We start from the raw sequence: 57,671 nt of genomic DNA on the forward strand, positions 1-57,671 counted from the left end.
AAATGTGATTGCTTTTTATCATAATTTTCAAATTACTCCTACTGGATTGATCTCATCAAGGTTACCTAAAAGAAAATTGTTCCACGTGGAACTTTTAAACTTATCTTCCCATATAGACCAATAAAACCGAAATATCATTAGGGCTAACTCCACTGATTCGTGATGCCTGAGAAATGGAAGTTGGTTGAATTTTATTTAACTTCTCCCGTGCCTCAAAAGACATTGATTTGATCTTAGAATAATCAAAACTATTTGGAATTTTTACATCTTCCAGTCTATTCAATTTATCGGCATTATTTTTTTCCTTCTCAATATAACCAGAATATTTAACCTGAATTTCGGTTTGTTCAAGAATCTCCTGATTCAAATTATTCTCCAGAATGTACTCCTCTACCCCAGGAAATTTTCTAACATCTTTCATTGCAATATTAGGTCGAGAAAAGATCTTAAAAATCTTATCGCTTTGTTTCATTAAAGAAGAATTATTCGCTTCCAAAATTGGATTCGCATCCTCGTGGGAAACACTTTTATTCTTAAAGAAATTTACGAAATCAGAAGACTTTTTTTTCTTTTCTTCCATTTTACGCATACGTTCTTCAGAAGCCAAACCAATTGTATAAGAGCGTTCGGTCAGTCTAAAATCAGCATTATCCTGGCGTAATAAAGTTCTGTACTCAGCACGGGAAGTAAACATTCTATAAGGTTCTTCTGTACCTTTTGTAATAAGATCGTCTATAAGAACACCTATATAAGCTTCATTTCTTTTTATGATGAATTCATCCTTTTCCTGAACTTTTAATGCGGCATTTATACCAGCCATTAAACCCTGGCTAGCTGCTTCTTCATAACCGGTAGTCCCATTAATTTGACCGGCGAAATATAAACCTTCCACCAACTTTGTTTCCAAAGTATGTTTCAACTGAGTAGGTGGAAAATAATCGTATTCAATTGCATAACCTGGTCTAAAAAACTTCACCTTTTCAAATCCGGCAACAGAACGTAAAGCTTTAAATTGAACATCTTCCGGAAGGGAAGTTGAAAATCCGTTTACATAAACTTCTACCGTATTCCATCCTTCGGGTTCAACGAAAAGCTGATGTCTATCTTTATCTGCAAACCTGTTTATTTTATCTTCAATACTTGGGCAATATCTAGGGCCAATACTTTGAATTCGGCCATTAAACATAGGCGATCTTTCAAAACCATCTTTAAGAATCTCGTGTACCTCTGGAGAGGTGTATGTCATATAACAGGAACGTTGTTTTTTTAAAGGTTGGGTTTCATCTAAAAACGAAAATTTCGAAGGTTCTTCATCTCCAGGTTGCTCCACCATTTTAGAATAATCCAGAGACCTGCCATCTACTCTTGGCGGTGTTCCGGTTTTCATTCTGCCAGATTCAAAACCGGCATCCACAAGATCTTTAGTAATTCCGGTAGCGGCTCTCTCCCCTGCTCTACCGCCACCAAAATTTTTATCTCCAATATGGATTAATCCATTTAAGAAAGTTCCATTGGTAAGTACCACACTTTTTGCTCGAATTTTTAATCCTAAAGAAGTTTTCACTCCTTTAAGTTCACCGTTCTCTATAATAAGTCCCGCCACCATCTCCTGGTAAAAATCGAGATTTGGAGTTTGTTCTAATCTAAGCCTCCAATGCTCAGCAAACATCATTCGGTCACTTTGCACTCTTGGACTCCACATTGCGGGTCCCTTAGATTTGTTCAGCATTTTGAATTGAATGGCGCTGGTATCACTTACTAAACCACTGTAACCCCCCAACGCATCAATTTCACGCAAAATTTGTCCTTTAGCAATTCCCCCCATTGCAGGATTACAACTCATTTGAGCAATGTTTTGCAAATTCATGGTCACCAATAAAGTACTGGCTCCTAAATTTGCGGCTGCGGCTGCGGCTTCACTTCCAGCGTGGCCGGCACCAACTACTATAACATCATATTCATTTTCGAACATAAAATCTTTCTTTCTTAATTTATTGTTCCACGTGGAACAATGCAATCTTTTCGTCTTCCTTCTGTCGCATTAAAGCAGCTTCACTTTCAGATTTATCTGCATATCCACAAAGATGTAAAACACCGTGAATAAGAACCCGTTTAAGCTCTTCAGAAAAATCTACATTAAAATCATTGGCGTTATCTATTACTCGATCTATACTGATAAAAATATCGCCATTTAACTCGTCCCCTTCTGAGTTATCAAAGGAGATTATATCTGTATAAGAATCATGCTCCAAAAATTTCAAATTTATCTTATACAAATAATCATCGTCACAAAATATATAATTGATTTCACCGAGTTGTTTATCTTCTGATGAAATAACATTCCTGATCCATTTATCAAAAGAGTTTTCGTCTTCTAACTCAAAATCATTCTCTGAATAAAAATTAATTATTTGTTCGCTCAAAATAGGACTTTACTTTCTGTTTATAAATTTCGCGCAAAGGTAAGCTTTGTCTATTTAAAATTTCGATAGAATTGAAATATTCTTTAGCCTTAATACTTTGATCTTTAGTTGTATTATCGAACTTCTGCCGATTGGTTTCTGACTCCCTTTTATTATTTTCCCCCTGCTGCAACTTTGCATCCTCAAATTCCATTAATTGGTGCTCCAACTGTTGCAATTGTTCCAGGTTCTCTGGATCAAAACCCTTATTTAAAAGTTGCTCTTCAGCTTCCTTCATTTGCTCCTCTAATTGCCTTCCCTGTTCAGAAGAATTCTTCTTGTTCATTTCCTCCAAACGCTGTCTTAGTTCCTGCTGATCTTTATAAATCTCGAACAAATCTTCCATTTCTCCTTCCGCCATTCCTTCGCCGGGTTTCTTGCCTTCGTTTTGTTGCTGATTTTGCTCCTTCCCTTTCTCCTGGAAATCTTTATTTATCTCCTGTTGCTTTTTTATAATATCCTGAAGCTGAAATTCTGAATTTTCGCCGTCCCCTTTCCCCATTTGAGGATTTGCCTGTTGCTGCATAGAAGAAAGAATCTGGCTTAGCATATAAGCTAAATCGTTAGCTCCCGTAACTACATATTGCTGGCTGGATGTACCCTGAGGTAATTCATTTTCGGCCAATCTCTCAAGAGACTTATTTATATCAAAATCAATATCTGTAAGTTGTTTTGTAATACCTTCTGTAATCATTGGGTTACTCAAAGCGAGTGAATACAAACTATCGTCTATATGCCTAAAATTTTCTCTAAGTTCACTTTGTCTTCTAAGTTTTGCAGCGTAACCGGGATTATTGATATCTATTCTGCTAAAATCTTCTAAAAGATCTTCTTGTTGGAAGGAGAAAGTCACCAAATTATCCAGGATTTGGCGAAGGGTTTCAATATCGGCTTTTAACTCTTCCCCACTTTGCTGCATTGAACGCTGCTGCATTTTTTGGCTCATTTCTTCCATTTGGTGTGCAGCATTCTTTTGTTTCTGTTTTGTCTTTTCTAAATCTCCCTTTTCCATTTCCTCTTCGGCATCATTTAGCTCATTTTTGATGCTTTCTTCATCAACGATATCTCGTGGCAAATCGGTTGGCTTTTGAAGGTCCTGATTATCTTTTTCAAGCTCATCCATCTCTTCCTGAAACTCTTCAAATTTCTCAGAAATTTTCTTTTGTTCCTCCAAAAAATCATCCTCTGAAGTTTCTGATAATTCCTCTTGCTCTTCTGAAAGCTTTTCTAAATCCCGGGCTACTTTTTGAAGCTTTTCCTCTACATAATATCGTTTCGTCAATTCTAAAAGCTGTTCCAGGTTGCGCTCTTCACTTTGATTCCTTTTAGATAATTCTTCCAACTTCTCCCCCAGTTCTTCCCTATTAATCTTGTCAGCTATTTCTTTCAATTCATCCAATAAGGCTTCATCTTCTTTTAAGCGTTCCTCATTTCTATCTAACCGCTTTTTTAATTCATCCTTTTCTGCAGATTCATTTCCCAATTCATCCTGCCCTTCTTCAAAACTTTTCTTTAGCTTTTCGGAATAATTGCGCATCATTTCCGATTGCTGCTTTTGTCTTTGAATAAAATTTTCCAACTTTTTACGCTGATTATAATCAAGATCTTTATTCTCTTTTTGAATTTGATTCAATTCATTCAATTCTTCATCAGAAGATTTGATATCTTTTAAACTCTGGTTTAAATTATTTATTGATTCTCCCTGTTGTTTAAGTTTCTCTTCCTGCAACTCATCGGTGGTTTTTCTTCTAAAACTATAGGTATTACTTTTAGTACTTTTAGAACCATTTACAGCATCATTGTCCCAAAGCTGAAAATAGAAATTATACGAAATGCCCCGTTCCAAATCCAGGTCTCCCGGAAATGTATAATGAAAATCGTCAAAAGCGGCTCTCGCTATCTCGATAGTCTCTATTTTTAAGCTATCTTTTTCATTTTCAGTGTAATAAACAAGTTGTAAACGATTTAGGCCATAATCATCGGAAAGTTTTCCGTAGAAATATTGCGTATTGTTATCTATACTATCCAGTTTTTGCTGAATTTCCATTTGGGGATATTCATCTTGAATAACACGCACCGAATAGTCTAAAGCTTCAAACTCTTTTATAGAATTATTGGAAGTACTCACACGATAATCCAGCCTGGAATAAACAGCCTGTGAATATTGAAAATTTGAATTATTAGGTTTGAGATTTATTAAAGAATCCTGAGTTGAAAATTTGATAATATCTGTATTCCTGGTATTAAAACTCCAGGTAATTTTTGTACCCTCTGGAACATTTACATTTCCGGTTCCACTTAAACTGTCGTTTGATTTTCTTATATAAGCAGGATACTCAAATTGCATCGTGAAATCCAGTAGTTTTGGAACTTTAAGGACTTCAAGTTCGTATTCCCTGGAATTAATTCCATTTGCCTTAAGCTGAAAATCTACATTAGTTTTAAGTCGGTTAAAAGTATAATCAAACCTACCTGGCGTAATTTGCTTTAAAAAATAAGTTTGTCCGTTATAGCTAATCTCAGGTTTTTCAGGAGTAATTTCTCCCTCGGTAGCTACAAGAATCGTGTAAGAGGAATTTTCCTGAACCTGAAGCGAATCGTTTAAAATTTTAAACTGAAAAGGCGCCGGAGCTTCAAAAGCTGTATTGTGTTTAGCCAACCTATCAAAAGGGCCAGCCATTAAATTGATATTACCGGAAAAAAAGAGAGCCAAAATTAATACTACGGGAAATAAAGCATATTTCAGGTATTTGTTATTGGTTTTATAATCTACAGCGCGAGTAAAGGGAACTTTATTTAATTCAGCCGATTTCTGCTCGATCCCCGCAAGTAGTAATTCAGATTGCTGCGTATCTTTTTTAAGCTGAAGAACATTTAGCAATTTATCGTTTACTTCAGGAAAATGAGCCCCGATAATTTTAGAAGCTTCTTCTTCATTAATTCCCTTAGAAAATTTGAAAAGTTTTGCCAGTGGAATTAAAATGAAATAGGCCAGGAGCATCACCTCTACCCCAACGAAAATCCAAAAAAGAAAAGTTCGCAAGCCGGTTTCTAACCATAGAAAATGTTCTATAGCCAAAACGCCTAAAAAATAGACCAGCCCAATGGCTAAAAATAAAATTAAACCTTTCAGCAATTTGTTCAGGTAAAACTTCCTGATAAAAGCTTCCAGTTTTTTTCTAATCTGCTTATAACTTTCCATCCATCATCATATTTCAAGTCTAAAAATACAACAATTTTAGAGGAGTTATCAAGAACCTCGCCGCAAGCCTTAAGGTATAATTGGAGAACAATATAAAGTTAATAGACAAAGCCTCGAATAATAAAACCTCCATAAGGAATTCGAGCAGGATTGGTATTGCCCGCATTAGGTTTCGTTCAATAAGGTTGTATCTTTGCCCTTAAAAACAAATTTAGATATGTCTGCTAAAGTTCGCGTGCGTTTTGCGCCAAGTCCAACCGGCCCTTTGCATATTGGCGGGGTAAGAACAGCTTTATATAATTATTTATTTGCCAAAAAACACCAGGGAGATTTTGTGTTGCGTATAGAAGATACCGATCAAAACCGATACGTTGAAGGCGCCGAAGATTATATCATTGAATCGCTTAACTGGTGCGGGATTCCTTTTGATGAAGGCCCTGGAAAAGAAGGTGATTACGGGCCTTATCGCCAAAGTGAACGCAAAGATATTTACCGAAAATATGCTGAAGAACTTATCAAAACCGATAATGCTTATTATGCTTTTGATACAGCTGAAGAATTAGATGCGCATAGAAAAGACCACGAAGAGAAAGGGAAAACCTTTATCTACAACTGGCATAACCGGATGAAATTGCAGAATTCCCTTGCCCTTTCTGAAGACGAGGTTAGGGATAAATTAGATGCCGATGAAAACTACGTGATCAGGTTTAAATCTCCTGAAAGCGAAAATCTTCATATTTCAGATGAAATTCGTGGCAAGATGGAAATTGACACCAGCACTTTAGACGATAAAGTTTTGTTCAAAAGTGACGGGATGCCAACTTATCATTTGGCCAATATTGTTGATGATCATTTAATGGAAATCTCTCATGTTATTCGTGGTGAAGAGTGGTTGCCATCTTTAGCGTTGCATTTTATGCTATACCGAGCTTTTGGCTGGGATGCACCTAAATTTGCGCATTTGCCGCTTATTTTAAAACCACAGGGAAAAGGAAAATTAAGCAAAAGAGATGGAGATAAATTAGGTTTTCCAGTATTCCCGCTGGAATGGAAAGATCCAAATTCAGGAGAAATTTCTGCAGGTTATAGGGAAGATGGATATTTCCCGGAAGCCGTTACCAATATGCTAGCCTTTTTAGGTTGGAATCCAGGAACAGAACAGGAATTCTTTAAATTAAACGAACTTGTTGAAGCTTTTGAAATAGACCGTGTTCATAAGGGTGGAGCGAAGTTTGACCCAGAGAAAACCAAGTGGTTTCAGCAACATTATATGCACGAAGCAGATGAAAAAGTAATTGCTGGAAAACTTGAAAATATACTTCAAAAAAGAGAGATAGAAGTTTCTTCTGATTATGCCCTGAAAGTGGTGAAACTGATGAAAGAACGCGCTGTTTTTGTAAACGATATTTGGGAGCAGGGATATTTCTTCTTCGTTGCCCCTACCTCCTACGATCCTAAAAATGCGAAAAAAGCATGGAAGGATGATACTGCTGATCTAATGCAGGAATTAACTCAGGTTTTAGAAAAACAGGAAGATTTTAAAGCAGAAGCCGTTCAGGCCGAAGTAAAAGCCTGGATCCAGCAAAAAGAAGTTGGTTTTGGGAAAGTAATGCAACCCTTTAGATTAGCCCTGGTTGGTGCTATGCAAGGGCCAGACCTTTACGAAATCGCTGAAATGATTGGAAAAGAAGAAACTATTTCCCGTTTGGAAAAAGCGATAAAAACGCTGGGATAACAATTTAGAATAAAATAGGCATTTGCACGTATTGCGAATGAGGTTCGAGTGAAGCAATCTTTTCTTGAAGAGATTGCTTCACCCGATAAAAATCGGGTTCGCAATGACAATAACAGCCTATTTTTTGTTCATACCTTACCGCATAGCTAAGCAAACTGCTTCAAATCAAGCTGACGAATCATTATTGCTGAAAAATAAAATTTGATTTGGAGTAAAGCCTCGGCGCATTTAATCTCGATTATCGAGCAAAGTTTCACTATCTTGGGAGAATCAACTTATATCTCCTAAAATTATGATTAGCTACGTTTTTATTCCAATTATTCTTGTTTTTCTTCTTGTTCTGCTCTTCTCGGGTATTTTCACTGTACGTCAACAAAAAGCGGCGATTCTTGAACGATTTGGAAAATTTAAAAGCATTAAAAATTCCGGACTTCATTTAAAGATTCCTATAATAGATCAAATTGCCGGTAGAATCAATTTAAAAGTACAGCAGCTGGATGTTTTGGTCGAAACTAAAACCAAGGATAATGTATTTGTTAAGCTGAAAATATCGGTACAATTTCAGGTAATTAGAACTAATATTTACGACGCGTTTTATAAACTTGAAAGTCCATCAGACCAGATCACGTCTTATGTTTTTGATGTTGTACGAGCTGAAGTTCCAAAAATGATCTTAGATGATGTTTTTGAACGAAAAGACGATATCGCCATCGCTGTTAATAGAGAACTTAACGAATCTATGCAGGATTATGGTTACGACATCATTAAAACGCTTGTAACAGACATTGATCCAGATGAACAGGTAAAACATGCGATGAACAGAATAAACTCGGCAGAACGCGAGAAAGTGGCCGCAGAATATGAAGGAGAAGCCGAAAGGATACGAATTGTAGCTAAAGCCCGTGCAGAAGCCGAAAGTAAACGTTTACAGGGTCAGGGAATTGCCGACCAAAGAAGGGAAATTGCCCGCGGACTTGAAGAAAGTGTTGATGTTTTAAATAATGTAGGGATTAATTCACAGGAAGCTTCGGCTTTAATTGTGGTGACGCAGCATTACGATACACTGCAGGCCATTGGTGAAGAAACCAACAGTAATCTTATTTTATTGCCGAATTCACCCCAGGCCGGTAGCGATATGCTAAACAATATGGTGGCCTCTTTTACGGCTTCGAACCAGATTGGAGAAGCTATGCGCAAGAAAAATGAAGAAATTGAACAGGAGAAAAAGAATCAGGGTGATTCCAAACGGAAATAATTTCCTAAAAATCTCTTCTGGTATAAAAAAGGTTTGAAGGTTTATTTTTGAATCATACGTCATTCTGAATTTATTTCAGAATCTAATTAGAACTCCGAACTAATTTCGGAGTAAGCCCTAAAACAAGTTAAGGTTGACGGATAAAATAAACTTTCAAACCCTTATAATATATCTATAAGAAATCTTTTAGCCTTTTACTTTAGCGGTTACTTTTTTCAATCCAGTAAGTTTAGTTACCGCTTTAAGAATAAATGCTTTTTGTAAAATTGAACCTACCATACTACCGGCAAGAGATAATGGTGATAACGCGCCTTTTGTGCGCTCAATATTCAATTTAATCTCTTCCTGGTCTATCTTGGTTTGAAGTTCAAGAATTTTAAGATCCCGATCTATTTCTTTGAATGAACTATACTCCTTCATAGCAATTAATCCTTAAAAAATTTTCTTGATACTTTAACTAAAAGATACTTTTCAATAGGTTTTCTACCGAATAGCAATATTCCAAGAACAACTAAAAAGTAGAAGCCCCCAACAATAAAATAACCGGAACTTGGTGTACCAATAGCCTCACTAATAAGTATTGCGAAGGCTACAGATATCAAGATTAAGGCAAAAATTAAAAAAATACCTAACAAAAGACCCTGAACGAGACCAATAGCCCCTTTCATTGCCTGTTTAAAGAATTTGAGTTTATAATATTCGGAGTTACTGTGAGAAAACGCCTTTAAATTATATTTTAACTCGTCTATACTATTAGATAGTTTTTCAAATGCCATAAAGTTATACTATACTACTGCTTTATTTGGTTTCCCTTTGTTATCGTCAGCTTTACCATCCTTTTGTAATTTGGCATTTTGCTTTCTTAACTCCTCCAATTTGGTTTCCATGGCGGTAAGAATATCGTCAGCTTTATGACTTGCAGAAGATAGAGTTTCTTCTAAACGAGTTTCAAAATCTACACGAGCTTGTTTAGCCTTTTCAGTTAAATTAGAAGAAGTCTCAGTATACTTTTTGTTCAATTTATCCTGAGCTTTTTTAGACTCGTCTTTTAATTTTTTACGGGTTTTTTCACCGCTATCTGGAGCATATAATAATCCCACACCTGCTCCAATTGCAGCCCCGGTAATCAATGCTAATAGTGTACTTCCTGTATTTGCCATAATAGTTTTTGTTAGTTAAGTTATTACTAAACCCAAATATACAAGATGGGTAAAGGCAATGCTGTTAATAACCGGTTAATATGTTAAAATGCTTTACTAAAATATTCTTAAAAAGTCACTTAACCAAATGGATTACAGCTTATTTAATCTTCGCCCATGAATCTCTTAAGCCCACAGTACGATTAAAAATTGGCTTTCCTTCTATCGATTCTTTATCTACACAGAAATAACCAATTCTTTGAAACTGGAATTTATCCTGAATTCCCGCCGTTTTTAAACTTGGCTCAACATAACCCGTAATTACATTTAATGAGTCTGGATTTACAAATTCCATAAAATCTTTCTCTTTATCACCATCAGGATTTTCTACGCTAAATAACCTATCGTAAAGCCTAACCTCCGCTTCTAAAGCATGCTTTGCTGAAACCCAGTGTAATGTTCCTTTTACTTTGCGCATAGATTCTTCGGTGCCACTTCCACTTTTACTTTTAGGATCATAAGTACAATGAATTTCGGTAATATTCCCTTCGGAATCCTTTACTACTTCTTCTCCTTTAATAATATAAGCGTTCTTTAACCTCACTTCTTTTCCCAGGGTTAACCTGAAAAATTTTCTATTCGCGCTTTCTTTAAAATCTTCTTTCTCGATATAAAGTTCTCTTGAAAAAGGAATTTCTCTACTACCAGCTGATTCATCTTCAGGATTATTTTCAGCTTCCAGCCATTCTTCCTTTCCCTCTTCATAATTGGTAATAACCAATTTTACAGGATCTAAAACCCCCATAACTCTTGGTGCGGTTTTATTAAGATCTTCGCGCGCACAAAATTCTAAATGTGCCACGTCTATCATATTCTCGCGTTTCCCCACACCAATAGAATCTGCGAATTTTCTAATGGAATTTGGGGTGTACCCTCTCCTCCTCAATCCTGATATAGTTGGCATTCTAGGGTCATCCCAGGAATTAACCACGCCTTTCTCCACCAATTGCATCAGTTTACGTTTACTTACAACTGTATGGCTAAGGTTCCTACGGGCAAACTCACGCTGTTTGGGTTTTAATTCACCTTCTTTGCTTACTTTTTCAACAAACCAGTTATAAAGTTCACGATGCGGTAAAAATTCCAGCGTACAGAATGAATGAGAAATACTTTCAATAAAATCGCTTTCTCCATGTGCCCAATCGTACATTGGGTAAATTTTCCAGGCATCTTTTGTTCTATGATGACTTTTATGCAAACAGCGATACATCACAGGATCGCGCATTAGCATATTTGTCGAAGCCATATCTATTTTGGCACGTAGCACATGTCCTCTTTCCGGGGTTTCCCCGTTTTTCATTTTCTCAAACAAATCAAGATTTTCTTCAACAGAACGATTTCTATAAGGACTTTCCTTACCGGGCTCGGTAGGAGTTCCTTTTTGAAGCGCTATTTCTTCTGAAGTTTGGCTATCCACATAGGCATCTCCATTTTTAATCATTTCAACGGCCCAGTCGTGCAATTGCTGAAAATAATCTGAAGCATAGCATTCTTTTTCCCATTTAAAACCAAGCCATAAAACGTCTTCTTTTATGGCATCTACAAACTCCTGCTCTTCTTTGATAGGGTTTGTATCGTCAAAACGAAGGTTTACGGGAGCATTATATTTTTCACCTAAACCAAAATTCAGGCAAATAGAAGAGGCGTGACCAATATGCAGATAACCGTTAGGCTCAGGCGGAAATCTAAACTTAAGTTCTTCTTTTTTATGCGTACTTTGAAGGTCTTCTTCTATAATTTGCTCAATAAAATTGAGCGATCTTTTTTCTTCAGCCATAACTTATTAAAATCAAAAACCCTGGATTAGAGTTGAAAATCAGACATTTATTTTAAAATCGATTAATGCTCGAAATATTAAACCCTCTTTCGGGAATAATGCGCAAAGTTACCAAAAATTAGGTCGCTTCACCCAAGCTTTGCTATACAAGAATAATATATTTTGTTCCCGGGATTAACTAAAAAACTTATTCCTTAATAAATTGAAATAAACAGGCTGCCCGCTTATCTTTGTAAAAAATAATCTTTTGGGAAGTATTAAATTAAAAAATATCAGGGTTTTTGCCTATCATGGCTGCCTTGAAGAAGAAGGAAAAATTGGGAGCGACTACCGGGTAGATCTAAAAGTAAAAGGTGATTTATCAAATTCTGCTAAAACTGATAAGCTGGCAGATACTATTGATTACGTGCACTTAAACAAAATTGTGAAAGAAGAAATGGCCATTCGTTCTAAACTTCTGGAAACTGTTGCTGAGCGCATTTTGAAGCGCGTAATGGAAGAAATTATACTGGTGCAAAAAGCTAAGGTTGAAGTTTCTAAAATAAATCCGCCTATTGGTGGAAATGTAGCTATGGTTAGTGTGATTAGAAGTAAATCCCGCTAAAACTCAAAATCATAAATTGCTGCAAGTCTTTTATTTTTTAAAGCTAAATTTTTTATTACATTTGCCAACCCCAAAATAGGGCATCGTGGCCGAGTGGCTAGGCAGAGGTCTGCAAAACCTTGTACAGCGGTTCGAATCCGCTCGATGCCTCCAAAAAGCTCCTTTTTTAAGGGGCTTTTTTTGTATAAAATAATTGATGTTTAGTAGCGCTTATACTGAAGAAATAAGAATAATAGCAATATTTTAAATGTGTCACCTTCCTTTTGACAAAAGTATTTACGGGAAATCTTTATGATCAATCAGTAAGTATCTTTTTCTCTTGAATCCCGGTAATCTTACTTAAAATGATGATTTAATCTGGTGAGATGGTATCGTTTGGGGTAATAGTTTCAATCTGATCTTTAATTCCGTTAACCTGGTTAGGGAATAGCCCCTGGAAAATAAGCATTCCGCCAAAAACTATCAGTAAAATACTAATTCCCTTTTTCATAAGATATATTCGGTTGGGCGTCAATTTTCGATTTAATTTTTTTGCCAGTAAAATTTTAAAAACGTCTAACACGAGGTAAGTTCCTAAAACAGTTCCGAAAAAAACCAATATGCGATCCTGTTCCATATCTAACCTTGGACCAAAAACAATAATTAAACCCAGCCAGAATCCCAATACGCCAATGTTAATGAAATTCAATAGAAAACCTTTTACAGCCAAACCCATATAATCGCTTTTACTGAGTTTTCTAATCTCTGGGGTATCATCATCCTGCCGAAGTACTTTTTTGGTCTGTACGAAGCTCATAACACCATAAGTAGCTAGAATCATTCCACCAAAGATAAACAGGGCAGGATCATCTTTAATGCTGGCTAGTAATTTGGTGGTACTTAAATAGGCAATAAAAAGAAAAACAACATCGGCTATAATTACGCCAACATCAAAGGCAAAAGCGGCTCTGAAGCCTTTAATAGCAGCCGTTTCCAGTAATACGAAGAAAACCGGACCAAGTAAAAACGCTAAAAAAAGACCTAAGGGTAGGGCTGCTAATACATCCTGAAACATACAATTGTATTATTTTACAAATGTAGACTTTTAGTTTTTTCTAATTACTTTCCCGCCAAACAGGGTATTCTGATCTATAGTTTTTGGGTCGCCATAAACATTTACGGTACCTCCAGCTCTAACTTTTGCTTCTACCCTACCACTAGCAGTAATATCGGCAACACCGCCTGCCTTTATACTTATTTCGGTATTAGTAGATTTTAGATTTTTAGCGAAGAATTTTCCACCGGTATTGATACTTATTTCCTGATCGCCGGTTTTACCTTCTACTTCAATCTCTCCCCCGGTATTCACATCTACATAAAGGTTAGTGATATTTACATCAGAAAAAATATCGGCACCTTCTGAAGCATTTAAATAGAGGTTTTCCTGCTTTAGCTTAGAATCAACTTTTATTGAAGCGTTTTGGCGAGCATCAATTTTATCGAGTTTTTTAAATTGAATAGTGATTTGTGTATTATCATTATCCAAAATTTCATCAATACTCATTCTTACTTTTAGAACCCCGTTATCTACCTTAAATTTTACATCGGTACTGTTCTTTCCAGTGATTACCGCAGTATTTTGGTTAGCTTCTTTTAAGATAACATCCAGCCCATTATAAACTTTAATTTCAGTAAAATCTTCGAGATCCCGGGTTACTTCCTGGGCACATAGAATTCCAAAACTGAATAAAAACAGTGCAAAAACATATTTTTTCATTTATATAAATTTTTCATCTACATCAAATTGAACTTATTTAAGCTTTTAAAATTTGTTTTTCTATAAATTAGAAGCTGAAGTAAATTCAAAATGACATTTTAATTTTTCAAATAGTTATTCTTCATTTTTACCAATTAAGGTAAAATCTAAGTGTCTTTTAACCAAATCAGCATTTTTCACTTTTACGATAACCTCGTCTCCAAGCTGATAGGTTTTCTTTGTTTTTCTACCCACAATTGCATAATTATCGGCATCAAAATCATAATTATCGCCTTTAATATCTCGCAGGCGAATCATTCCTTCACATTTATTTTCTACAATTTCAACAAAAATTCCGAAATCTGTAACCCCTGAAATCACCCCAATAAATTCTCTATCCTGGTGATCCAGCATAAATTTTACCTGCATATATTTAATAGAATCCCTTTCAGCATTGGAAGAAAGATTTTCCATTTCGCTGGTATGATGGCATTTTTCATCATACTCTTCTTCTTTAGCTGAAGGTTGATCATCCAGGTAACGTTGAAGCAAACGATGCACCATTACATCCGGATATCTTCTAATTGGAGAAGTAAAATGCGAGTAATAATCAAATGCTAAACCATAATGACCAATATTTTCTGTACCGTAATAAGCTTTACTCATCGTTCTAATGGCCAGCGTATCTACTAAATTTTGCTCTTTTTTACCCTGCACATCCTGAAGCAATTGATTTAAAGAAGAAGAAACAGTTTTCCTGTTTTTAAGGTTTAAACCGTGCCCAAACCTGGAAACCAACGTATTTAAAGAAACCAGTTTTTCTTCATCTGGCTCGTCGTGACAACGGTAAATAAAGGTTTTCTTTTGTTCTCTTTTTCCTATAAATTCAGCCACTTTTCGGTTGGCTAAAAGCATAAATTCTTCGATGAGTTTATTGGCATCTTTGGCGGTTTTAAAATAAACACCAATAGGTTCATTCTCTTCATCTAATTGAAATTTTACTTCCACTTTATCAAAAGAAATAGCACCCTGACGCATTCTTACAGAACGCATCTTTTTTGCCATTTTGTTCATTGTTAATACAGCTTCAACAATTTCTTCCTTTACCGTATAAGATTTATCCTGAATCGAAATTTCTTCCGGAATTTCTCCTTTTTCAGTTTCTATGATTTGTTGGGCTTCCTCGTAAGCAAACCGCGCATCAGAATAAGTAACAGTTCTCCCGAACCATTCGTTAACCACTTTTGTATTCTTATCAATTTCAAAAACTGCCGAAAAAGTATATTTTTCTTCGTTTGGCCTTAACGAACAGGCGTTATTTGAAAGCACTTCAGGTAGCATGGGCACCACGCGATCTACCAGATAAACCGAAGTTGCGCGTTCGTAGGCTTCATCGTCTAAAATTGTTCCCGGTTGCACATAATGTGATACATCGGCAATATGAATTCCAATTTCCACATTCCCGTTGTCCAGTTTTTGAAAACTCAGGGCATCATCAAAATCTTTTGCATCTGCAGGATCTACAGTAAACGTCAAAACATCCCGCATATCGCGACGTTTTTTAATTTCCTCCGGCTGAATTGATGTATCTATTTGATTAGCAAAATCCTCTATTTCCTTAGGAAATTCATGCGGCAAACCATATTGTGCTAAAATGGAGTGAATCTCGGTATTATGTTCCCCGGGAGTACCCAAAACCTGAATGATCTTTCCAAAGGGAGAATCGGCTTTTTCTGGCCATTCTTCAATTTCTACAACTACTTTATCTCCGTTTTTAGCATCACCGATTTTGTTTTTTTGAACAAAAACATCGGTGTACATTTTTGGATCTCCAATAACCACAAAACCAAAATCTTTTTGCATATCAAGAACACCAACAAATTCGGTTCTTTTCCGCTTTATTATTTTAGTTACTTCCCCTTCAGATTTTTTATTTCTTTTTCGGTTGTAAATATAAATTTCTACTTCATCACCATTAAACGCAGTGTTCAAATCCCTGGGGGATATAAAGACATCATCATCTAATTCATCTACCATAGCATAAGCATAACCCTTTGTGGTCATATCTATCACTGCGGTGTAATAATCATTCGACTTGGTTATTTTAAACTTCCCGCGTTCTTCCTCTTCAATTTGCTTCTTTGCGGTTAATTGGGCTAATTTTTTAATAATATTATTACGACTTGTAGCGTCATTAACACCAAGTTTAGCGGCAATTTGCTTATGGTTGAAGGTTTTTCCAGGTTCCTTTCTTAGGATATCTGTAATACTTTTGGCAAGGTCACCCTGGTGTTGGGATTTATTTCTATTCTTTTTACTCATTTCGATAATTAAAGTATAAAATTACGGCTTCTGCATTACATAACATCTTTTTGCAATTAAAGTTTTGTTAAGCGCCCTGAAAATTATCCTGTTATAAAATTATTTCACATTTAATTAACAACTGGGTAAAAACCCTAAAATTCTGTCTCTGAAAGAAAACGAACGATAGATTTCTTAATTTTTTCTTAATTTTAATTTAAGGTTGTCGGTATATTATAAGCTCATCTTTGTAAGACTTGGTAATCAGATTACTATGAACAAAGCTAAAATAATATCGTTCTATTTTTTTCTAATTTTCCTAATTGGTCTATTAGGAATCATCGTATCTATAAATCTAACATTAAATAAAAGCAGCCAGGTGAATTTAAATTCTGCTCAACTTTATATAGACCACAGTATAAGCTATTCTAACAAGACAATTTTTTGCATAAACTAGTTAAATATCTGTTTTTCAGTAAAATAAACTGTTATAAGTTTTTAAAAATTAGCTATAGTAAAGTGACTCAATTCATTCCCAGGCTTTTATACTTTCTTCCCTTTTTAGATCTAAATTCTCAAGTTTAAATTTCAATTTTGAAATACTAACCAATGTTATTAACAATATATATAATTATCTTTTTTTCTTCTTTTTATAAAAATTAAAACTGATGATTATTATAGCTTGTTAATTTGTAGAACAATTTTTTTGAAGTTTTTTTGGTTTTTAAGTTAGCTTGATTTGATAACAACTTATTAACATACTTAAGAAAGTCTAAAGCTCTGAAAATCTAAGCATTTTAATATTTACTTAACAAAAGTTAGTAACAGAGTCTTAATATAAGATCTGGATAATTAGAATTAAAAATAGTGTTCACAACCCATTTTTATATGCTCATAACTTCTCCAAAAATAACCGACTTATAATTTGATTTAGCCATAAAATTTTTGCTATTGAAATTTAAATCGAATACCGCAAATAAGTTTCTCAGTTTCTCATCAATGCTTATTCACAATCTTATGTCAATACTAAAGCCTTGATTTTAAAGCTTATTTAAAAAGTAATTAACAATTGAAAATTGCAGTGTTACTAAGTGGTTTTTTTACCTTTGTGCCAGCTAAAACCTTAATTATGAAAATTGCAATAGGAAACGATCACGCCGGTACCGGATATAAGAAAAAAGTTGTTGATTACCTGAAAAACAAGGGTATAGAAGTTATTAACTATGGTACTAACAGTGAAGATAGTGTAGATTATCCAGACTTTGTGCATCCCGTAGCCGATGATGTTGAAAACCAAAAAGTAGATTTTGGAATTATTATTTGCGGAAGTGGAAATGGTGCTAATATGACCGCTAATAAACACCAGGGCGTTCGTTCTGCTCTATGTTGGATTGGTGAAATTACTAAATTGGCCAGAGAACATAATAACGCCAATGTATTGAGTATTCCTGCACGTTTTGTTTCTGAACAACAGGCAGTGGACATGGTAAAGATTTTCCTTGAAACTCCTTTTGAAGGCGGTAGACATCAAAAAAGAGTAGATAAAATTCCGGTTGAGAATTAATATTTTATTATAATCGAGACTGTCTGAAAAGTATAGTTTCGTCAAGCTGAACTTGTTTCAGCTTCTAACAAGTGTTTATTATTAACATCTTATATACTGAAACAAGTCCAGGATGACGATTTAAAACTATTCAAACAGTCTTTTTTTTTATTTCTGCACAAATATTCATTAGAAAAAATATGGAAATCCTTATTAAAAATTTCAATGAACTTAGCCTTGAAGAACTCTACCAAATATTACAATTACGCTCTGAAGTTTTTGTGGTAGAACAAGATTGCGTTTACCAGGATATTGATGGAAAAGACAGCGACGCGCTGCACGTATTAGGGGTTAAAGATGGGAATATAATTGCTTATACCCGTTGTTTCGATAAAGGATTTTATTTTGAAGAAGCTTCTATTGGTCGCGTCGTAGTAAAGGAATCTGAAAGAAAGAATGCCTACGGGCATTTAATTTTAAAAGCTTCGGTAGAAGCTATTAAAGAACGTTTTAAAACTGATAATATCAAACTTTCTGCACAACAATATTTAACCGATTTCTACGAAAGTCACGGCTTTATGCAAATTGGCGAAGGTTACCTGGAGGATGGGATTCCTCATATTGCAATGATCAAATAATTACTTGATTATCTATTTTTAAATGTTCTGGAGTAGCTTATCTAAGGATTTCTGAATATCGTTGGCTATCTTTTAAAATAGATTTGGCTTCAATAATTTCAGGATTGTGATCTACATAATATTCATACAAACCTTCCTTGTAGAAATAGCGTTTAATAATCTCATCGGTTAATAAACTTACAATTTCGTGCTTCTTTTCATCTAATTCTTTCTTCTTTTGGGCATCTATTTCGGTAGAAATACTTTTGTAATGATCCAAAATATCCTGTTCATAACCTTCGTTTGAAGCCGAGGTTAAAAGTGCCTCCAGCTCCCTTTCGGTAGCTGTTTGATAGTTAAAATTAGATTTTTGAAGAAAGTTTTTAAAATTGTTGAAATCTGAATCTGTGAATTCAAAAGATTCAGGATCTTCTAATTCATTTGAATAATAATATTCTGTTGCAAAATCGAAAATGGCTTCCTGTGCCAGTAAAGCATTAGTCACATTACTATATTCTGAAGTTTCCAGTTTTACATCTGGAGATATTCCTCCGCCATCGTAAACTTTTCTACCACTTCGGGTTTTAAATTCGTTATAATCTTCAGCATTACGCTTTATAGCTCTTCCTTCCTCATCTCTTTCAGCATAATTTAAAGCCTGAATACACCTCCCACTTGGCGTGTAGTATCGGGAAATAGTAATCTTCAACTGTGTACCATAAGCGAGTTCTTTAGGACGCTGTACCAGGCCTTTCCCAAAACTTCTGGCCCCTACAACCACTCCTCTATCCAGATCCTGAATAGCGCCGGCAACGATCTCGCTGGCTGAAGCACTGCGCCCATTTACTAAAACAACTAATGGAATTTGGGTATCTACAGGTTCTTTTTGGGTTTGGTAAGCTCTGTTATATTTCTCTATAACAGATTTTGTAGTGGTTATTAATTCTCCTTTTGGTAAGAAAATATTACTCACATTTATAGCTTCAGTAAGTAAGCCGCCAGGGTTTCCTCTAAGGTCAAGGATAATCTCTTCAGCTCCCTGGTTTTTGAGATCTTTTAGTGCACGAATAGTTTCTGAAGAAGCTTTTGAGTTAAATCTGGATAATACAATATACCCGGTATTTTCATCTAAAAGTTCGTAAAAAGGTACTGCCTTGAGATTTATTGCACTTCGGCTTAGAGAAGTTTTTTTTAATTCTCCCTGGCGCCGAAAAGTAATATCAATTTTTGAATCTGGAGAGCCATTAAGCAATTCTCCAACATCATCGGTATAATCGGCAACTTGTATGCCTTCAATTTCTATAATTTCATCTCCGGCCTTTAAACCGGCTTTATCGGCAGGATAATCTTTGTAAGGTTCCATAATTACCAAAGCATCGTCACTTACCCTAACAGTAGCTCCAATCCCGCTATATTCGCCTGAATTATTAATTCTTGCAGCTTCAACATCTTGCTCGCTCCAGTAATTGGTATAGGGATCTAAATCTGCCAGCATTGCTTTAATCGCGGTATCCATTAATGCGGCAGGGTTGGTTTCTTCAACATAATTCATGTTGATTTCCTTAAAAAGCGTGGTAAAAATTTCAATCTGTTTGGCAATTTCAAAGAAATCAGATCTAAAGCCAAAACTGCTAAATATTAGCATAGCGCCCAAACCAATTAAAGCGATTTTTTTGGTGAGTTTTTTTTTCATTTTCAGTATTTTTCTTCGATAATCGAGATTATATTTTCCGAGGTGATTTAAGCCGATTTATAGAAATTCAACTTATTTTATTTTGCGCCTCATTAAACTTCTCCATTACTTTTATCATTGCTTTATTTAGGTCTTCCAGGCTAATTTCTTCTCTGGAAATATAAATAAACATCAAGGCATAAGGTTGTGTGAAGTTACTGGTTACAAGATACTTATTTTTTCTGAAAGCTTCCCGCATCAAACGTTTAATACGGTTGCGGCCAACAGCAGTTTTTACCAGTTTTTTAGGGACAGAAACTCCGGTTTTAAAATTTTTAATTTCCGTATTGGTGATAGGAAGGTATATGAGTTTTAAAGGATATTTTTTAACTGATTTTCCCTCCTGAAATAAAATGTCTATGAGCTTTTTGCTCTTTAGTTTTTCTTCCTTTCCAAAACTTTCATCCATAGTTCAAAAGTAAGGATAGTTTTAATTTCTCTATAAGGAAAACAAAATTTTGACGAAAATAAAAGTGTGTAAGCAGGGTGCATTATCATACGTCAATCTGAACTTGTTTCAGAGCCTGCTCCGAAATTTGTTCGGAGTCTAACAGGCTTAAATTCTGAAATAAATTCAGAATGACGATTGGAAAACTGATATTAAAAAAACCTCACAGGTTTTTAAAAACTGTGAGGTCTAAAATTTAATACCTAAAAATAATACTATTATTATTATTCGTCTTCTTCTGAAGATTCTTCGGCAGTATAAAGATTATTATCTCTATTTACATCGGCCATAAGTTGAGATTCGTCTATTTCTATACTCTCAATCTCGCTTAATGGTTTATCTATTTTTAGTTCGTAGGTTGGGTATGCCCAGGCCCAATCATCGGCAACTGTCCAGTTTTCGTGAACTGCAGCTTTTTCCCAACGCATCATTTGTAATGGCACATAGATCATTTCCTCTTCTCCGTTGTTATAACGCACGGTGATATCTAAAGGCATCGGCATCAATTTTTGACGCTCTAAGGTTACTTTAGTTGAATTTTCATCGGCTTCGGTAACTTCTTTAATGCCATAGTCAATAGTAGCAGTTGTACGCGTCCAGTCGTTTAAATACCAATCTAATTCTGCTCCTGAAACTTTCTCGGCAATTCTTATAAAATCGTTAGGCGTAGGATGCTTAAATTTCCATTCATCGTAATAACGTTTTAGGGTTTTATCAAGATTATCCTCACCAATTACATAACCTAATTGTGCTAAAAATACAGCACCTTTAGAATAAGCTGAAGCTCCGTAAGCAGCATTTAAGTCATAACGATCGGCCTGGGTAGATTGTGGTTGTTCAACCCCGGAATTTGCCAATTGAAGGTAGCTTCGGTAAGAACCGGTATGCGGATTATCGGCATAAGTTTCCATCACCTGGTTCATTGCTTCACTGGAAATATAACTGGTAAAACCTTCATCCATCCATTCGTGCTTACTTTCGTTCGTAGCCATTAAATGCTGAAACCAAGCGTGAGCCAATTCGTGAGCTGTTACCCCTACCAGGCTTCCAAAATTGCGTTCTCCTGTAATTAGGGTGAGCATAGCATATTCCATTCCGCCATCTCCACCTTGTGCTACAGTATATTGATCCCATGGATACGGACCTATATTTTCGTTGAAAAACAACAATAAATCTTCGGTTTTTTCCTGTAGATTTTTCCAGTTTTCTTTTATTTCCTCATTGTCTTTATAGAAAAAGTGAAGTACGGTTCCATCTGCAGCAGTTCTGTTATCGTGAATATAATCAGGATCTGCAGCCCAGGTAAAATCATGAACTTCTGGGGCAACAAAATGCCAGGTATGGGTATCGCCTTCAGCTTCAACCTCTTCATCAGAATACCCGTGACCAATTTCATCTGGATTTTGAAGATAACCTGAAGCGGCAACGGTATAGTCTTTATGAATGGTAAGTTTTACGTCGAAATCGCCCCAAACCCCGTGAAATTCACGGCCAATGTAAGGCGCTGCGTGCCAGCCTTCAAAATCATATTCTGCCAATTTAGGAAACCATTGGCTCATAGAAAGTGCTACCCCTTCTGAACTATTTCTTCCAGAACGACGAATTTGTTCAGGTACCTGGCCTTCAAATTCCATATTGAAAGTGGCTTTTTCTCCCGGTAAAATAGGTTCGTCCAGCTCAACTTCCAGTACAGTTCCAACTTCCTCGTAAGAAAGTTCATTTCCATCCTGGTTAAGGCTGGAAACCCTTAAATATCCTTGTTGATCTTCGGTTAATTTAGAAATGCGGTCTCCTACCCTTCTATCTGGATCTTGTATGCTTGTAGAGCGCACATCCATTTCACTTCCGGGTTGAAAAGCATTGAAATACAAATGATAGAAAACGCGGTCTAAAGTATCAGGCGAATTATTGGTGTATTCCAATTCCTGAGTACCGGTATATTGAAAGTTTTCAACATTCATGTCTACCTCCATTTTATAACCTACGTGCTGTTGCCAGTAGCTGCTATTGTTTTGAGCACCGGCCAGAGTGGTGGCAACTAAAGCCAGACTTAATAATAATTTCTTCATTTATTTGTGGTTTTTATGATAAAATAAAACTTGATTTTAATTTGTTTGAGAAGCTAAAATAAGCGCGTTATAAAGATTAACCATTTTTCCTGAAACGGATAATTCTTTAAAATTCTTAGTATTGCCTCTATCGCCGCCTACAATTACACTAGCATTTGTGGTTAAACCGCTATCCATAATTATCTGTTTTACCTGTGCAGCACTTAATTTAGGATAAAAAGACCGAATAATTGCTGCTACTCCGGCCACTGCGGGAGCCGCCATAGACGTTCCCTGAAGATATTCATACTCATTATTGGGCGTGGTAGACCAAATCTCGGTTCCAGGTGCAAAAACATCAACGTTAGTTTTTCCGTAGTTGGAAAAATCGGCAACTAGTTTGGAGCCATAATCGAAATTAAGTGCACCTACTGTTAGAAAATTATCTGAAATTTCTTGTGGTGCATCTGGGTTTTGATCGTTTGGATATACCGTGTTCTCATCTAAATTAAGTCCTTCATTTCCGCCGGCATTTACGATTAAAACATCATTTTCTGCAGCATATTGAATTGCTTCTGTAACCCATTCAGGATTTGGAGAAAAGTATTTCCCAAAACTGGTATTGATCACTTTTGCACCATTATCTACCGCATAGCGAATAGCAAGGGCAATATCTTTATCATATTCGTCACCATCTGGTACTGCGCGCAGTACCATAATTTCAGCATTATTGGCAACTCCATTTATACCGAGCTTATTATTTCTTTCTGCAGCGATAATTCCGGCAACGTGGGTCCCGTGTTTAAGATCTTCTTTATCTTTTGAAGGTCCTAAAACATTGGCATTTCCATAATTGGTATCAGTAATATCATAAGGGTCATCTCCTACAGGTGCTCGCCCATCTAACTCTAAATTTAAGTGGGTATCTAAACGATTGGCATAATATTCAATGCCTTCATCTAATTCTTCCAGTGCCTCAGGAATATTTTCATTTACGTTATCCTGAATTTGCTGAAGCATCGCCTTATACTGGGCTAATTGCCCGGAAGCTTCCATTTCGTTCAGTTCTTTTTTGGTGTAATCTTCTTTTCCAAGTTGAGAAGAAACGGCCTGGTGCGCCGCTACCAGTTGTTTCTTAATCTCCTGATACTGGTTCCTATTTTGAATAGTTTCTTCATATTCTTTTTCATACTCCGCTTTTGCTTCCTGGTAATAGATGAATTCAGCGCGATCTGCAGTGCTTATAGAACTGGCGGTTTTACCTTCGTATTTGGGTTTTAAACGCTTATAAATACGGGTATATTCCATATTTTCTTCTACGGCATCACCTAAAAAGTTCCAACCGTGAACATCGTCTATATAACCATTATTGTCATCGTCTATTCCATTACCGGGAATTTCATCGGTATTAGTCCACAGCACGCCATCAAGATCTTCGTGCTCAATATCTACACCGCTATCAATAACTGCTACAATGGTTTTTTGGCCTTTGTTGTTTTTAATAATTTCTGAATAAGCTTTATCAACGCTCATCCCGGGGATAGTATCGGTCATAAGATCGGCACCGCCCCAGCCTTTTAACTGGGTTTCAGAAAGATCGGTGATCTTGAGTGGAATTGAATCTATATTGGCAATTGGAGTAGAAACAATTTTTGGGGATCCACTTCCGCAGGAAGCTAAAATAAGTGCGCTTCCCATAAAAAACGCGGATTTTAAAAAAGGTATTTTCATGTATTCTTTAATATTTAGTTTGGCTTAATTTTTTTGTTTGGGTTTAGCCGAAAATGACATTAATTAAAAAGCTCGTTAAAAGTAAAGGTTTTGTCTAACCTAACCCCTTTTTCGGTGTTTTTTAAAGTTATAATCTCATTATGTGCATCGTGCTCCAAAAACAAATAGTAATCTTTATCTGCAGCCTGTTTTAGAAACTTTTCCTTTTCAGTTAAAGTTAGCAATGGCCGGGTATCAAAACCCATTACATAGGGTAAAGGAATATGCCCTGCGGTTGGCAGCAAATCGGCCATAAAGACAAGGGTTTTTCCTTTGTATTCTATATGTGGGATCATTTGTTTATCGGTATGTCCATCTGCAAACAATACGCCAAAATCAAATTCATTAGACTGTTTAAAAGTTTCATCTTCTTTTCGGTCTAAAAAGTGAAGCTGCCCACTTTCTTCCATTGGTAGGATATTTTCCTTTAAAAATGAAGCTTTTTCACGGGCATTAGGTTCTGTAGCCCACTTCCAATGCTCTTTATTGCTCCAGAATTTAGCATTCTTAAAAGCCGGTTCATACCCGGTTTTGTCTTTATTCCATTTTATGGCTCCTCCAACGTGGTCAAAATGAAGGTGTGTTAGGAAAACATCAGTAATATCATCACGGTGAAATCCTTGTTTTTTAAGCGATTTATCTATAGAATGTTCGCCCCATGGATAATAAAAACCAAAGAATTTATCACTTTGTTTATCGCCCATTCCCGTGTCTATTAGCGTAAGTTTATCGCCATCTTCTATCAAAAGGCAGCGGGCCGCCATATCTATCATATTATTGGAATCGGCAGGATTGGTTCTATTCCAAAGACTTTTTGGAACTACGCCAAACATAGCGCCGCCGTCCAGTTTAAAATTGCCGGATTCTATTGGGTATAATTTCATACGTGATTTATTGTTTTTTTAATGCTCTTTGCTTAATTCGCAACCTTTTTTCGGTTTATGGGTCTAATAATTTCTACTTATTTCAAAAAGTATCTTTGAGATCCTGCAAATTAATAAAAGGAAAAAACATGTACTGCTAAAATTCTGTTAGCTGATGGGTTTTATAACTGCCTAATTAAACAATTATTCTAAATAGAGCACTTTTTCATTCTCTTCGATAATATCGTTATAATGAAACGGCCTCTTCACACCTTCAGCATTAATAACAAAAAAGGGTAGGATAGAATTTTTATCATCTTTATGTTTTTTCACCCAATCTCGTGTAGAAATTTCCTCCTTAATGGTTTGAGTTTTTTCTTCAAAATCTCCATTTGTTATTTTTCTGGCCCAGGGTTTAAGTTCAGTTTTATTGGCAAAAAGTGAAGTTGCATTAATTTTATCGAGCATATCTACATCGGCACCGGTTTCACTTGGGGATACCAGCACTATTTTCTTTGGAATATAAAATGCATCGTCGGCTAATTGAGCGGCCAAAAAGTTTATTTCACTATTTCCGGTAAGAGCGATAAATGTCCCTTTTTCAATAGCTTTTGCATCTTCAAGGGTTTCTTCTTTCAAAACATTCCCATACATACTATCGAAACCTTGATTTTTAGCTTCAGCAACCATTTCCCGGTTAGCATCTATAATTAATACTTCATTTTTATCTTTAAGATGCTTTGCAAGATATAATCCTAGTGGGTTAGCTCCTAAAATAATATATCCCTCCCTGGATTCCTGATGCACCAATTCGCCACGGTTTCTAAGCCAGGTGGTGGTCCAGGTTAGAAAAAGCGGAACTGTAAGGGTGGTGAAAATTGCCATAAAAACCAGGATAGAAAAGATTTCTGAAGTAATTATTCCCATTTGTAAGCCTATTCCCGCGATAATGATTTCTACCGCACCACGACCGTTCATTCCGGTTCCTACAGTAATTCCTTCTCGCCAACCATAGCCGCTTGGAAGATAGAATAAGGCAGTACCCACAATTTTTCCTACCATTGCCATAAGTGTCACTACGATTAACATTGCAAGATCTGTTTGAAAAACTTCCAAAGTCACATTAAACCCTGCCGAAACAAAGAAAATAGGAGCTAAAAATCCTATAGAAATATCGTGAAATATGTGGTTAATATCTTTTGAAATCTGCCTATTAAACACACCATCTCTAATAAATAAACCAGCCATAAATGCCCCTAAAATACTATGTAAACCGGCTACTTCTGCCAATTCTGAAAAACCGAGAACAATAATTAAAATCAGGGTAAAATGAAGGGTGCGGCTGTTAATATTTGCTTTCATCAAGTATTTACCCAATAATGGCAACAAATAAATTCCTGCAAGCGCAGTAAATATGAAGAATAGAATAGCTTTTCCAGCAACCCACGCCAGCCCCAGGGTATCGATACTCCCTGCATCTACATAGCTAATAATCCCGGCGAAAATTACCAATGCGAGCGTATCAGAGATCAAAGCTCCCGCCATAAGTACATAGGCAATTCGGGTGTTGAGTAATTTTAGATCTACCAGGATCCTGCTCTTGGTTGCGAGTGAGGTGACGGCTACTGCAATGGCCACAAAAATGGCGGCCATTTGTGTTCCGCCAAAATATATAATAGTGTAATAACCTAGAACAAAAGGTACTATAAACCCACCCACAGCGGCTAAAAGTCCAGGCCAGGAAGCCTTTCCTAGGTCTCTAAAGTTAATTTCCATGCCAATGTAAACCATGAGAAGAATAATACCAACCTCTGCTAGCACATTGATCATTTCAGAGGTTTCCAGCAGACCTAAAAGGGCCGGTCCCAGAATAATTCCAATAATAAGTTCACCTAAAATTGCCGGGTATCCTAATTTTTTAGCAGCTGAGCCACCTATCCAGGCACTAAATAAAATGATTAGGAGATTTAGAATGTTTAATTCTTCCATATAAATAATTTAGTGGTTGGCTTTACAAAATATTAATATTTTACCACATTTAATGAATTATGAACACTAAATAAATTTGAAACCTAATTAATTTACATTTTAGCTCAAAAAGCTTGAATAACTTACAATGTTGCGATTAAATCGGGCTATTTTTGTAATTAACAAATTACAGTTCAAATACTTTAAAGCATGTTAGAACTTGCAAGTTTGGTAATTTTGGGAATCCTTGCCCAATGGTTGGCCTGGAAGATTAAAACCCCTGCAATTTTACCGCTTATTTTAATTGGTCTTTTAGTTGGGCCAATCTCAACTTTAATAAGTGAGGACGGCACCAAGTGGGTAGAACCAATTTGGAATGGTTCTGAAGGGCTGTTCCCCGGGGAAAGTTTATTCTATTTTGTCTCCCTGGCTATTTCAGTAATTCTTTTTGAAGGCGGTTTAACCCTTAGAAAAAGTGAAGTAGGAAATATTGGCCCGGTGATCCTGAAACTAATTAGTGTGGGTACAATAGTCACTTTTCTTGGAGCAGGTTTGGCAGCGCATTTTATATTTGATCTTTCCTGGCAAATTTCATTTCTATTTTCAGCACTGATTATTGTAACGGGACCTACCGTTATTTCTCCTATTCTTAGAAATATACCTCTTAAGACCCATGTTTCTTCCATTTTAAAATGGGAAGGAATTCTTATAGATCCTATTGGTGCATTGATTTCTGTATTAATGTTTGAATTTATTAGGGTAGAAGGTGGGCAGGACTTTACCCAGACGGCACTCATAGAGTTTGGTAAGATCTTGTTATTTGGCTTTACCTTCGGCTTTACTTTTGCCCACTTACTGGCTTTTTTAATTAAAAGGCAAATTATTCCGCATTATTTGCTCAATGTTTTCATTCTTGCAACCGTTTTAGGGGTTTTTGTACTGGCAGATACCTTTGCTCATGAAAGCGGACTATTGGCGGTGGTGATTATGGGAATGGTAATGGGAAATCAAAAATTACCCAATATTAAGGAATTACTATATTTCAAAGAATCTCTTAGCGTTTTATTGATTTCGATACTTTTCATACTACTTGCAGCAAATATTGAAATTGAAGAACTTTTACTGGTTTTTAACTGGAATTCACTTATACTTTTTGGGGTTGTGGTGTTACTAATTAGACCCATTGGTGTTGTATTAAGTTCAATAGGTTCTGGGTTGAAAATTAACGAAATGGCCTTTATAAGCTGGGTGGGACCACGAGGTATTGTGGCAGCAGGAATTGCGTCTCTTTTCGGTTTAAGACTCGCGAGAGAAGGCATCCAAGGTGCAGAATATATTACACCATTGGTATTTATGATCGTGCTTTGTTCAGTTTTATTAAATGCTGCAACAGCGAGACTTTTTGCAAGGTTGGTAGGTGTTTTTATTAAGGATTCCCAGGGAATTTTAATTATAGGCGCTTCTTCTATCGCAAGGTTGATAGGAAAATATTTACAGGATAATAAGCGCCACGTGGTTTTGCTCGATAATAATGGTGATAATATAAAGAAATCCAGAGAAATTGGTATTGATGCTATAGAAGGCAGTGTTTATTCAGATGACCTTATGAATAATATTGAATTAAACGATATAGGTTATGTAATGGCACTAACGGGAAATAGCGATATTAATAAAACAGCAATTTCAAAATTTAAAAAGCAATTTGGTGAGAACGGATCATTTAGGGTAATTACCAGCGATGAAATGAATAATCCTGAGTTAAACCCTACAGAAGGTCTTTTTTCACATACCGATGATTATATTAAACTTACCGAAGTTTCCAGGAAGTTCCCAAAAATTCACGAGGTAACTTTAAACAGTAAAGAACACTATGAAGGTCTTATTGAAATTTCTAAAACAGACCCGGATATTGTACCACTTTTTGTAAAAAATGGAGAAGGAAATTTAACTATAATTCCATCACATAGTTCTGAAGTAGATATTCAGGAAAATAATCAGCTGGTTTATTTAGGAAAGAAAATTCAGCGGGAAGAAAAGCTTGAAGAGGATTATGAAGAAATTGTAGATAGTGATAAGGATTAAAATTTCAACATTTAGAACAAAAAATATCTATTGGTTATAGAAAATTAGTTCTCACATTTTAATATCATTTTCCTCTATATTTGAGGATCTTTAATTTTCTTCTAAACTGGTATGAAATGAACGAATTTCTGGAAATTCTGCAACATGAATTTGAATTACCTTTAAGCAATCCCGTACTGGTTTTTTCACTTATTCTGCTTATAATTCTTATTTCACCGGTTTTATTGCGAAAAATAAATATCCCCGGAATAATTGTTTTAATTATTTCAGGAATTATTATTGGACCTTTTGGTACGGGTCTACTTGAGCAAAATACTGCCATAGATCTTTTCTCAAAGATAGGTTTACTATACATCATGTTTATTGCCGGTTTAGAGCTGGATATGAACCAGTTCAAGGTAAACCGAAATAAAAGTTTTCTTTTCGGGTTTTTTACATTCGCAATACCTTTAATAATAGGCTTTCCGGTGTGTTTTTACTTATTGGGTTACGATTTTAATGCCAGTTTTTTAACGGCCAGTATGTTCGCAACTCATACCCTTATTGCTTACCCAATTGTAAGCAAAGCTGGGGTAGCTAAAAATGAAGCTATTGCAATTACCGTTGGAGGTACCATCCTTACCGATACTGCTGTGCTTATTATCCTTGCCGTTATTATGGGCAATGCACAGGATGGCGGACTTACCATGGATTTTTGGATTCGACTGGTAGTCTCGCTCACTATTTTTTGTGCGATTATGTTTTACCTGGTTCCCAAAATCGCAAAATGGTTTTTTACACGCCTTGAAAAAGAAAAACATTCGCACTATATATTTGTACTAACCGTGGTATTTCTAGCCGCTTTTTTAGCAGAATTAGCTGGTGTAGAAGATATCATTGGCGCTTTCCTTGCAGGCTTAGCATTAAACCGATTAATCCCGCATTCTTCTGCGCTTATGAACCGTATTGAATTTATGGGGAACTCCCTGTTTATTCCTTTTTTCCTGATAAGTGTTGGGATGCTGGTAGATATTAGCGTGATACTAAGTGGTTATATGGCCATTGTTGTAGCCCTAACCCTATCTGCGGTTGCAATTTCAGGAAAATGGATAGCAGCTTATTTTACCCAGTTGGCATTTAAATATTCTGCTTCCCAGCGAAAAGTGATTTTTGGTTTGAGCAGTGGTCACGCTGCAGCTACACTTGCTGTAATTCTAGTGGGCTATAATGCCGAAATTATTGATAAAAATATCCTTAACGGAACAATTATTTTAATTCTTATCACTTCTATAGTCGCCACTTTTGCTACAGAAAAAGCAGCCATTAGACTTGCAAAAGAAAATCAAACAGTAGATCCTGAAGCCATTAAAAATTCAGAGAATTATAAAAAAGAAAAAATTCTTTTGCCTTTAGCCAACATCACGAATTTTGATAAGCTTTTAGAGTTTTCAATACTTATTAAAGACAAAAATTCAGATCATCCTGTCTCTATTTTATCGGTGGTTCCTAATGATGAAGAAGCCGAAGTAAACATTGCGCAAGCCGAGAATAAACTCGAGGATTTTGTAAAACAGGCCTCGGCTTCTGAAACCGATGTTGAGGTAACCGCCACTATAGACCAGGATGTAGCTAATGGAATTGCTCGTAAATCCCGTGAATTAATAGCCGATTTTATGGTTTTGGGCTGGCCAACAAGCTCTACCGATGCCAATGATATAATTGGTGATAAGATGGCAGGAATCATTCGGGGTACGCGAAATACAATATTTATTTGCGAAACCCATACTCCCTGGGCTACTCACGAAAGATTAGTGGTAGCCGCATCCCCAAGATCTTCTGAAATGGCAGGTTTTGAGCTTTGGGTGAAGAAGGTGATTAAATTCTCTGAAGAGCTTAGTATTCCCATTACATTATATTGCGATACCACAACCCAGGTGGCTATAGAAAAACTGGCAGAAAAGCTCAAGTTAAAGGCTCCGTTTGAATTTCAGGAATTTAATAATTGGGAAGATTTTCTAATTATTTCTAAAAACCTTAAACCAGAAGATATTATTATGCTTATTTCTGCTCGTTCTGGAGCTATTGCCCACCGGGGAATCCTGGAGGAAATTCCATTAAAAATGGCGACCTATTTTAGAGAAAATACTAAAATTATTGTCTATCCGCAGGAAAAATAATTAAGCTTCTTTTTCCATTTCTTCAACCAATTCATCGGAAATTTCCAGATTGTGATAAACGTTTTGAACATCATCATCTTCTTCAAACTTTTCAGCTAAATCAAGAATTTTTTTAGCGTCTTCTACGGGTAATTCAACAGTATTCATGGGAATTCGCTGCACTTCAGAAGATTTAACTTCAATTTCCAGCGCTTCAAGTTTTGAAGACATTAATCCAAAGTCAGTAAAAGCGGTATAGATGGTAATAAAGTCTTCATCTTTCTCAATTTTTGATGCGCCACCTTCAATAAGTTCCAACTCAAACTCTTCAAGATTCATTTCGATCTTTTCTCTTTCGATGGTAAAAACACCTTTTTTATCAAAAAGGAATTCCAGTGAACCGTTAGTCCCCAGGTTTCCGCCGTTTTTAGAAAAGGTTGAGCGAACTGAAGCGACGGTTCTATTTGTATTATCGGTAGTACATTCAATAAAAAAAGCGATTCCGTTAGGGCCGTAGCCTTCAAAGGTTACCAGTTCATAATTATCGGCATCAGCGCCGCTGGCCTTCTTTATAGCGCGTTCTATGGTGTCTTTGGGCATGTTTATACCCTTGGCATTAGAAATTGCATTACGAAGCGCAGGATTGGATTCAGGATCTGGCCCGCCGCCTTCTTTTACCGCAACGCTAATTTCTTTTATAGCACGAGTAAATTGTTTTGCACGTTTCTTGTCTTGCGCACCTTTTCGGTGTTTTATATTCGCCCATTTGCTATGTCCGGCCATTTTTTTAGTCTTTAATTGGTAGACTTACAAAATTAATAAAATGTAGAAAACCGAAAAAACATCTCTTATTCCAGAGATATCTGTGTGATCAATTGAAATTACTTACTTCTTTTATATGCTTTTTTATATTCCTGACTTGTATGAAGAATTGCGAAAATGATCAAAGTGTTCTCTGAAATTTGATAGAAAATAGCATAGGGAAATTTTGTAACGAGAGCTCGCCTTAGATTTTGGTATTGAACTTGGTAATGTTCAGGGAATTTGCGGATATAATCGATTTCAGAATTTATTTCTGCTTTAAAATCTTCTGAAAGTAAAGTTCCTCCTTTTTTTAAGTAGTATTTTTTAGCTTCCGCCAAATCGGTTTTAACTTCAGCTAAGAATTTTACCGAAAAAGCCATTACCAGGTTTCTTTAAAACTATCCCAATCTGAAAGATTTTCGGGATTTTTTTCAAAGCTTTTTATTCTATTATCGAGTTCTTCTTTTTGCGAAGTTGTAATATCAGGACATAGAATTTTTTCAATATTTTCTATAACCCGCTCATCTTTAACTTTAGTGAGCTCTTGAATTAAGTTATATTTTCTATTTACAAGATCCATAGTCCTTAATTTTCAACTAAAGATACGAAATTACCTAATAACCAATTTTCTAATCATTCAGCTTTAATACCGCCATAAATGCTTCCTGTGGGATTTCCACATTTCCTACCTGGCGCATACGTTTTTTACCTTTTTTCTGCTTTTCAAGAAGTTTTCTTTTACGGGAAATATCACCCCCGTAACATTTTGCGGTAACATCTTTTCTAAGTGCTTTTACGGTTTCACGGGCAATTATTTTAGCCCCAATAGCTGCCTGAATTGGAATATCAAATTGTTGCCTTGGAATTAATTCTTTTAGTTTTTCACACATTTTCTTCCCAATATCGTAGGCATTATCTACGTGAAGTAGGGCAGAGAGCGCATCAACTATATTTCCGTTTAGTAAAACATCTACTTTCACCAGTTTTGACTGGCGCATTCCTATTGGCGAATAATCGAAAGAAGCGTAGCCTCGAGAAACAGTTTTTAGCCTATCGTAGAAATCAAAAACAATTTCTGCCAAAGGCATATCAAAAGAAAGCTCTACACGCTCTGTGGTTAGGTAGGTTTGATTAGTGATTTCTCCTCGTTTTTCAATACAAAGTGACATCACATTCCCTACATAATCAGATTTGGTGATAATGGTGGCTTTTATATAAGGCTCTTCTACACGATTTAAAGAAGAAGGTTCCGGAAGGTCCGACGGGTTATTAACCAGTATCAGATCATCTGGATTTTTATTGGTAAATGCATTATAAGATACGTTAGGCACAGTAGTAATTACCGTCATATCAAATTCTCGCTCCAATCGCTCCTGAATAATCTCAAGGTGAAGCATTCCTAAAAATCCGCAACGGAAACCAAAGCCTAATGCAGCAGAACTTTCAGGCAAAAATACTAATGAAGCATCGTTTAACTGAAGCTTTTCCATAGAGCTACGTAGTTCTTCATAATCCTCGGTATCTACGGGGTAAATCCCGGCAAATACCATAGGTTTTACATCTTCAAAACCGGCTACTGCTTCTGTAGTTGGGTTTTTAGCATCGGTAATAGTATCACCTACTTTTACTTCCCGCGCATCTTTAATTCCAGTGATAAGGTATCCTACATCACCGGTTTTAATTTCCTGCCTTGGGAATTGCTTTAAACGTAACGTTCCTACCTCGTCTGCAAAATAATTTTTATCTGTAGCAACAAATTTTATGTTCTGCCCTTTTTTAATAGATCCGTTTATTACTCTAAAATAAGTTTCTACACCTCGAAATGGGTTGTAAACCGAATCAAAGATCAAAGCTCTTAAAGGGGCGTCTACTTTTCCGCTTGGTGGCGGAACTCTTTTAATAATAGCGGCAAGTATTTCTTCAATTCCCAGGCCGGTTTTTGCGCTGGCGGGGATAATATCTGAATGTTCACACCCAAGAAGATCTACGATATCGTCACTCACAACTTCTGGATTGGCACTTGGCAAATCTACTTTGTTAAGCACCGGAATAATCTCCAAATCGTTTTCCAGGGCAAGATAAAGGTTAGAAATAGTTTGTGCCTGTATACTCTGTGCTGCATCTACAACTAATAAAGCGCCTTCGCAAGCTGCGATAGAACGGGAAACTTCGTAAGAAAAATCTACGTGGCCCGGAGTATCGATAAGGTTCAAAACATATTTTTCGCCTTCGTATTCATAATCCATCTGTATCGCGTGACTTTTAATAGTAATTCCACGCTCACGTTCAAGGTCCATACTATCAAGGAGCTGCTCCTGCTTTTCACGATCGGTTACAGAACCGGTGAAATCCAGTAAACGGTCTGCCAGGGTACTTTTTCCGTGGTCAATATGGGCGATTATACAGAAGTTTCTTATATGTTTCATTAGGTAATTTTAATTATTGAATTCCATCAAAAACCTCGGGAGTAAGCCCTAGACATATGAATTGGAAGTCTCTTTTTCAATTCGAGGCAAGCCTCGGCGTATTTACTCTCGATTATAGAGTAAAAAGTAATCAACAAATTTAAGTTTACAAATATAGTTTATTTCATAGTCCTAAAAAGAAAGATGGAATATAAGAATTGTATAAAGCAAAAATTCAAACATTATTTTCTTAAAATCCATTTAAATAAAAAATTGATTAATCTTTTAGTTAATTATAAAAAAAGTTACTTAAGTGTATAATGGTTATAAAAAAGTTTCTTTTTTTTGTAAGGAACAATTTTGTTAGATTTTTATTAAAAAGGCGTTAAGTTTAACCTAAATATAATGCTAACAAATATTAAGATATTCACTTATGGCTGCTGAAACCGCAACTAACAAGAACAACACCAGTAGATCTATCGTTATAATTGGTGTACTTTTTTTCATCTTTGGATTTGTAACCTGGTTAAATTCTGTTCTCATTCCTTTTCTAAAAACTGCCAGTCAATTAAATAATTTTGAATCCTATCTTGTTGCCTTTGCTTCATATATTTCCTATTTCGTGATGGCAATACCTTCTGCATGGGTACTGAAAAAAACAGGTTTTAAAAATGGAATGTCTCTTGGTCTTGTAGTTATGGCGATTGGAGCTTTAATTTTTATTCCCGCCGCGATATCCAGAACCTACGCGATGTTCCTATTCGGTTTATTTGTCCAGGGAACCGGTTTGGCTTTACTCCAATCTGCGGCAAATCCATATATCACTATTCTAGGTCCTATTGAAAGTGCGGCTAAACGAATTAGTATCATGGGTATTTGTAATAAGGTAGCCGGTGCTTTAGCTCCAATTATTTTTGGTGCGATTTTATTGAAAAATATGGATGCTGTAGAAGCCAGGCTTGAAGGAATGGGCGCAGTAGCAAAAGCAGCAGAATTAGATAAACTCGCTTCTCTTGTAATTACACCTTATGTTATAATGGCAGTGATATTAGTAGGTCTTTCTGTGCTTATTTACTATTCTGCACTTCCTGAAATTGAAACCGATGGAGAAGATGATACGCTCGCTGCTGCTAATAAAAGTAAAACCAGTGTGCTTCAGTTTCCAAATTTGTTATTTGGTACTCTGGCCATGTTCCTTTATGTAGGGGTGGAAGTTATTGCGGGAGATACCGTAATTAGCTACGCACGTGATGCGCACAATATTTCTACAGATGTCGCCAAATACTTTACCACTTACACTTTAATTGCAATGATTATTGGTTACTTAATTGGTACGGTAGCCATTCCAAAATATATTAGTCAGCAAAAAGCATTGCAAATTTCAGGAATTCTAGGAATCATCCTCGGACTTTGTGCAATTTTTACCGATGGGTATATTTCAGTGCTTTGTATTTCACTTTTAGGTTTAGCAAATGCTCTGGTATTTCCCGCAATTTGGCCACTGGCACTTCATGGATTAGGTAGATTTGCAAAAATGGGCTCTTCGTTCTTAATTATGGCTCTTGCCGGGGGAGCTATTTTACCGCTTATTTACGGCTACCTGGCAGATACTTTTGATCCGCAGTCTGCTTACTGGATTGTAATCCCAAGTTATCTGTACATCTGGTATTTCGCTGCAAAAGGACATAAGGTAAAGTAACACTGGCAAAAGCTCAAAAGCTTTTTTAGTTAACTAAATTTTAATTTGTGGCTAAGATTAAAAGTATTTAAATCTCAATTATTCGATAAAATATTTAATATGAAAAGCTTAAAATTTGGTATTAGTTTTCTCTTTTTAGTGTTTTTTCAGCTGGGTTCTTCCGCACAAGAACCCGAAGCTGAAAAACCGGCAATCATCCCGCAGCCGGCAGAAATTGAGTGGAAAGAAGGTTTCTTTACACTTCAGGAAAGAACAGTGGTTTGTTTTAGTTCCGGTGCAGAAGCATCGGCTGCCTGGCTGCATAGATTGCTGCAAAATACGTCTGCGCAAAGCTCTACTATGCAAGGAGAAGATTGTAACGGTTTTAGCCTTAAAATTGATCCAAACCTGGAAGAAAATTTAGGGATAGAAGGTTATCAATTAGATATTTCTTCAAGTGTAGTGAGTTTAAAAGCAGCTTCAGAAGCAGGATTATTTTATGGGATTCAAACCATACGCCAAATGTTTCCTTCGGAAATTGAAAATGAAAAGATTTCCGAAGAAATTAAACTTCCGCAGGTATCAATTACCGATCGTCCAAAATACGAGTGGCGCGGTTCTATGCTGGATATCGCCCGTAGTTTTTTTGGTCCAGATTATATCAAAATGCATATTGATAGAATGGCTTTTTACAAATTAAATAGGCTTCATATACATTTAACCGATGACCAGGGCTGGCGTATAGAAATTAAGGAAAAACCGAAACTTACTGAACTTGGAAGTAAAGGCGCTGTAAAAGGTGGCCGGTCTGGATATTTAACCCAGGAAGAATATAAGGAAATTCAGGAATATGCCGAAGCAAGAAATATTGTAATAGTCCCTGAAATTGATATGCCTGGCCATATTTATTCTGCTTTAATGGCCTATCCTGAATTAAATTGTGAGGAATTTTCCAACATTGAACCCAGAATGGCAACTCCGCCAGAGTTATTCCATGAATATAAAGTGGGCTGGAGCAAGCTTTGTCTCGAAAAACCGGAAATCTATGATTTTGTTGCTACAGTTTTAGGAGAAATGGCAGAGATAACAACAGGCGATTATTTGCATATTGGCGGCGATGAAATTAAAGATGAACGCTATAAGGAATTCGTGGTGAAAGCAGATTCTATAGTTCGAGGTTTAGGAAAAACAAGTATTGGTTGGGAAGAAGTGACGCAAGCTCAAGTTGATCCCACCTTGATAAGTCAGCGTTGGAATGGCAAAACTGAAAGTGTGGTTAATACCCCGGTAGTAGAATCTATTTGTTCGAGTTTTTATTTTGATCACGCCAATATTCCGGGACAGGAATTTACCAATAATTGGTGCCAGGAAAGAGGGGTTTCTTTAAGAGACGCATACACGTTTAAATCTAATAACCCCAATACGATAGGAGTAGAAGCGCCGGTTTGGACAGAAAAAGTGCTTTCTAATGAAGCAGCCGATGATAGGTTTTGGCCACGAACAATAGCAATGGCTGAAGTTGGCTGGAGTGAAGATAAAAATAAGAATTACAATAATTTTTTAGAACGGCTTGGGAAACATGGTTTACGCCTGGATTATATGAACGTGAATTATTTTAAAAGTCCTGAAGTAAATTGGAATAGCGAACGTAAAAAGGGCGTTTTTTCAGGTTTTATGCCGAAGGAATAGTGATCAATTATAAGCTAAATTAACTATGGAAAATAGAAATCCAGATACAGAAAAGACTTCAAATTATAATGATTTGGAGAAAATGAGTACTTCAAACTTATTAAGCAATATTAATAAAGAGGACAAAACGGTTCCTGATAGTGTAGAGAAGCAAATTCCGGCTATTGAAAAACTGGTAGATGAAATCGTTTCCAAAATGGAAACAGGAGGAAGGTTATTTTATATTGGCGCAGGAACAAGCGGTAGGCTGGGGGTTTTAGACGCATCAGAATGTCCGCCAACTTTTGGAGTTTCAGATCAAATGGTAATTGGTTTAATTGCCGGCGGAGATACGGCACTTAGAAATGCTGTAGAGAATGCTGAAGATGATACAGAACAAGCCTGGAGCGATCTCGAGCCATATAAAATTTCTGAAAAAGATGTTTTGGTTGGAATTGCAGCCTCTGGTACCACGCCTTACATTATTGGCGGAATTCAGAAGGCCAGAGAAAATGGAATAGCAACAGGTTGCGTTACCTGTAGTTCAGGTAGTCCTTTAGCGCAAGCCAGTGAATTTCCCATCGAAGTAATAACCGGACCCGAGTTCGTTACCGGTAGTACAAGAATGAAGGCCGGCACTGCTCAAAAACTGGTTTTAAATATGATTTCTACTTCTGTAATGATAAAATTAGGGCGGGTTAAAGGCAATAAAATGGTAGATATGCAACTTTCTAATAAAAAATTAGTAGGCCGCGGCACGAGAATGATCATGGAAGAATTGAATGTTGAAGAAGACCAGGCAGCTCGTTTACTTCAGGAATACGGGAGTGTTCGGGCAGCGATTAAAAATTGTTATAAGAAATAGACTTTATCAATTTTTTTATTTAAGTTTAACTGTTGATAAAAAAAATTAACGAATATTTTATTCTTTTAATTAATATTATATCTTTAAGGCATAGATTAATAACTATTTTTTAACACTTGATGAACTAATTTACACTTTCACACTGCTAACAGCTTAAATATTTTATTATGGAAAAACGATTTCGTAAACCAATTTTAATTTTGCTCTGCTTGTTTTCAATACAGGTATGGGCACAGGAAAGAGAAGTTAACATAAATAGAAAATTTTAAACTATGAAAAAACTTCTAAAATCAAGAAATGAATATTATAAGGTAAGTTTATTTGCCTTATTTTTTATTTACAGTTTAAATGTATTGGGACAAACTACAGAGTACACCTTTGAAGGTACTGTTACCGATAAAAATACAAATATACCACTATCTGGGGTTTCAGTTTTCCTGGAAAACACGAACAGAGGGGCGTCTACCGATTTTGATGGAAATTACTCTTTTACTGCAACCTTAGAAGAGGGAGATTATACCTTAATAGCGGATTATATTGGCTTTAAGACGCAGCGAGTACAATTAGAATTAGGGCCTAACAATATGATAACAACAAATTTTGAGTTAACGGAAGATCTTTTAAACTTAGATGAGGTTGTGATTACAGGAAACGTAATTGGTACAAATAAACGGGCCTTAGCTATTAACCTATCTTCTGTAGATGCCGATAACCTGACCAATAATGCTTCTGTTCAGGTAGACCAGGCCCTTCAGGGAAAAATTACCGGTGCATTAGTAACACAAAATTCTGGTGATCCTGCGGGAGGAATTTCTGTAGTGTTAAGAGGTGCAAGTAGTTTAGGAGGAAATCAGCCTCTTTATATTTTAGATGGCGTGATTCTTAATAATTCCAGTAATGAATTAGTTGATATTGGTGGTAACTCCCAAAATAGATTAGCCGATTTAAATCCCGAAGATATTGCACGAATAGAAGTTATAAAAGGGGCTGCAGCGTCTGCTATATATGGATCGAGAGCTAATAACGGGGTAGTACAAATTTTTACTAAAAAAGGAAAATCTGGAGAGACTAAATTTAATTTTAATTCAAGTATTCGAACCAGCAGCCTTAGAAAAGAGATAGATTATAACACAGCACCCTTAGCCTGGGAAGATCCATTTGATAGAAATAACTTAAATACGGTACCTACAGAAAGGTTTAATCTTCAAGATGAGATTTTTGAGACAGGCATTGGTATTGAAAATTATCTTTCCATAAGTGGAGGTAATGATGATACACAATATTATGTTTCAGCCTCTCAAACGGATAATGAGGGTATAGTTAAAAATACCGATTTTAACAGGGTTAATTTTAAAACAAACATTGTTCAACAAGCTTTTGACTGGCTAAAAGTTACTGGAGATTTTAATTATTCCAGAAGTACCAGTCAGGATGTACCCAATGGGGGTATTAATGCCGCTTATGGTGCTATAACGGGATTCTTATTTAGCGATAATTCAATCAACCCTGCACCTAATGAATCTGGTGTTTATCCGGTAACTTCTTTATTAGTGCCTAGGACCAATCCTGCTGAAGCTGTGAATAGATTTGATTTTGGTAATAAAACCAATCGTTTTATTACAAGCTTCAAATTGGATGCAGATATAACTGAAAACTTAAAGGCTTCTTACGTCTTTGGATTAGATTATTATAATCAATCTGCAACAGCATTTTTACCAGTAAATAATACGTCCTCAATCGGAGATGGTTTTGCTCGTCGATCTGATAGAAATAACTTTCAGTATAATAGTGATTTGAACTTAAGCTATGCGGTAGATCTTTCTGATGATATAGAGTCTACCACAATTGTAGGAGGAACTTATCAATTTCAGGAAACAGAAACAATTTCTATACAAGCTACCGGTTTGCCGCCTGTGGTACAAACTGCAACTTCAGGAGGGATCTTAGAACAGGGAGAGAGCAGAATTCCATTTACGCTATGGGGAGGTTTTGTACAGCAAACTTTTGGATATAAAAATAAATTATATGTAAATGGTGCTTTGAGAACAGATGGATCATCGGTTTTTGCTGAAGACCAAAGAAATCAGTTATATGCAAAAGCTGGTTTTTCTTATATTATTTCAGAAGAAAATTTTTGGCAGCAATCTTTAGGTGAAACCTTTAATACGTTGAAATTCCGTGCAGCCTGGGGTCAATCTGGTGGTTTAGGAGCATTACCCGCTTTTAGTCGTTTTACCAACTTTACACCAGGCTCTATAAACGGGCAAAATAGTTTGATTCTAGGTACGCAGTTAGGTAATATTGATGCTTCTCCAGAGCGCCAATCTGAAACAGAAATTGGTTTTGATGCTGGTTTATTTAATGGAAGAATAGGTATTGAATTTACGTACTATCAGCAAGAAGTTTCAGATCTTCTGCTTAATAGAGAGTTGGCTCCATCAGCCGGTTTTGGATCGCGATTTGAGAGCGTTGGAACCCTGGAAAATTCAGGTGTTGAAATAATGCTAAGAGCAAACCCTATTAGAACCGATAATTTTAACTGGAATGTCTCTACAACCTATACCAGTAATGAAAATGAAATAACAAATGTGGCAGGGCAACAATTTGCTTTAGCTGGAAGTTTTTCTACTAATTATGTTATTGAAGGGGAGTCCTTAGGAGTTTTCAGAGGCTCATTTTATGAGAGAGATAATAGTGGAGAAATTGTGTTAGATGATGCCGGGTATCCGGTTCGTGGTACTAATGAAGATGGATCTACAGCAAAAGTAATTGGAGATCCAAACCCAGATTGGTTTGGCTCCCTTATAAATGAATTTTCTTATAAAAATTTCAATTTCCGATTCCAATTTGATGCTGTGCAGGGATTTGATGTTTTTAACTGGAATAGAAGATTACTAGATAATGTAATTTTTGGTGGAGGTTCTAATGTAGGAGAAGAACTGTTAGGAAATAGACCAAAAGCCTACGGTGGAGCACAGGCAGGAATCTTTGAAGAATTTGTAGAAGACGGTTCTTTTGTGAAGCTTAGAGAAGTCTCATTATCTTATACAATTAAAGATCCCATGAAGTATATAGATAATGTACGATTCAATTTAGTTGGAAGAAACCTTATCTCCTGGGATAATTATAGCGGATGGGATCCAGAAGTTAATACAGGAGGCCAGGGCAATGTAAGAGGATTTGATTTTGGAGCAGTGCCTATTCCAAGAACATATCAATTTGGAATTAACGTAAGCTTCTAATAATAAACACTGGAAAAATGAAAAATGTATATTTAAAACTATCACTAGTAAGCTTGCTAGTAATTATAAGCTGGTCCTGTGAAACCGACTTTGAAAATCCTAATCAAGCTACAGATGAGCAAACTTATTCTTCAAGAGAAGGTATTTTTGCTGCCAGCATCGGGATGCAGCAGTTATATTCTACTTCTGTTTTGCGTTGGAATATTGAAACTCCAGCAATAACTACCAGGGAGGCGGGCATTACCACTACCTTTCAGAATATGATTGAACTTGAGGATGGTGGAAATTCATTGCCTAATTTTAATGCAAATATTTCCGGTCTTTGGAGTACGAATTTGAGAATAATGAAAATTTCTGAAGAGTTGCAGACCAATATCCCTTCCTTAGACCTTGCTCCAGGGACTCAAAGTGGGCTTTTAGCATTTTCAAAACTTTTTAAAGCAATGGCAATAGGTAATTTGGCACAAAACTACGAACAAGTAATTGTGGAAACTGATCAAAATAGCAATGCTAACTTTGTAAGTAGGGCGGAAGGTTACGAATTTGCTATTGACCAGTTGACTGAGGCTTTGTCGTTATTAAATGCTAATCCTGTTTCCGATGAGTTTACCTCAGAAATTACTGCAGGAAATATTGATCTTTCAAATAGTATTCAGGCAATGATCGCAAGATATAGTTTATTTTCAGGAGATTATGAAACAGCTATTTCTGCAGCAAATAATGTAGATCAAAGTTCAATTTCTTTATTCCGTTACGATGCAATAAATCTTAATCCTATTTGGTCAAGAGTGTATTTAAATAATACCCCAAATTTTAAGCCCAGAGATAATTTTGGTCTTCCAGAAGAGTTTGTTTTTGATGAACAAGATGGACGAATAGATTTCTATTTAATTCCATTAGATGAAACCAATCAAAATGGACTACCTATCGAAGATCTTGCTGGATTTTTTGATGAGAATACCGAATCTATTCCTCTTTATATTCCAGATGAGATGAATTTAATCATAGCCGAAGCAAACCTAAGAAAAGATAGCCCGGATATTGATGCAGCAATTAATGCTTTGGATCGTGTACGCACAGATTCAGATGATCCTCTTGGTATAAATGCAAATTTGGCGCCTTATTCAGGAAGTAATGAAATTAGCGAAATTCTAATGGAAATTTATAAAAACAGAAGAGCAGAACTATTTTTAACCGGGTTGAGCCTGGAAGATAGTAGGCGTTTCAATCGCCCCGAGCCAAGTTTAAGCGTTGGTAATTATGATGAAGAGCGCAATAGAAATTTTTATCCTTATCCTGAAAGAGAGCGAAATAGTAATCCTAATACCCCAACAGATCCTCAAATTTAAAAATTTCAATTTTTTTTAAATTAAAATGGGTCTATGCTTTAAAAAGTATAGACCCATTTATTTAATTCGATATATTAATATCAAACTTCTCGCTATTTTCACCGAAAATTGTAACAATTTATAATTAAACAATGAATCCAAAGGCCCTAATTTTAGTTTTCATTCTCCTCCTAATTTACTCCTGTAAATCTACCAAAACCACTTCTGAAACTGTTCCTGAAGAAATTTTGGAAACTGAAAAAGAGGCCGAACCAGAAGAAGAAATTCCCGCAGAAGAAAGTTTAGAACAACAACAACCGGCAATTAAATTTTGGGAATCTAAAACCCCTAAAAACATCGAGGAATTCCGTGCAGCCTGGGTTGCAACCGTTGCCAATATCAACTGGCCCAGTAAACCCGGACTTTCAACCTCTGACCAACAAAAGGAAGCTCTTGAATTGCTCGACTTTTTGGAATCGCATAATTTTAACGCAGTAATCTTCCAGGTGCGTCCGCAGGCTGATGCCCTTTACGATAGTGAAATAGAACCCTGGTCTTACTACCTTACCGGAAAACAGGGAAAAGCGCCGGAACCTTATTACGATCCACTTAAATTTTGGGTGAATGCTGCTCATAAACGCGGATTAGAATTGCACGTTTGGTTAAATCCATACCGGGCACATCATACTTCTGGTAAAGAAATCAGTGAAAAGTCGGTTATAAAAACCAATCCAGATCTTGTGGTAGAATTGGAAAACGGCATGTGGTGGATGGACCCTGCTCAAAAAGGTACACAAGATCGCTCCAGCGATGTAGTGATGGATATCGTAAAACGTTACGATATAGACGGCGTTCATTTTGACGATTATTTTTATCCTTACGATTCTTACAATAACGGCAAAGATTTTCCCGACGATCTAAGTTGGAGAGCCTATCAAGCTGCAGGCGGTGAACTTTCCCGTGGCGATTGGCGTCGTGAAAGTGTAAACGTGTTCATCAAAAGAATTTATGAGGAAATTAAAGCGGAAAAACCACACGTGAAATTCGGCTTAAGTCCGTTTGGAATTTGGCGCCCTGGTTATCCTGAATCTGTTCAGGGGTATGACCAGTATGATAAATTATATGCAGATGCTAAACTGTGGTTAAATGAAGGCTGGATAGATTATTATACGCCGCAGCTGTACTGGAAAATAAGTCAGTTAGGACAAAGTTTCCCGGAGCTTTTGGGATGGTGGCAAAGTGAAAATACCAAACAGCGGCACTTATGGCCTGGAATGAATGTTGGTGGTGAAGGTGATCAAATGCATATTACCGAAGTGATCAACCAAATTATGATTACCCGCGGAATGCTTCCAGAAAGTAAAGGTGCTGTGCACTGGAGTATTGCTCCGTTATTGCAATATGAAGAACTGGCAAAAGCTATAAAAGAAGGTCCGTATAAAAAGAAAATGCTGGTTCCGCCAAGTCCGTGGTTAGATAATACCCCTCCAGAAATTCCTAATGTTACCGCCAATGAAAATCGTGATAAAATTGAAATTACCTGGGGATTAGAAAATGATTCCGATATTAAACAATGGGTAGTTTACTTTAAATACGAAACCGGAAATTGGGATTATAAGATTTTAAATTCAGAAAAAAGAAGTCAGGATTTACAAAAGGAAGTAGGAGAGAAGAAGCGAAAACTTCAGAAGATTGGAGTTACTGCCGTAGATAGAACTGGTAACCAGAGCGAATTTATAGAAATTGAGATAAAGTAATAACTTATGAGCCCTATCCTCGTTTTTGGTGTTATCGCCGGTTATTTCGCGCTGCTAATGGCAATTAGCCATTTTACCTCAAAACAGGCCGATAACAATACTTTTTTTACCGCAAACCGGCAATCTCCCTGGTTTCTGGTAGCCTATGGAATGGTTGGCGCCACTTTATCTGGAGTGACTTTCATTTCTGTTCCAGGGGAAGTTGGAAATTCCAACTGGACCTACTTGCAGTTTGTCATGGGAAATATGGTGGGCTATGCTGTGATTGCATTGGTTTTAATTCCGCTTTTTTATAAACTGAAATTAATTTCCATCTATGAATATTTAAAAGACAGGTTTGGGCAGAATTCTTATTACACCGGGGCCTCATTTTTTCTTATTTCGCAAACTGTAGGCGCTTCATTTAGATTGTTTCTAGCGGCCTTGGTACTGCAAATCGCATTTTTTGATGCTTTCGGAATTCCATTTTGGGTTACGGTTTTAATCACCATTGCTTTAATTTGGATCTACACCTTTCGAGGCGGAATTAAAACAATAGTCTGGACAGACACCCTTCAGACCACATTCTTATTGTTGGCGGTTGTGATTAGTATTTTTATGATCGTAGACCAAATGGAACTAACATTTACTGATGTTTTTGCCACAGTGTCTAACAGTGAAATGTCCACAATTTTTGACTGGGATTGGCGCTCCAATAATGCATTTTTCAAGAGTTTTCTTGCAGGAATATTTATTACTATCGCAATGAACGGACTTGACCAAAATGTGATGCAAAAGAACCTGACCTGCAAGAATAAAGGAGAAGCACAAAAGAATATTTTCTGGTTTTCTATCGTATTTTTCTTCTCTACAATGCTGTTTTTAGCCCTTGGTGTTTTGCTTTACAAATTCGCAATAGATCAGGGCATCGCCATTCCCGAAAGAACAGATGATCTTTACCCATTACTCGCATTAAATCACTTCGGAATTCTTGCCGGAATTGTTTTTCTATTAGGAATTATAGCCGCCGCATTTTCCAGCGCAGATTCAGCTTTAACAGCGTTAACTACATCTTTTTGTGTAGATATTTTAGATATTCAGAAGAAGGAAAAAAATCAGAAGAAGACAAGATTATTGGTTCATATAGGGTTTACAATTTTGATGTTTCTAGTAATTATAATCTTTAATTCGCTAAATGATAGCAGCGTGGTAAGCGCCGTCTTTAAGGTAGCCGGTTTTACTTACGGCCCCTTATTGGGCTTATTTGCTTACGGGTTATTGAGTAAAAACCCGGTTCGTGATAAATGGGTGCCTTTGGTATGTATTTTAGCGCCTATAATTTCAGTAATTTTAGATTTCAATTCTGAAAGCTGGTTTGGGGGTTATCAATTCGGATTTGAGATTTTGTTGGTCAATGCGGCAATCACGATGTTAGGGCTTTTCGCGATCTATAAAGCTAAAGTTGAAACCTTTTAACTGAATAATTTTCTGAAAATATGCAGCTAAAATTTTATCCATATAATCTCGAATTAAAAAACACCTTTACCATAAGTCACGGTTCACGTGATGTTCAGCCAACTCTAATCGTTGCTTTAAGCGATCGAGGATTTACCGGTTATGGAGAAGCTACAGCAACTTCGTATTATGGGGTTAGTGTTGAAAAAATGCAGGCAGATATTCTTAAAATTGAAAGCTTAATTGCTGAAAATATTCTGCTGGAACCCGAAGAACTTTGGGAATTAACGTATCCGCATTTAAAAGAAAATCCATTTGCACTATGTGCCCTGGATATCGCCATGCACGATCTTCACGGAAAAAGAAATCAGCAACCGCTTTATCAATTATGGGGTTTAAATTTAAAAAGTATTCCACTTACTAATTATACTATTGGAATTGATTCCGTAGAACAAATGGTACAGAAAATCAAAGAATTTCCCTGGCCACTCTATAAGATCAAACTTGGAACTGAAGATGACGTTGCGATTGTAAAAGAATTACGAAAACATACAAATTCAGTTTTCAGGGTAGATGCCAATGCCGCGTGGACAGCAGATCAAGCCGTAGAAAACGCCAAAGCTTTAAAAGAATTAAATGTTGAATTTTTAGAGCAGCCTTTAAAAGCAAATGATTGGGAAGGCATGCAAAAGCTTTACAGAGAGTCTGTTTTGCCACTTATTGCAGATGAAAGTTGTATTGAAGAAAGCGATGTTGAAAAGTGCGCCGGTTATTTCCACGGAATTAACATCAAGCTCACCAAGTGTGGCGGGCTAACCCCCGGAAAAAGAATGATTTTAAAAGGAAAATCCCTTGGTTTAAAAGTCATGGTAGGGTGTATGACCGAATCTACCGTTGGAATTTCAGCAATTGCACAATTATTGCCACTTTTGGATTATGTAGACATGGACGGCGGACTTTTAATTAAAAACGATGTAGCTGATGGTGTAAAAGTGTATGATGAAAAAGTACATTTCCCTGAAAGAAACGGCACCGGGGTAGAATTATACGAAAAATAGAAAAATCACGTCATTCTGAACTCGTTTCAGAATCTAAGCTTCTTAAAAAGTAAAAATAATTACCAATGAAACTAATTAGAAAATCTTATTTACCCTTTCTGTTAACACTTTTCTTATTTACTTCCTGCCAGGAAAAGGAAGAAAAAGAAGAAGAAAATCCGCTTGAAAATCATATTGCTGAGGTAAAAAAAGAATACGCCCCAGATGGTCGGGTAGCGCTTTTTGAAGTTGAAGCCGAAAAAAATGGGGATTCCTACATGTTAAAAGGGGAATCCAACGATCCTGAAGCGGTTGCGGCTTTAAAAGAGAAGTTGCAGTCAGAAAACATCAAATTTACCGATAGCATCCAGGTGCTTCCTGATACCGAAGGTTTAGAAAATAAGGTTCACGGGGTGGTAAAGATTTCCGTAGCTAATCTAAGGGATGAGCCAAAACACTCTGCACAATTGGTTACTCAGGCAACGCTGGGAATGCCGGTAAAAGTTTATAAAAAAGAAGGAAGTTGGTATTATATTCAAACTCCAGAAGGTTACCTGGCCTGGGTAGATTACGGTGGAATTGAGAATATGAACGAAGAGGAATTCTCTAACTGGAAATCTCAGGAAAAACTAATCTTCACTGAACCTACCGGAAATTCCTATTCAGAAGCAGATTCCGATTCTCAAACGGTTTCAGATCTTGTGGCCGGCAACATTTTAGAGCTTATAAGCGAGGAAAATAATTTTTACACGGTAGAATATCCAAATGGAAAGAAAGCCTTTGTAGAGAAAGCCTATGCGCAGCCTTATAAGGATTGGCTGACTTCTTTAGATCAAACTGAAGAAGATTTGGTTGCGACTTCTTACAAATTAATGGGATTACCTTATTTGTGGGGCGGTACTTCTCCAAAAGGAGTAGATTGTAGCGGTTATACCAAAACGATATTTTTCCTAAACGGCATGGTGATCCCACGTGACGCTTCGCAACAAATCCATACCGGCGATGTAGTGGATACCGACAAGAATTTTGAAAACCTTGAGAAAGGAGATCTGCTTTTCTTCGGAAGACCGGCAACTGATTCTACTTCAGAACGTGTAATTCATGTAGGAATGTGGATTGGCGATAATAAATTCATACACTCCATGGGCGAAGTACACATCAGTAATTTTGATACTGAAGCCGAAGATTTTGATGAATATAACTACAATCGCTACCTACGAACCAAAAGAATTTTAAACAAAGAAGATAAAGGTTTGATCTATCTAAAAAATACAGACTTATTTACAACTGCAGAAGCTAAGGAAGTGAAGATGTAATTTTATCTAAACCTCACAGGTTTTAAAAACCTGTGAGGTTTATTAGTATTTACTCCTCCTTTTGCATTGGGAAGGCTTTTTTTTCATACAAATAATACCCACCACCTTTATCCCAGCTACAAAAAATCAGGGTGTTTTCATCTTTTGAAACACCAATTCCTCTAGGTTCAGCACCGTTTACTTCCGGTAATTCCATCGTCCACATTTGTTGTTTTTCTTCATTCCTATAATAAAACGTTGAAGGCGAAATTCCACTGGAACGTATCGCTGCATATATAGCATTTCCAATAATTTGCACCGCGCTTGATCCTGCTGAAATGCTGGAAATTTCCTTTTCTTTTTTATATTCCACACCATCTTCACTGCTATAAACCTGTATTTTCGGACTTCCAGGATCCGGGAGATAGAGGGTTTTCCCGTCTGGAGTCATATCAAAAGTCCGTGAGAGATTTCGACCTTTTAGTTCAATAGTTCTTAGTAGTTTAAAAGTTGTTCCTTCTTGCTTTAAAATATAATTGGGATCTTCTCCAAAAAGTGAAGTTGCGAAGATTTCTCCGGTTTCAGCAGCTCTGGGGGAAGTGATTGCTCTTGTGCCTTCTGGTGATTCCCATACAGCGATCCCTTTCCCGGTTTTTGCATTTATTTTGATTAATCTTCGATTGATTCCTGCTAAAATATTTCCGTCTAAATCCACCCCAATTCCATTTACCGGACTTAGCTTATAAATTTCACCCTTAATTTCTACTGAAGTTAGCGGTGAAAAATTTGCATTTTCACCAGCCTTAGTTTTAATAATTAATCCGCGGTTATAATCGGCAAGCCAGAGTTTTCCCTCACCGTCCCATTCGGCTCCATAACCGGAACCTGAGTTTTCAATTTTTCCTTTAAAGATATATTTTGGAGCAGAAATTTCAGCAAAATCATCCAGAGGTTCTTCAGATTTCATCAGCTTGAATTTCGTTATTTCTGAAGAAGAAATATTACTACCATCACTCGCCATCACTCGATGATAAAATGTAATCGGCTCTCCTATTTTACTATTTTCAAGTAAGGTAAACCATTGTTTTTCTGTCCTTTTTAACCCAGTTTCCCTACCGGTTTTTTCTTGAAAAACCACTTCTGAAAAGTCTTTATTTTTTGAAATTTGGTACACATAACTCACAAAATCACCATCTTCATCTAAAGATTGCTCCCAATCCAGATTATAAAGCGCTTCGATATCTCTAACAGCGTACGTATTTTTTGAATTATGAGAAGTAATTTCTGTAGGTGCAGGTGCTTTATTGTTCTCCGGATAAAGCTGAGTCCTTAAACTTCCTTTGTCTGTCTTAATTTGAAAGTAAAGTGCACCAATGGAGAGATAATCTAATATTTCTTCGGTAAGTTTTAACTTACCTCTAAAACTTCCACTGCCCTTGCCGGTATTGTTCAATTTTAGTTCTTTTAGAAATTCCCCTTCTTGGGTATGTCTTCCGCGGTAAATTCCAACGGCTTCTTCATCGGAAATTTTTCCTTCTAGATTAAAATATTCTCCTGAAATTTTAAGATTTTCTCCTTCAATTTCGGCTTTTACATGTCCTATTCCTGAAATATCATTTCCTTCAATATTTAAAGAAGAAAGGAAACCTTTTGCTTGTTTTGCTTTTTGAATATCTCTCCTCAGTATATAACCATTTATGCCAAACATTGCCGAAGGCAGCGTTTTCTTATCGAACAGAGGCATATCGGCCGCTTTTTCTTTTTTGATGTCGTAGGTGCTATAAACTATAGAATCTTTTTCCTGAAAAATATCCATAATAGTAATAGTGTTCACCGGTTTGCTATTTTGGGTTAACCAGGCACGTGGTCCTGAGCCAGCCGCGCCGGTATTTAATAATTCCAGTCTGCCTCGTTTTCCGGGATAATACGCATGTTGGTGCCCACTTATATAAGTATGCACGTTATATTTCTCCAGTAGGTTTTGTAATTTTTCTGGCTCTTCCAATACATTCCCTTTTGAATCCCTTTCCTGTGCCACACTGTATAATGGCATATGGCCCATAACAAATCGAAGTTTTGCATTTTTAGCTTCAGAAGTCTGAAATTGTTTTTCCATCCATTTTAAATTCTCTTCAGTGATTTTTGATGAAGAAGCTTCCCAGGAAACAAAGAAAATATCATTTTGTAAAAAGGAATAATAATTCGGAAAATGAGAATCATCCACAAAATTTAAATTGGGTTTATTTTCATTTTTGTTCCAAAATTCTTTTGCAAAATCCCGCTCTAGCGGGTAGGCGCGTGGCCCATCGTGATTGCCCAGGGTAAACGCAAAAGGAATTCCCGCTTCTTTTAAGGGTTGTGCTATATGGGTATCAAAACCCTCCCACATTTTTTGAAGTTGTTCTGTTTTCGAAATGCCCATGCCGGCCACCATATCACCACCACAAATTACAAGATCGGGTTGCCATATTTTCGGAATACGATTTATGATGCTGTCTACCTGCCATTCATAATCTGCGGCTCCAAGACCAGAATTAAGATCCGAAATCACAGCGATTCTGGTATTTCCGCGTTTTGGAAGCTCGGGGGAATATTTTCTAATTACTAATCGTATTGCATCTGCCGTAAATTTCCCTTCGGAAACTCCCATAATTTCTAAAGAATCTTTGGGGCCTATTTCAAAATGGCCCAATACATTCCATTTTCCTGAATTTCTTAAAGAAGTCTGGTCAAAAGTAATCGTATCGGTTTTCCCTTCGGAATGAAGGATATAGTTAACTTTTTGCGCATTTTCTGAAGTATTTACGCTAAACCAGGCGGCAAGTTGATAATCGTTTCTTTGTATTCCGGTAAAGGTATAATAGGCTTTGTTGATTTTATTTGAAGCAGCCATTCTTGAGGCTGTTTCGCCATAATAATTCACTAGGTTACTGTTTTTCCAAATTCCTGTTTCTGAATAATTATCACTTTCGGTATCAAGGATTATATTTTTTGGTAATTCTGATGTTTGAATTTCTGAAATAACTAAAGCACCGGCGTTGTTCCGTAAGCTATTTCTGTTTCCACCGGTAATATCTGATGGAATATTCACTACTTCTTCTGCAGCAACCATTGCTGAACTTCCGCCGCCGTCCAGGTTTACCGCTTCTTTTACATCAATTTCGTATAAAATTTTGGCTAATTCTGGTAAAGTTACTCCGGCACTAGCTTCCTGCCTGCCGTCTACCACCATCACAATTAAAGTTGCCTGGTCCTTAAAACCAATCGCACTTCTGGGATGCCGTTGAATATGACTTCCTCCAAAACCTTCTTCTGTATCGGTAACATTTATCTCACCATTTTTAAGCAAAACCGGGCCACCGCCTACGCCCTGACTAACTTCCCAATTTTCAGAAGCAGAAGAAATATCTGGTGCTGCAAATTTCTCCGGAACTCCATCAGCACCAGAATTTACCCAGGCGATTTCGGGTTTTCTATTCTTTATTCCAAAAGCTCCTTTTATGATTTCACCAGCAGGTCCAGGCGCAATAACCTCTCCATCTTGAATAATTGTACTTACTGAAGAATTTGAAGCGAAATATCCCCCGTTTATAGCGAGGATTCCATTTACTTTTTCAGCAGTTTCTTTAGTGGTTTCACGAATGGTATTGCTCCCAATGGAACGTAAATATAGATTCTTATCTCTTAAATCTATTTCAGCATACATTGCTCTTAAAGGTTCTCCGTCCGGTAAAGTTCCGAGGGCATCAAAGATTTTTATGGAACCGGGTAGGTTGATATTCAAATCTTCTCTAGGCTCCCAATTTAGATTTATTTGTTGGGCTTGAAAATAGGAAAAGCTTAAAAGTCCTAAAATGACTGTAAATAGTTTAGGCGCTTTCATATTATAATTATTAAGAGGTTATTTTAATTGAGATAATCTCCGGTATAAATCAGTGCCGGGGCAGGTGGTTTCTGCCTGGTCTTTATGCCCAGATATAGTTTCAGGAGAAACTTCATATTCCGAAGAAATATGGGAAACGAGTTTTTTTAGGCTTTCCCATTGTTCAGGCACTACTTTTTCTTTATTAAAATCACCTTCTAAAACTATTAGAACGTGACCTTCAAGATCATAATCGGTATTGGAATCTCCCTGAAAATTTATATCCCGTCCTTCTGCTAATTCCCCATTGGAAGCTATATAAAAATGGTAAGGTACATCTGGCCAGGCTTTTTTTATGCTACCATCGGCCATTGGGGAATCGTTTTGTGAAAAATTTTGAAGTGCCTGCAATTTTTGTGTAATAGAAAGTTCGGGTTTTTGAGGCATTCCGCTATGGTGAATTGTAATAAACTGCGGCTTATGCGCCTGCATTTCCATAACTGGAGCTAAAGCTTTCCAATCTTCCCGTGAAATAATAGCTAATTCATTTTCTTCAACTTGTGCCGAAATAGAAAAAGGGAAAATTACTGATAGGATAAATATGCTAAAAATAATTTTTTGGATCATACTACCGCAGTTAATTAACTATATAACCCTCGTGAGGGTTATATTATTACAAATACTTTTTATGTAATGCATACAGTACCTTTAAATCGTAAGCATTAAAAGACTGGTCAAGATTTTTCTGTATAAAATGTAGCTTGAAAGCACTTTTAGCTGCACCAAGGTCTGAAGTATCGAAACCGATGATTTTCAAAGCATTTTTGATATTAAAGTCGGCTGGGATTACTTCAGGAAAAACTAGTTTATCTACAAATGGAATTCGGGTATTAAGTTTTGTATTGAGGTTAATAGCTAAGGGATTCGGTTTAAAAAATTCGGCTTCTAGTTTTAGATTTTCTACTTCAGCTGTATCATACCACAACCCAAAACCTTCTTCAGCTAAACGTTCCCACGGAAAATTAGCGTTGGGATCTACTTTTCTGGAAGGTGCGATATCAGAATGGCCGATAAAATTTTCAGCAGGGATATTGTATTTTTCTTTAATTTCCTCCAGTAATTCTATCAAACTAATAATTTGGAGATCGGTGAATTCTTCTTCGCCATTATTGTCAATTTCGATCCCGAGGGAGGAAGAATTTAGATCGGTATTATTACCCCATTTCCCAATCCCACCGTGCCAGGCACGATAGTAATCGTTGAGCATATGGTAGATTTCGCCATTTTTGGCTATTACATAATGAGAACTAACCTGGGTTCTTGGTAAAGTAAATGTGGTTAAGGTTTGTTGAACGGAATCTTGTGCAGTATGGTGAATTACTACGTAATTGGGTTTTCGCAAATTAAAATTAGTAGTTCCCACCCAGTACTCTCCATAATTGAGTGCGGATTCGTTTTGGGCTTCCTGGGTAGGTAACTCCTGTAATTGTTTACTATAAGCTTTTGACTGTTTTTTATGTAATCTATTGGTTTTTGAATAAGGATTGCTTCCACAGGAAATAACTACAAAGGCCATTATAAAATAGAAAAAAGGAATTAATTTTTTCATATACTTAAATTTGAATCAACTGTGGGAATTAATATCAGGTTGAATAACTCCTGTTTATTTTATTTTTAAATGCTAACCGTTGTATTTTTTTAATCAAACTTCCATTTAACAAAAGCCTCCATCGCTTCATAATTGGCAAGCCCAAGTTTATCATAACTTTCTGCTGTTTCGCGATTTCTTTCTTCGGCTCTTAACCAGAATTCCCGTTCGTCGTCACCGGGAAATACAGGCCGGTCTTTTTGAGATTGGTGTTGGAAGATGGCTTTTTTCTTGCGTTCTACTTCTTTTGGGGAAAGAGGTACGGCCATTTCAATTTCATGAACTTCAAATTCTTCCCAGGCACCGCGATACATCCATAGCCAGCAGTCCTTGGTCCAGGCTTCGGTTTTGCGCAATCTATTTATCGCTTCCAGGATTATCCTGAAACAAACTATATGTGTCCCATGAGGGTCGGCAAAATCACCGGCTGCAAATATCTGGTGAGGTTTAACCTGCTGAAGCAATTCCATAGTAAGTTCTACATCCTTTTCGGTGACCGGGCTTTTAACCTTTTTTCCGGTTTCATAAAAGGGCAGTGCCATAAAATGGATGTTTTTATCTTTTAATCCGGCAAAACGGGCACCGGCAATGGCTTCAGATTTTCTAATAAAGGCTTTTACATCCCTTATTTCATCTAAATCTATTTCATTGGGCTCTTTTTGTTCAATAAAAGCACGCATTTTCTCGTAAGTAGCCTCCAATTTTTCGGTATCTTCTCCAGTACTTTTCTTAAAATCTATAGCAAACTCTACATATCGCAAAACATCGGTATCCCATACTGCGGTATTTCCTGAAGTTTGATAAGCAACGTGAACCTCGTGCCCCTGGTCTACAAGTCTTATAAAAGTTCCGCCCATAGAAATCACATCATCATCGGGATGCGGTGAAAAAATTACGGAACGCTTTTGAGCTGGATTTTTTCGTTCAGGTCTTTGGGTGTCGTCAGCATTTGGTTTTCCTCCTGGCCAACCGGTAATACTGTGTTGTAATTGATTAAAAACATCAATATTAATATCGTAAGCGGGACCCTGCTCGGTGGCGAGTTGCGCCATGCCATTGTTATTATAATCCTCGTCTGTAAGTTTTAGAATTGGTTTTTTCACTTCGGAAGAAAGCCAAATCACTGCTTTTTTAATTAGTGCTTTATTCCAGGCACAGTCTTTTACCAGCCACGGGGTATCAAAACGGGTTAAATCTGAGGCAGCATCCTGATCTAAAATAAATTCAACATTATCTGAAAGCTGAAGGTAAGTTGCCGGGACATTGCCAGACATTTCTCCTTCAACCGCTTTTTTAATAATTGGTGCTTTTTTCTTGCTCCAGGCCATTAAAATGATCTCTTTCGCTTTGAAAATAGTTCCAATTCCCATGGTGATGGCTTTGGTAGGCACATTTTCCTTTCCTCCAAAATCACGGGAAGCATCGCGACGGGTAAGGTCGTCTAAAGTAACCAGCCGTGTTCCAGAATTTGGTGCAGAACCGGGTTCGTTAAAACCAATATGACCTGTTCTACCAATCCCGAGTATCTGAAGATCTAAACCGCCAACCGCTCCAATTTTATTCTCGTAAGCCAGGCAGTAATCAGTAATATCTTCTTTTTCTAAAGTACCATCAGGAATATGAATATTATCTCTTTTTATATCTATGTGACTAAAAAGATTTTCATCCATAAATTTAACGTAACTCTGCTTGGCATCAGGCTGCATTGGGTAATATTCATCCAGGTTGAAGGTGATCACATTTTTAAAACTTAAACCTTCCTCTTTATGCATGCGAACCAGTTCTTCATAAACTTCTACCGGTGTAGCGCCTGTGGCAAGCCCTAAAACGGCATTTTCCTGGGTTTCCTGTTTGCGTCGAATTATATCTGCAATGCGTTTTGCTACTTTTTTAGAGGCAATGTGCTCATTTTCATAAACTTTTACCGGTAACTTTTCAAAACGTGTTTCTTCTAAGAGATTTAATCTGGCCATTATAATTTTTCTTTAACTAATATGCGATTTTACCAGGCTTACCTGGTCTTTAAAAATATCATCCATTACTGCTATGGTACCGCCAAAAAGGCTGGAATTAGATCCAAGCGTAGAAAGCTCTATTTTGGTTCTTTCCTTTAGTTGCATCATGCAATAAGTATTCATAGATTGTTGAATTGGGGTCGTGATAAACTGTTTGGCCTCGGCTATTTTTCCTTCCAGGATCACCAATTCGGGATTAAATATTTGAATTAGGATAGCTATTCCTTTTCCAAGGTTGATTCCTATTTCAGATAAAACATTTATCGCGAATTGATCGCCTTTATTTGCCGCATCTATAATAGTTTCTGGCTCCAATTTTTCCAGTTCTTCTTTTTTAAGATTATTTAAAACTGAAGTCTGTCCTTTTTTCAATCCTTCTTTAGCTTTTCTCACAAGAGCAAGACCAGAAGCTTCTGTCTCCAGGCAGCCGCGTTTTCCACAGTGACAAAGCAAACCATCTTCAGTCATTGGGATATGCCCAAATTCACCTGCAAAACCTGATTCTCCAGAATGCATTCTGCCGCCCATAATAATTCCAAGACCTATACCCCAGTCCATAGAAATCACTAAGACATTACTTTTATTTTTGGCTGTTCCAAATCTAAATTCTGCTAAACAGGCACTTTTAGCATCATTAAGAATAGCAACCGGCTTTTTAAATTTTTTCTCAAACCTGTCTTTTAAAGATTCGGGTTCCTGCTCACTTAGATAATAGGTGAAGTTTTTACCGGCTTCAGCAGAAACAAGACCGGGCATACTTATTCCCACACCCATTACCTGGCCTATCTTTATTTTTGCTTCTTTTAGCAATTTCTGAGTCCATTCATAGAGAAGATCTACAATATTTGAGTCTGAAGAAATCTCTGCCGGCCAGGATTTTTCGTGAATAATGGTATGGTTATTATCTATAATAGCCAGTTTTATCCTGAAACGTTCTATATGAATACTCACTACAAAAAATGAATTCTCTGCCAGACCATACAGGTCTGGTTTACGGCCACCTTCAGATTTTCCACGCCCCTTTTTCGTTAAAATTCCTTCTTCAATAAGTTGGTTTAGCAAAGACATGGAAGTAGGCAGACTTACATTAAATCGCTGGCACACTTCAGCATTAGAGGTTTCCCCATTAAGAAAAAGATGTTTAATGATCTTTAATT

At 36.6% G+C, this 57,671-nt stretch carries 41 protein-coding genes and 1 tRNA gene (1 of these 42 running past the window's edge); 17 read left to right on the forward strand and 25 right to left on the reverse strand.

Annotated features, from left to right (window positions below; translation table 11 throughout):
* Positions 1–100: 100 nt before the first annotated feature.
* Genes mnmG through FG27_RS09175 form a run of 3 tightly spaced genes read right to left on the reverse strand, consistent with a single transcriptional unit; the run spans position 101 to position 5,664 of the window.
* Entirely contained in the window at positions 101–1,972 is a 1,872-nt protein-coding gene (mnmG, locus tag FG27_RS09165) for a tRNA uridine-5-carboxymethylaminomethyl(34) synthesis enzyme MnmG (protein WP_037318241.1), read from the reverse strand.
* 19 nt (positions 1,973–1,991) lie between these two features.
* A complete protein-coding gene (ybeY, locus tag FG27_RS09170) occupies positions 1,992–2,411 on the reverse strand; it encodes an rRNA maturation RNase YbeY (RefSeq protein WP_037322104.1) in 420 nt (139 codons plus the stop codon).
* Entirely contained in the window at positions 2,404–5,664 is a 3,261-nt protein-coding gene (locus FG27_RS09175; RefSeq protein WP_037318242.1) for a DUF4175 family protein, read from the reverse strand. Before FG27_RS09175 ends, ybeY begins: the two co-directional genes overlap by 8 nt.
* Positions 5,665–5,881: 217 nt before the next feature.
* On the opposite strand from FG27_RS09175, the gene gltX reads away from it, so the two are divergent.
* Positions 5,882–7,399, forward strand: coding sequence for a glutamate--tRNA ligase (gltX, locus tag FG27_RS09180; RefSeq protein ID WP_037318244.1), 1,518 nt, complete (start codon positions 5,882–5,884; stop codon positions 7,397–7,399).
* 292 nt (positions 7,400–7,691) lie between these two features.
* Positions 7,692–8,654, forward strand: coding sequence for an SPFH domain-containing protein (locus tag FG27_RS09185; protein WP_037318246.1), 963 nt, complete (start codon positions 7,692–7,694; stop codon positions 8,652–8,654).
* 186 nt (positions 8,655–8,840) lie between these two features.
* Here the strand turns inward: FG27_RS09185 and FG27_RS09190 are convergent, their stop codons facing one another.
* The 4 genes from FG27_RS09190 to FG27_RS09205 form a co-directional block, all read right to left on the reverse strand.
* Positions 8,841–9,074: a DUF6327 family protein gene (locus FG27_RS09190; protein ID WP_037318248.1), complete on the reverse strand. Its 234-nt coding sequence runs from the start codon at positions 9,072–9,074 to the stop codon at positions 8,841–8,843.
* A 5-nt stretch (positions 9,075–9,079) separates the two neighbouring features.
* Positions 9,080–9,430, reverse strand: coding sequence for a phage holin family protein (locus FG27_RS09195; protein ID WP_037318250.1), 351 nt, complete (start codon positions 9,428–9,430; stop codon positions 9,080–9,082).
* Between the two features lie 9 nt (positions 9,431–9,439).
* Positions 9,440–9,814, reverse strand: a complete 375-nt coding sequence (locus FG27_RS09200; RefSeq protein WP_037318252.1) for a YtxH domain-containing protein — start codon at positions 9,812–9,814, stop codon at positions 9,440–9,442.
* Positions 9,815–9,953: 139 nt separating this feature from the next.
* Positions 9,954–11,630, reverse strand: coding sequence for a glutamine--tRNA ligase/YqeY domain fusion protein (locus tag FG27_RS09205; RefSeq protein WP_037318254.1), 1,677 nt, complete (start codon positions 11,628–11,630; stop codon positions 9,954–9,956).
* 247 nt (positions 11,631–11,877) lie between these two features.
* Between FG27_RS09205 and folB the strand changes: the two genes are divergently transcribed.
* Positions 11,878–12,234 (forward strand): dihydroneopterin aldolase, encoded by a 357-nt coding sequence (folB, locus tag FG27_RS09210; RefSeq protein ID WP_037318256.1) that lies wholly within the window; start codon positions 11,878–11,880, stop codon positions 12,232–12,234.
* 79 nt (positions 12,235–12,313) lie between these two features.
* Positions 12,314–12,387: transfer RNA gene (locus tag FG27_RS09215), tRNA-Cys, on the forward strand.
* 199 nt (positions 12,388–12,586) lie between these two features.
* Here the strand turns inward: FG27_RS09215 and FG27_RS09220 are convergent.
* The 3 genes from FG27_RS09220 to rnr all read right to left on the reverse strand — a co-directional run bounded on the left by FG27_RS09220 (position 12,587) and on the right by rnr (position 16,291).
* Entirely contained in the window at positions 12,587–13,288 is a 702-nt protein-coding gene (locus tag FG27_RS09220) for a LysE family translocator (protein ID WP_037318258.1), read from the reverse strand.
* A 30-nt stretch (positions 13,289–13,318) separates the two neighbouring features.
* Positions 13,319–13,990, reverse strand: coding sequence for a head GIN domain-containing protein (locus FG27_RS09225; RefSeq protein ID WP_037318259.1), 672 nt, complete (start codon positions 13,988–13,990; stop codon positions 13,319–13,321).
* A gap of 114 nt (positions 13,991–14,104) precedes the next feature.
* Complete coding sequence (gene rnr / locus FG27_RS09230; RefSeq protein ID WP_037318261.1) at positions 14,105–16,291, reverse strand: ribonuclease R; 2,187 nt, start codon at positions 16,289–16,291, stop codon at positions 14,105–14,107.
* A gap of 1,108 nt (positions 16,292–17,399) precedes the next feature.
* Here rnr and rpiB point away from each other — a divergent pair.
* Positions 17,400–17,834, forward strand: coding sequence for a ribose 5-phosphate isomerase B (gene rpiB / locus FG27_RS09235; protein WP_037322106.1), 435 nt, complete (start codon positions 17,400–17,402; stop codon positions 17,832–17,834).
* Positions 17,835–18,013: 179 nt separating this feature from the next.
* Positions 18,014–18,451, forward strand: coding sequence for a GNAT family N-acetyltransferase (locus FG27_RS09240; protein WP_037318263.1), 438 nt, complete (start codon positions 18,014–18,016; stop codon positions 18,449–18,451).
* A 37-nt stretch (positions 18,452–18,488) separates the two neighbouring features.
* Here FG27_RS09240 and FG27_RS09245 read toward each other — a convergent pair whose 3' ends face one another.
* The 6 genes from FG27_RS09245 to FG27_RS09270 form a co-directional block, all read right to left on the reverse strand.
* Positions 18,489–20,123: a S41 family peptidase gene (locus FG27_RS09245; protein WP_037318264.1), complete on the reverse strand. Its 1,635-nt coding sequence runs from the start codon at positions 20,121–20,123 to the stop codon at positions 18,489–18,491.
* A gap of 67 nt (positions 20,124–20,190) precedes the next feature.
* Complete coding sequence (gene rnpA, locus FG27_RS09250) at positions 20,191–20,571, reverse strand: ribonuclease P protein component (protein WP_037318266.1); 381 nt, start codon at positions 20,569–20,571, stop codon at positions 20,191–20,193.
* Positions 20,572–20,834: 263 nt separating this feature from the next.
* On the reverse strand, positions 20,835–22,679 hold the full coding sequence (locus FG27_RS09255; protein WP_037318272.1) for a M1 family metallopeptidase: 1,845 nt from the start codon (positions 22,677–22,679) through the stop codon (positions 20,835–20,837).
* Positions 22,680–22,715: 36 nt separating this feature from the next.
* Positions 22,716–24,389 carry a S8 family peptidase gene (locus tag FG27_RS09260; RefSeq protein WP_037318274.1) on the reverse strand — a complete coding sequence of 558 codons (1,674 nt, stop codon included), beginning with the start codon at positions 24,387–24,389 and terminating at the stop codon, positions 22,716–22,718.
* A gap of 59 nt (positions 24,390–24,448) precedes the next feature.
* Entirely contained in the window at positions 24,449–25,312 is an 864-nt protein-coding gene (locus FG27_RS09265) for an MBL fold metallo-hydrolase (protein WP_037318276.1), read from the reverse strand.
* Between the two features lie 183 nt (positions 25,313–25,495).
* Positions 25,496–27,280, reverse strand: a complete 1,785-nt coding sequence (locus FG27_RS09270; RefSeq protein ID WP_051935807.1) for a cation:proton antiporter — start codon at positions 27,278–27,280, stop codon at positions 25,496–25,498.
* A 189-nt stretch (positions 27,281–27,469) separates the two neighbouring features.
* Between FG27_RS09270 and FG27_RS09275 the strand changes: the two genes are divergently transcribed.
* On the forward strand, positions 27,470–29,341 hold the full coding sequence (locus tag FG27_RS09275) for a sodium:proton antiporter (protein WP_037318278.1): 1,872 nt from the start codon (positions 27,470–27,472) through the stop codon (positions 29,339–29,341).
* Between the two features lie 116 nt (positions 29,342–29,457).
* Positions 29,458–31,497, forward strand: coding sequence for a cation:proton antiporter (locus FG27_RS09280; RefSeq protein WP_037318279.1), 2,040 nt, complete (start codon positions 29,458–29,460; stop codon positions 31,495–31,497).
* On the opposite strand, the gene FG27_RS09285 is transcribed toward FG27_RS09280, so the two are convergent.
* The 4 genes from FG27_RS09285 to lepA all read right to left on the reverse strand — a co-directional run bounded on the left by FG27_RS09285 (position 31,498) and on the right by lepA (position 34,706).
* A complete protein-coding gene (locus FG27_RS09285) occupies positions 31,498–32,259 on the reverse strand; it encodes a YebC/PmpR family DNA-binding transcriptional regulator (protein WP_037318280.1) in 762 nt (253 codons plus the stop codon). It abuts the gene before it with no gap.
* 98 nt (positions 32,260–32,357) lie between these two features.
* Positions 32,358–32,660, reverse strand: coding sequence for a type II toxin-antitoxin system RelE/ParE family toxin (locus tag FG27_RS09290; RefSeq protein WP_037318281.1), 303 nt, complete (start codon positions 32,658–32,660; stop codon positions 32,358–32,360).
* Positions 32,660–32,860, reverse strand: a complete 201-nt coding sequence (locus FG27_RS09295; protein WP_037318282.1) for an addiction module protein — start codon at positions 32,858–32,860, stop codon at positions 32,660–32,662. The genes FG27_RS09290 and FG27_RS09295 overlap by 1 nt, the downstream gene beginning before the upstream one ends.
* A gap of 49 nt (positions 32,861–32,909) precedes the next feature.
* On the reverse strand, positions 32,910–34,706 hold the full coding sequence (gene lepA / locus FG27_RS09300; protein ID WP_037318284.1) for a translation elongation factor 4: 1,797 nt from the start codon (positions 34,704–34,706) through the stop codon (positions 32,910–32,912).
* 412 nt (positions 34,707–35,118) lie between these two features.
* Between lepA and FG27_RS09305 the strand changes: the two genes are divergently transcribed.
* The 9 genes from FG27_RS09305 (at position 35,119) to FG27_RS09345 (ending at position 49,010) form a co-directional block, all read left to right on the forward strand.
* On the forward strand, positions 35,119–36,384 hold the full coding sequence (locus tag FG27_RS09305; protein ID WP_037318286.1) for a sugar MFS transporter: 1,266 nt from the start codon (positions 35,119–35,121) through the stop codon (positions 36,382–36,384).
* 99 nt (positions 36,385–36,483) lie between these two features.
* Entirely contained in the window at positions 36,484–38,052 is a 1,569-nt protein-coding gene (locus FG27_RS09310) for a beta-N-acetylhexosaminidase (RefSeq protein WP_037318288.1), read from the forward strand.
* Between the two features lie 25 nt (positions 38,053–38,077).
* Positions 38,078–38,896 (forward strand): N-acetylmuramic acid 6-phosphate etherase, encoded by an 819-nt coding sequence (gene murQ / locus FG27_RS09315; RefSeq protein ID WP_037318289.1) that lies wholly within the window; start codon positions 38,078–38,080, stop codon positions 38,894–38,896.
* Positions 38,897–39,168: 272 nt separating this feature from the next.
* Positions 39,169–42,138 (forward strand): SusC/RagA family TonB-linked outer membrane protein, encoded by a 2,970-nt coding sequence (locus FG27_RS09320; RefSeq protein WP_037318291.1) that lies wholly within the window; start codon positions 39,169–39,171, stop codon positions 42,136–42,138.
* A gap of 17 nt (positions 42,139–42,155) precedes the next feature.
* Complete coding sequence (locus FG27_RS09325) at positions 42,156–43,487, forward strand: RagB/SusD family nutrient uptake outer membrane protein (protein ID WP_037318293.1); 1,332 nt, start codon at positions 42,156–42,158, stop codon at positions 43,485–43,487.
* A 131-nt stretch (positions 43,488–43,618) separates the two neighbouring features.
* Positions 43,619–45,223, forward strand: a complete 1,605-nt coding sequence (locus FG27_RS09330) for a glycoside hydrolase family 10 protein (RefSeq protein ID WP_037318299.1) — start codon at positions 43,619–43,621, stop codon at positions 45,221–45,223.
* 6 nt (positions 45,224–45,229) lie between these two features.
* Positions 45,230–46,678 carry a sodium:solute symporter gene (locus FG27_RS09335; RefSeq protein WP_037318301.1) on the forward strand — a complete coding sequence of 483 codons (1,449 nt, stop codon included), beginning with the start codon at positions 45,230–45,232 and terminating at the stop codon, positions 46,676–46,678.
* Between the two features lie 20 nt (positions 46,679–46,698).
* Entirely contained in the window at positions 46,699–47,715 is a 1,017-nt protein-coding gene (locus FG27_RS09340) for a dipeptide epimerase (RefSeq protein ID WP_037318303.1), read from the forward strand.
* A gap of 65 nt (positions 47,716–47,780) precedes the next feature.
* Complete coding sequence (locus FG27_RS09345) at positions 47,781–49,010, forward strand: C40 family peptidase (RefSeq protein WP_037318305.1); 1,230 nt, start codon at positions 47,781–47,783, stop codon at positions 49,008–49,010.
* A 49-nt stretch (positions 49,011–49,059) separates the two neighbouring features.
* On the opposite strand, the gene FG27_RS18665 is transcribed toward FG27_RS09345, so the two are convergent.
* The 5 genes from FG27_RS18665 to FG27_RS09370 all read right to left on the reverse strand — a co-directional run.
* Positions 49,060–52,872: a phosphodiester glycosidase family protein gene (locus tag FG27_RS18665; RefSeq protein WP_051935808.1), complete on the reverse strand. Its 3,813-nt coding sequence runs from the start codon at positions 52,870–52,872 to the stop codon at positions 49,060–49,062.
* Positions 52,873–52,890: 18 nt separating this feature from the next.
* Positions 52,891–53,478 (reverse strand): peptidoglycan recognition family protein, encoded by a 588-nt coding sequence (locus FG27_RS09355; RefSeq protein WP_051935809.1) that lies wholly within the window; start codon positions 53,476–53,478, stop codon positions 52,891–52,893.
* Positions 53,479–53,524: 46 nt separating this feature from the next.
* Positions 53,525–54,460: an N-acetylmuramoyl-L-alanine amidase gene (locus FG27_RS09360; RefSeq protein ID WP_037318307.1), complete on the reverse strand. Its 936-nt coding sequence runs from the start codon at positions 54,458–54,460 to the stop codon at positions 53,525–53,527.
* A gap of 89 nt (positions 54,461–54,549) precedes the next feature.
* Complete coding sequence (gene nagB / locus FG27_RS09365; protein ID WP_037318309.1) at positions 54,550–56,472, reverse strand: glucosamine-6-phosphate deaminase; 1,923 nt, start codon at positions 56,470–56,472, stop codon at positions 54,550–54,552.
* Positions 56,473–56,484: 12 nt separating this feature from the next.
* A protein-coding gene (locus FG27_RS09370) for an ROK family transcriptional regulator (protein WP_037318311.1) crosses the window boundary here: on the reverse strand, positions 56,485–57,671 show its 3' portion. The gene runs 85 nt beyond the window's last position; 1,187 of the gene's 1,272 nt are visible here — the last part of the coding sequence; its start codon lies off the right edge, out of view — the gene reads right to left on this strand; its stop codon occupies positions 56,485–56,487.

Source organism: Salegentibacter sp. Hel_I_6, assembly GCF_000745315.1.
GTDB lineage: Bacteria > Bacteroidota > Bacteroidia > Flavobacteriales > Flavobacteriaceae > Salegentibacter.

Excerpts from the sequence above, each read along its gene's own strand:
- rnr (WP_037318261.1), bottom strand. The coding sequence starts at position 16,291 with ATGAGTAAAAAGAATAGAAATAAATCCCAACACCAGGGTGACCTTGCC.
- FG27_RS09205 (WP_037318254.1), bottom strand. The coding sequence starts at position 11,630 with ATGGCTGAAGAAAAAAGATCGCTCAATTTTATTGAGCAAATTATAGAA.
- rnpA (WP_037318266.1), bottom strand. The coding sequence starts at position 20,571 with ATGGATGAAAGTTTTGGAAAGGAAGAAAAACTAAAGAGCAAAAAGCTC.
- mnmG (WP_037318241.1), bottom strand. The coding sequence starts at position 1,972 with ATGTTCGAAAATGAATATGATGTTATAGTAGTTGGTGCCGGCCACGCT.
- FG27_RS18665 (WP_051935808.1), bottom strand. The coding sequence starts at position 52,872 with ATGAAAGCGCCTAAACTATTTACAGTCATTTTAGGACTTTTAAGCTTT.
- murQ (WP_037318289.1), top strand. The coding sequence starts at position 38,078 with ATGGAAAATAGAAATCCAGATACAGAAAAGACTTCAAATTATAATGAT.
- FG27_RS09310 (WP_037318288.1), top strand. The coding sequence starts at position 36,484 with ATGAAAAGCTTAAAATTTGGTATTAGTTTTCTCTTTTTAGTGTTTTTT.
- rpiB (WP_037322106.1), top strand. The coding sequence starts at position 17,400 with ATGAAAATTGCAATAGGAAACGATCACGCCGGTACCGGATATAAGAAA.
- FG27_RS09270 (WP_051935807.1), bottom strand. The coding sequence starts at position 27,280 with ATGGAAGAATTAAACATTCTAAATCTCCTAATCATTTTATTTAGTGCC.
- FG27_RS09240 (WP_037318263.1), top strand. The coding sequence starts at position 18,014 with ATGGAAATCCTTATTAAAAATTTCAATGAACTTAGCCTTGAAGAACTC.
- FG27_RS09275 (WP_037318278.1), top strand. The coding sequence starts at position 27,470 with ATGTTAGAACTTGCAAGTTTGGTAATTTTGGGAATCCTTGCCCAATGG.
- FG27_RS09260 (WP_037318274.1), bottom strand. The coding sequence starts at position 24,389 with ATGAAAATACCTTTTTTAAAATCCGCGTTTTTTATGGGAAGCGCACTT.
- FG27_RS09200 (WP_037318252.1), bottom strand. The coding sequence starts at position 9,814 with ATGGCAAATACAGGAAGTACACTATTAGCATTGATTACCGGGGCTGCA.
- gltX (WP_037318244.1), top strand. The coding sequence starts at position 5,882 with ATGTCTGCTAAAGTTCGCGTGCGTTTTGCGCCAAGTCCAACCGGCCCT.
- FG27_RS09225 (WP_037318259.1), bottom strand. The coding sequence starts at position 13,990 with ATGAAAAAATATGTTTTTGCACTGTTTTTATTCAGTTTTGGAATTCTA.
- FG27_RS09360 (WP_037318307.1), bottom strand. The coding sequence starts at position 54,460 with ATGAAAAAATTAATTCCTTTTTTCTATTTTATAATGGCCTTTGTAGTT.
- FG27_RS09220 (WP_037318258.1), bottom strand. The coding sequence starts at position 13,288 with ATGTTTCAGGATGTATTAGCAGCCCTACCCTTAGGTCTTTTTTTAGCG.
- nagB (WP_037318309.1), bottom strand. The coding sequence starts at position 56,472 with ATGGCCAGATTAAATCTCTTAGAAGAAACACGTTTTGAAAAGTTACCG.
- FG27_RS09340 (WP_037318303.1), top strand. The coding sequence starts at position 46,699 with ATGCAGCTAAAATTTTATCCATATAATCTCGAATTAAAAAACACCTTT.
- FG27_RS09295 (WP_037318282.1), bottom strand. The coding sequence starts at position 32,860 with ATGGATCTTGTAAATAGAAAATATAACTTAATTCAAGAGCTCACTAAA.
- FG27_RS09280 (WP_037318279.1), top strand. The coding sequence starts at position 29,458 with ATGAACGAATTTCTGGAAATTCTGCAACATGAATTTGAATTACCTTTA.
- FG27_RS09330 (WP_037318299.1), top strand. The coding sequence starts at position 43,619 with ATGAATCCAAAGGCCCTAATTTTAGTTTTCATTCTCCTCCTAATTTAC.
- FG27_RS09305 (WP_037318286.1), top strand. The coding sequence starts at position 35,119 with ATGGCTGCTGAAACCGCAACTAACAAGAACAACACCAGTAGATCTATC.
- FG27_RS09185 (WP_037318246.1), top strand. The coding sequence starts at position 7,692 with ATGATTAGCTACGTTTTTATTCCAATTATTCTTGTTTTTCTTCTTGTT.
- FG27_RS09190 (WP_037318248.1), bottom strand. The coding sequence starts at position 9,074 with ATGAAGGAGTATAGTTCATTCAAAGAAATAGATCGGGATCTTAAAATT.
- FG27_RS09335 (WP_037318301.1), top strand. The coding sequence starts at position 45,230 with ATGAGCCCTATCCTCGTTTTTGGTGTTATCGCCGGTTATTTCGCGCTG.
- FG27_RS09245 (WP_037318264.1), bottom strand. The coding sequence starts at position 20,123 with ATGAAAAAAAAACTCACCAAAAAAATCGCTTTAATTGGTTTGGGCGCT.
- lepA (WP_037318284.1), bottom strand. The coding sequence starts at position 34,706 with ATGAAACATATAAGAAACTTCTGTATAATCGCCCATATTGACCACGGA.
- FG27_RS09290 (WP_037318281.1), bottom strand. The coding sequence starts at position 32,660 with ATGGCTTTTTCGGTAAAATTCTTAGCTGAAGTTAAAACCGATTTGGCG.
- FG27_RS09175 (WP_037318242.1), bottom strand. The coding sequence starts at position 5,664 with ATGGAAAGTTATAAGCAGATTAGAAAAAAACTGGAAGCTTTTATCAGG.
- FG27_RS09345 (WP_037318305.1), top strand. The coding sequence starts at position 47,781 with ATGAAACTAATTAGAAAATCTTATTTACCCTTTCTGTTAACACTTTTC.
- FG27_RS09265 (WP_037318276.1), bottom strand. The coding sequence starts at position 25,312 with ATGAAATTATACCCAATAGAATCCGGCAATTTTAAACTGGACGGCGGC.
- FG27_RS09355 (WP_051935809.1), bottom strand. The coding sequence starts at position 53,478 with ATGATCCAAAAAATTATTTTTAGCATATTTATCCTATCAGTAATTTTC.
- FG27_RS09195 (WP_037318250.1), bottom strand. The coding sequence starts at position 9,430 with ATGGCATTTGAAAAACTATCTAATAGTATAGACGAGTTAAAATATAAT.
- FG27_RS09285 (WP_037318280.1), bottom strand. The coding sequence starts at position 32,259 with ATGGCCGGACATAGCAAATGGGCGAATATAAAACACCGAAAAGGTGCG.
- FG27_RS09255 (WP_037318272.1), bottom strand. The coding sequence starts at position 22,679 with ATGAAGAAATTATTATTAAGTCTGGCTTTAGTTGCCACCACTCTGGCC.
- FG27_RS09320 (WP_037318291.1), top strand. The coding sequence starts at position 39,169 with ATGAAAAAACTTCTAAAATCAAGAAATGAATATTATAAGGTAAGTTTA.
- FG27_RS09325 (WP_037318293.1), top strand. The coding sequence starts at position 42,156 with ATGAAAAATGTATATTTAAAACTATCACTAGTAAGCTTGCTAGTAATT.